39 protein-coding genes are annotated in these 42,071 nt (G+C 57.4%); 19 read left to right on the top strand and 20 right to left on the bottom strand.

Features of this window, described 5'->3' with window-relative positions; all coding sequences use genetic code 11:
* Both V7080_RS02195 and V7080_RS02190 read left to right on the top strand, forming a co-directional pair.
* The coding region (locus V7080_RS02195; protein WP_334186755.1) for a hypothetical protein at window positions 1–825 on the top strand (825 nt) is incomplete at its 5' end.
* 189 nt (window positions 826–1,014) lie between these two features.
* The gene (locus V7080_RS02190) at window positions 1,015–2,271 is read left to right on the top strand and encodes a hypothetical protein (RefSeq protein WP_334186754.1); all 1,257 of its coding nucleotides are present in this window, start codon (window positions 1,015–1,017) and stop codon (window positions 2,269–2,271) included.
* On the opposite strand, the gene V7080_RS02185 is transcribed toward V7080_RS02190, so the two are convergent.
* Complete coding sequence (locus tag V7080_RS02185) at window positions 2,258–3,289, bottom strand: polysaccharide deacetylase family protein (protein ID WP_334186753.1); 1,032 nt, start codon at window positions 3,287–3,289, stop codon at window positions 2,258–2,260. The two genes, V7080_RS02190 and V7080_RS02185, sit on opposite strands and share 14 nt — an antisense overlap.
* A gap of 55 nt (window positions 3,290–3,344) precedes the next feature.
* The gene (locus V7080_RS02180) at window positions 3,345–4,673 is read right to left on the bottom strand and encodes a putative O-glycosylation ligase, exosortase A system-associated (RefSeq protein ID WP_334186752.1); all 1,329 of its coding nucleotides are present in this window, start codon (window positions 4,671–4,673) and stop codon (window positions 3,345–3,347) included.
* A gap of 415 nt (window positions 4,674–5,088) precedes the next feature.
* Here V7080_RS02180 and V7080_RS02175 point away from each other — a divergent pair, with 415 nt between their 5' ends.
* From V7080_RS02175 to V7080_RS02155, 5 genes are all read left to right on the top strand, one after another.
* Window positions 5,089–6,081, top strand: coding sequence for a glycosyltransferase family 2 protein (locus tag V7080_RS02175; RefSeq protein WP_334186751.1), 993 nt, complete (start codon window positions 5,089–5,091; stop codon window positions 6,079–6,081).
* Window positions 6,082–6,096: 15 nt separating this feature from the next.
* A complete protein-coding gene (locus tag V7080_RS02170) occupies window positions 6,097–7,593 on the top strand; it encodes a lipopolysaccharide biosynthesis protein (protein WP_334186750.1) in 1,497 nt (498 codons plus the stop codon).
* A 58-nt stretch (window positions 7,594–7,651) separates the two neighbouring features.
* On the top strand, window positions 7,652–8,425 hold the full coding sequence (locus V7080_RS02165) for an FkbM family methyltransferase (RefSeq protein WP_334186749.1): 774 nt from the start codon (window positions 7,652–7,654) through the stop codon (window positions 8,423–8,425).
* 88 nt (window positions 8,426–8,513) lie between these two features.
* The gene (locus V7080_RS02160; protein WP_334186748.1) at window positions 8,514–9,701 is read left to right on the top strand and encodes a glycosyltransferase family 4 protein; all 1,188 of its coding nucleotides are present in this window, start codon (window positions 8,514–8,516) and stop codon (window positions 9,699–9,701) included.
* A gap of 318 nt (window positions 9,702–10,019) precedes the next feature.
* Complete coding sequence (locus V7080_RS02155; protein WP_334186747.1) at window positions 10,020–11,018, top strand: glycosyltransferase family 2 protein; 999 nt, start codon at window positions 10,020–10,022, stop codon at window positions 11,016–11,018.
* 52 nt (window positions 11,019–11,070) lie between these two features.
* On the opposite strand, the gene V7080_RS02150 is transcribed toward V7080_RS02155, so the two are convergent.
* The 13 genes from V7080_RS02150 to V7080_RS02090 form a co-directional block, all read right to left on the bottom strand.
* Complete coding sequence (locus V7080_RS02150) at window positions 11,071–12,261, bottom strand: glycosyltransferase family 4 protein (RefSeq protein ID WP_334186746.1); 1,191 nt, start codon at window positions 12,259–12,261, stop codon at window positions 11,071–11,073.
* The gene (locus V7080_RS02145; protein ID WP_334186745.1) at window positions 12,258–13,472 is read right to left on the bottom strand and encodes a TIGR04063 family PEP-CTERM/XrtA system glycosyltransferase; all 1,215 of its coding nucleotides are present in this window, start codon (window positions 13,470–13,472) and stop codon (window positions 12,258–12,260) included. The genes V7080_RS02150 and V7080_RS02145 overlap by 4 nt, the downstream gene beginning before the upstream one ends.
* Before the next feature lie 4 nt (window positions 13,473–13,476).
* Window positions 13,477–15,429 (bottom strand): XrtA/PEP-CTERM system amidotransferase, encoded by a 1,953-nt coding sequence (locus V7080_RS02140; protein WP_334186744.1) that lies wholly within the window; start codon window positions 15,427–15,429, stop codon window positions 13,477–13,479.
* Window positions 15,417–16,589, bottom strand: coding sequence for a TIGR03088 family PEP-CTERM/XrtA system glycosyltransferase (locus V7080_RS02135; protein ID WP_334186743.1), 1,173 nt, complete (start codon window positions 16,587–16,589; stop codon window positions 15,417–15,419). The genes V7080_RS02140 and V7080_RS02135 overlap by 13 nt, the downstream gene beginning before the upstream one ends.
* Window positions 16,586–18,139 (bottom strand): exosortase A, encoded by a 1,554-nt coding sequence (gene xrtA, locus V7080_RS02130; protein ID WP_334186742.1) that lies wholly within the window; start codon window positions 18,137–18,139, stop codon window positions 16,586–16,588. Before xrtA ends, V7080_RS02135 begins: the two co-directional genes overlap by 4 nt.
* Before the next feature lie 33 nt (window positions 18,140–18,172).
* A complete protein-coding gene (locus V7080_RS02125; RefSeq protein WP_334186741.1) occupies window positions 18,173–19,402 on the bottom strand; it encodes a TIGR03087 family PEP-CTERM/XrtA system glycosyltransferase in 1,230 nt (409 codons plus the stop codon).
* A gap of 4 nt (window positions 19,403–19,406) precedes the next feature.
* Window positions 19,407–20,486, bottom strand: a complete 1,080-nt coding sequence (locus V7080_RS02120; RefSeq protein ID WP_334186740.1) for a FemAB family XrtA/PEP-CTERM system-associated protein — start codon at window positions 20,484–20,486, stop codon at window positions 19,407–19,409.
* Window positions 20,483–21,331, bottom strand: a complete 849-nt coding sequence (locus tag V7080_RS02115) for an XrtA system polysaccharide deacetylase (RefSeq protein WP_334186739.1) — start codon at window positions 21,329–21,331, stop codon at window positions 20,483–20,485. Before V7080_RS02115 ends, V7080_RS02120 begins: the two co-directional genes overlap by 4 nt.
* Window positions 21,332–21,377: 46 nt before the next feature.
* Window positions 21,378–22,538 carry a non-hydrolyzing UDP-N-acetylglucosamine 2-epimerase gene (gene wecB / locus V7080_RS02110; RefSeq protein WP_442947169.1) on the bottom strand — a complete coding sequence of 387 codons (1,161 nt, stop codon included), beginning with the start codon at window positions 22,536–22,538 and terminating at the stop codon, window positions 21,378–21,380.
* Window positions 22,535–23,548, bottom strand: a complete 1,014-nt coding sequence (locus tag V7080_RS02105; protein ID WP_334186738.1) for an XrtA/PEP-CTERM system-associated ATPase — start codon at window positions 23,546–23,548, stop codon at window positions 22,535–22,537. Before V7080_RS02105 ends, wecB begins: the two co-directional genes overlap by 4 nt.
* 16 nt (window positions 23,549–23,564) lie before the next feature.
* Window positions 23,565–25,187, bottom strand: a complete 1,623-nt coding sequence (locus tag V7080_RS02100; RefSeq protein ID WP_334186737.1) for a TIGR03016 family PEP-CTERM system-associated outer membrane protein — start codon at window positions 25,185–25,187, stop codon at window positions 23,565–23,567.
* Window positions 25,168–26,043, bottom strand: a complete 876-nt coding sequence (locus V7080_RS02095) for an XrtA-associated tyrosine autokinase (RefSeq protein WP_334186736.1) — start codon at window positions 26,041–26,043, stop codon at window positions 25,168–25,170. Before V7080_RS02095 ends, V7080_RS02100 begins: the two co-directional genes overlap by 20 nt.
* Window positions 26,044–26,166: 123 nt before the next feature.
* Entirely contained in the window at window positions 26,167–27,699 is a 1,533-nt protein-coding gene (locus tag V7080_RS02090) for an XrtA system polysaccharide chain length determinant (protein ID WP_334186735.1), read from the bottom strand.
* A 446-nt stretch (window positions 27,700–28,145) separates the two neighbouring features.
* On the opposite strand from V7080_RS02090, the gene V7080_RS02085 reads away from it, so the two are divergent.
* Window positions 28,146–28,781, top strand: coding sequence for an XrtA/PEP-CTERM system exopolysaccharide export protein (locus tag V7080_RS02085; protein WP_334186734.1), 636 nt, complete (start codon window positions 28,146–28,148; stop codon window positions 28,779–28,781).
* A gap of 151 nt (window positions 28,782–28,932) precedes the next feature.
* Here the strand turns inward: V7080_RS02085 and V7080_RS02080 are convergent, their stop codons facing one another.
* Entirely contained in the window at window positions 28,933–29,655 is a 723-nt protein-coding gene (locus tag V7080_RS02080; RefSeq protein ID WP_334186733.1) for a S1 family peptidase, read from the bottom strand.
* Between the two features lie 554 nt (window positions 29,656–30,209).
* On the opposite strand from V7080_RS02080, the gene V7080_RS02075 reads away from it, so the two are divergent.
* A complete protein-coding gene (locus V7080_RS02075; protein WP_334186732.1) occupies window positions 30,210–30,788 on the top strand; it encodes a hypothetical protein in 579 nt (192 codons plus the stop codon).
* 87 nt (window positions 30,789–30,875) lie between these two features.
* Complete coding sequence (locus V7080_RS02070; RefSeq protein ID WP_334186731.1) at window positions 30,876–31,148, top strand: HPr-rel-A system PqqD family peptide chaperone; 273 nt, start codon at window positions 30,876–30,878, stop codon at window positions 31,146–31,148.
* A gap of 20 nt (window positions 31,149–31,168) precedes the next feature.
* Here the strand turns inward: V7080_RS02070 and V7080_RS02065 are convergent, their stop codons facing one another.
* Entirely contained in the window at window positions 31,169–31,333 is a 165-nt protein-coding gene (locus V7080_RS02065; RefSeq protein ID WP_334186758.1) for a hypothetical protein, read from the bottom strand.
* On the opposite strand from V7080_RS02065, the gene V7080_RS02060 reads away from it, so the two are divergent.
* Together V7080_RS02060 and V7080_RS02055 are read left to right on the top strand one after the other, a co-directional pair.
* Window positions 31,253–32,071 (top strand): HprK-related kinase A, encoded by an 819-nt coding sequence (locus tag V7080_RS02060; RefSeq protein WP_334186756.1) that lies wholly within the window; start codon window positions 31,253–31,255, stop codon window positions 32,069–32,071. The genes V7080_RS02065 and V7080_RS02060 overlap by 81 nt on opposite strands.
* Window positions 32,068–33,144 (top strand): nucleotidyltransferase domain-containing protein, encoded by a 1,077-nt coding sequence (locus V7080_RS02055; protein ID WP_334186730.1) that lies wholly within the window; start codon window positions 32,068–32,070, stop codon window positions 33,142–33,144. Before V7080_RS02060 ends, V7080_RS02055 begins: the two co-directional genes overlap by 4 nt.
* Before the next feature lie 43 nt (window positions 33,145–33,187).
* On the opposite strand, the gene V7080_RS02050 is transcribed toward V7080_RS02055, so the two are convergent.
* Window positions 33,188–33,502: a hypothetical protein gene (locus V7080_RS02050; RefSeq protein ID WP_334186729.1), complete on the bottom strand. Its 315-nt coding sequence runs from the start codon at window positions 33,500–33,502 to the stop codon at window positions 33,188–33,190.
* A gap of 284 nt (window positions 33,503–33,786) precedes the next feature.
* Here V7080_RS02050 and V7080_RS02045 point away from each other — a divergent pair, with 284 nt between their 5' ends.
* Window positions 33,787–34,545, top strand: coding sequence for a YdcF family protein (locus V7080_RS02045; protein ID WP_334186728.1), 759 nt, complete (start codon window positions 33,787–33,789; stop codon window positions 34,543–34,545).
* On the opposite strand, the gene V7080_RS02040 is transcribed toward V7080_RS02045, so the two are convergent.
* The gene (locus tag V7080_RS02040; protein ID WP_334186727.1) at window positions 34,542–34,760 is read right to left on the bottom strand and encodes a dodecin; all 219 of its coding nucleotides are present in this window, start codon (window positions 34,758–34,760) and stop codon (window positions 34,542–34,544) included. The two genes, V7080_RS02045 and V7080_RS02040, sit on opposite strands and share 4 nt — an antisense overlap.
* Window positions 34,761–35,013: 253 nt before the next feature.
* Between V7080_RS02040 and V7080_RS02035 the strand changes: the two genes are divergently transcribed.
* The 3 genes from V7080_RS02035 (at window position 35,014) to V7080_RS02025 (ending at window position 37,040) form a co-directional block, all read left to right on the top strand.
* Window positions 35,014–35,346, top strand: a complete 333-nt coding sequence (locus tag V7080_RS02035) for a hypothetical protein (protein WP_334186726.1) — start codon at window positions 35,014–35,016, stop codon at window positions 35,344–35,346.
* A gap of 3 nt (window positions 35,347–35,349) precedes the next feature.
* Window positions 35,350–35,697 (top strand): hypothetical protein, encoded by a 348-nt coding sequence (locus V7080_RS02030; protein WP_334186725.1) that lies wholly within the window; start codon window positions 35,350–35,352, stop codon window positions 35,695–35,697.
* A gap of 524 nt (window positions 35,698–36,221) precedes the next feature.
* Entirely contained in the window at window positions 36,222–37,040 is an 819-nt protein-coding gene (locus tag V7080_RS02025; RefSeq protein ID WP_334186724.1) for an IclR family transcriptional regulator, read from the top strand.
* 32 nt (window positions 37,041–37,072) lie between these two features.
* Here the strand turns inward: V7080_RS02025 and V7080_RS02020 are convergent, their stop codons facing one another.
* Window positions 37,073–37,510, bottom strand: coding sequence for a PaaI family thioesterase (locus V7080_RS02020; RefSeq protein ID WP_334186723.1), 438 nt, complete (start codon window positions 37,508–37,510; stop codon window positions 37,073–37,075).
* A gap of 296 nt (window positions 37,511–37,806) precedes the next feature.
* Between V7080_RS02020 and V7080_RS02015 the strand changes: the two genes are divergently transcribed.
* From V7080_RS02015 to V7080_RS02005, 3 genes are all read left to right on the top strand, one after another.
* Window positions 37,807–39,897 (top strand): 3-hydroxyacyl-CoA dehydrogenase NAD-binding domain-containing protein, encoded by a 2,091-nt coding sequence (locus V7080_RS02015; RefSeq protein ID WP_334186722.1) that lies wholly within the window; start codon window positions 37,807–37,809, stop codon window positions 39,895–39,897.
* An 81-nt stretch (window positions 39,898–39,978) separates the two neighbouring features.
* Window positions 39,979–41,157, top strand: coding sequence for an acetyl-CoA C-acyltransferase (locus tag V7080_RS02010; RefSeq protein WP_334186721.1), 1,179 nt, complete (start codon window positions 39,979–39,981; stop codon window positions 41,155–41,157).
* 61 nt (window positions 41,158–41,218) lie between these two features.
* Window positions 41,219–41,992 carry an SDR family oxidoreductase gene (locus V7080_RS02005; protein ID WP_334186720.1) on the top strand — a complete coding sequence of 258 codons (774 nt, stop codon included), beginning with the start codon at window positions 41,219–41,221 and terminating at the stop codon, window positions 41,990–41,992.
* The last annotated feature ends 79 nt before the right edge of the window (window positions 41,993–42,071 follow it).

The following is a 42,071-nucleotide window of genomic DNA, read 5'->3' as shown; positions in this document are numbered from 1 at the left end:
TTCATGGAGCAGGTGCAGTTTGCGGCGACGGTCCACTTCCTGAAAAACACGGACACCGCACGCCTGTTCGCGCAAGGGGTCTTTCGATCGAACGCCGGCGCGAACACGACGCGCGGTGCCGCCTGGGCGATGCGCACCCTGGTGCAGGCGGCGTGCATAACGCCTGACAGCGACAGCGCGCTGCGGTCGGAATTCATGGCGTCCCTGGAAGCGAACGTCAATTACTATCACCGGCGTTACGTCGCCATGCCGAATAACCCGCATGGCATCGTCACGCCGTATAGCGATTACACCGGTGTCGGTGACGGAATTTATTACACAGCTCCCTGGCAGGAAGACTTTTTCACGGCCGCCTACGGTTATGCCATTGATGTGGAGCCTGCGATCTCCCCGGCCGGCATGACGAACCTGCGGCAGTTTTTCGCCTGGAAGGCGCGCAGCGTGATCGGTCGTTTTGGCGGTACGGCGCCCACAGAATACCTGTATCGCGATGCAGCTACCTATACGATTGCCGTGTCCCCTTCGGACAACCCGGATTTCGAGAACGGCAAGGGGCCGTGGTACAGCGATTGGGGACAAATCTATGCAGCCACTCTGGGCACCGCCAACAGCGGCGTCCCGGGCGATCTGCGCGGTGCCTATTACCCGGGCGAGACCAGCTACTGGGGAAACCTCCAGCCAGCGCTTGCCTATGCGGTTGAACACAACGTTCCAGGCGCACTTCAGGCCTACGAGCGAATGACCGGTGCCGCGAACTGGAAAAGTATGGTTGCCGCACTGAATACCGCGCCTGTATGGGGTGTCAGGCCGCGGAATGCGCCGTGAACCGTTCGAAATGCCCCCTGGTCATGATGTCCTGACGGTGGCCTGTCATCGGAAATGCCCGGTGACTCAAGCATGCCGAACGAACGCACCCAAACACGCCTGCCGCGTCCGGGACGATCGACGAAATCCGGACGGACGTCGAATCTGCGGCCACGACAGCGAACTACCTAGATTCTGATTGAAATAACGATGGCCCAAACTTTATCCAATTCCTTCGTCGTCCAGGTCCAGGAAACCCGCGCCGCCAGGCCTTTGCCTGCCTGGGTTCCGCCGGCCGGTTATTTTGCGGATGTGCCGATGCTCAATAACCCGGCCGACGTCCGTCCCGCCATCTACGGTGCAAGCGACACGATGAACAGTCCCTTCATCATCTGGGGCGGGAGCGCAATATTGCGCGACTACAGCGATCTGGGCGCGCAGGCCTATTATTCGGGAGGCCATGAATCTTCCGGCGGCTTGCCGAACGTGCAGATGTCGCTGATATGCGACTTCTCGTCCTTGACATGGAGCGTGAAAAACCTGCCGCTGTCGGCCAACATTTCATCCAGTTTCAGCAGCGCCGGGCTTGCTCCTGATTCCACCCCATACAACCCGCACACTTATCTTGGGCTGCAGGAAATGCCGTCGGGGTGGGGCGGCAGCGCAAAAGGGACGCTGGTATCGTTCTTCTGGGCGGGATCCGGATATCCGAACAAGATCAACCTTCTTGACGTATCGAAGGAGGTCAACGGCTATTCGCAGTTAGCGACCTCGCAGCCGGCGAACGCCGAGCCGACGAGGATATCGTTCAGCGGCAATGGCCGTGCTAGCGCCGGCACATATCCGATCACCGTGATGGACGAGAGCCGCCAGGGATGGTGGGCAGCAACCAACGGACCGGTCGATTTCACTTTGTTCATCAGCCAGCAGGGCCAAATTACCCAGTACCCTGCGCTTGGCGGTAACACGCAGGATGCGGCGTTGGTTCTATGTCAATCGCTGAATCTGCTGGTGATGATTGACGGCGGCTACGCAACCACCAATGCGCCGCGCACACTCTATATCCGCAATCTGTCGAATGGGACGGTTACCGGCAACACGACGGTCGGCCGGATTCCCAATCTCGGCTTCGGTTATGACGGCAGTACGGTGCCGAACTATCATCGTGCCGGATCGATGGGCCTGCAGTGGGTCGAAGAACTTGGATGCGTGGTTGGTCTTGATGAAAGTACGGTGCCGCCTTCGGTCGTCAAGCTCAGTCCGCCATTGGATAGTCCGGCGACCAATCCATGGACGTGGAGCGTCGTGCCCGTAAAGCATTGGGTGGACGGGAACCCGAACGGGCAGGCGCAGCTGCGGTCCGTGCAGAATTCCGTATGGTCTAAGTTCCGTTGGGTGCCGACACTGCGAGCTTTTGTTTACGGCACGGGCAAAGACCGTAAGCCGCAGGTGATCAGGCTTGCGTAGCCGTCTGCGGCTCTCTGAAAAAATTGCGCGCCATATGCGTCACAAATCGAACTTGCCTTTTGTCCCATGGGGTGAAGCGCGGCAATTGATAAGGATCGGAATTCGCATCGGCCGCCCCCCAGGCCGTCGATACGGCGGCATCGAAGCCAAGCTCCTTCACCATCGCGACATGCGGGTGTAGATAGTCCTGCATGGGTTTGCCGTTGGGGTACGCGAAAAGACGAACGGGCGCCCGTACGATGCTTTCCAACACTTCCTTTCCGGCCGCAATTTCATTCTTGGCTGCATGAGGGTCGAGGCTGGCCAGAATGGGGTGATGAACGGTATGACCGCCGATGCCCATGCCTGCGCTGTGCAGCATTTTTACCTGGGATGTCGTCATCATCAGGTCGGACGGCAAGGGAATGCGCAAGTGTTCGCACATGCTGTCTATGCGGGACTGCCGTTCTGCCGGGGGCAGATACTTCAATTTTCCAAGTAAGGCGGAAATCGTCTGCCGGCGCAGGGCCATTGTCCCGATATCGAATTGACCCAAACCGACCTTATCGAGATCGAGTGTATTTCCGGCGGCATTCCGTACGAGTTCAATCACCGTATCGTTCCACATCCTTCCGCCGTCGAGGAAACCGGTCGCAATGAAGAAATTGGCCGGAACATCGTGCCTTTGCAGGATGGGCAAGGCAACTTCGGCATTGTCTGCGTAGCCATCATCGAAGGTGATCGACGCGGCACGCGGCGGAAGTGTGCCATGTTGCATTGCCTTCACAGCGTCCGATAACGGAATGATGTTGAAGCATCTTTTCAGCAAAGCGATCTGGCGATCGAAGTCGGCTGCGTCCACTTCTCCCGGGAAGAGCGGATCCCGCCGGGGCAAAACGCGGTGATAGATCAGTATCGATAACCGTGCATGCCGACCGCCCGGCGACAGAACGCCCATCATCGCCCTGCCGAGGTGCGACGCCCAACTCTGTCCCCTGCGATCAATCATGAGATCGGTGTCGGCTATGGGATTCGGCATCTTTCGTCCTCAAATACCAGCGGGGTTCGCGGGCGTGATGTGTTGAGCGCATGGGCTACCCAAGAAATCTTGACGCGGCCGGTGCCAACGCCTGCGCGTTTGAACGGGCAATATCGCCGGCATTCGAACGACCAAGTTGTGCTTCGGACTTCAATTGCTCTTCAATGATCCTGCGTGTAATGACCATCGCGGCCATCAGGTAATACGGCACGTCGAAGTAAAGCAGGCTCAGGAACGCACCACCGACTGCGAAGCCGATCAGGCTGACCTGGACCATGGCGGCGAGATGGTACGCCCACTTTAAATCTTCTCTTTTTTTGGTATTCCGGACGATCCAGCTTCCGCATCGCCATGTCAGGAAGCCGAGTAGCAGATAGAGACCGAGCCCCACGAATCCATGCTCGCCGAGCGCCTGGAAATAAATGCTGTGGGCAGCGTGAACATCGGTGGGGATGGGAGCATATTTCCCGAAGACCTCAAGGTCGTAGATCTCAAACCCGCCTCCAACCAGCGGTCTGTCCTTGGCCAGGTTATATGCCATCCACCAGGCATTGATGCGGCCCATTGCGGAACTGTCTTCCTTGTAGGTGGAAATCGTGTCCATGCGCTCGGTCCACTGGTCGGGCATGAATGCAACGAGTACGGGTATCGAAATCACCATCAGGATGCCAAGAATAAGTTTCTTGCTGCTCTTGAGCCAGAGGAATCCTGCCATGGCGGCGATGGCGAGCAAAGCCCCGCGCGAGTAGGACCCAAGCGCCGCGAACGCGCACAGCAACATGGCGACGGTTAGTCCGTGGCGGATCCATTTTTTATCCGTCATGATCTGCAGGTAATGCATCAACGGGATCACCATGATCAGCGCAAGCGCGATCTCGTTGTTGCCGCCGATGAACGTGTCGGCCGGGCCCCATACTCGAAATTGCCCGCCACTCATGACAGTGAAAATTCCGCCTTTGACGCCGAAAAAGCCTAGTGAAAACACCAGAACGGCGATGAACAACTCGATGTGCCGCCTCGTCTTTATTAGCATTAGGGTCACGATCGTCATCAGCATGATCTTGATGACTCTGTTCCAGTTGCCGTAAACCTGGTCGGGGTGAATTGCGAAGACGGTGGAAACGTTCATCCAGATGATGAACCCGATCAGCACCAGGGTGACGGGGGTGACTGGGAAGTCTTTTCGGTCCTTGGTCAGCACCAGGCTTAACAGCGTGGTTGCGGCGATGACCGCCGCAAAGGGGAAAGTGGTCGCGAAGCCCCAGCTTTCCCTGTGCGGATTCATCACGCTGATCCACACCCACATCAGAATGCCGATATAAGGCCTCTTCAAGATGAAGGGCAGCGAGCCAAATACGATAAGGGTAACGGCGAGATCTCTCATTGGCCGGGACGGAGCGTGGTCGGGGATCGGGACATGCGGGGGAATGCGGGAAATGGCAGCGACATCCTCATCCGCTCTGCTATGCGGGCCAAGTATATTACAACCAGGCATGTGTTAGTCATTTGGCAAAGAGAAGATCGTCAAACATCATCAAGACCCGTCCGCTTCGGCGTCGTTGCACAACAAAAGCTGGTTTGAGTGTTTGTTCCGACCTGCATAATGAAACAATGTCAAGTGATCGATATTGTTAAATATTTAATCTTAGCGATGCCTTTTGTTGTCGAAAATATTAGAATGCCACCCGCCATCCTGAAGATAAAAGCCGTGCGCCGTTAAGCCTTGTGTAATCAATACCGGCTGTTTATCGATACAAGGGAGGAATCCGGAAAAACTAACATCGTGGAGTGGTCACGGCATGGCAAAGGTAGCAGTTGTTATCCCGTTCTTTCAACGGGAGAAGGGCATTCTTCTTCGGGCGGTTCAATCAGTGTTCGCACAGTCCTTCGTGGATTTTCATGTAGTTATTGTCAGCGATGGTTCGCCTGTATGTGCGAAAGACGAACTCAAGTCGTATATCGACAGGAAGGAACCGCGCATCACAATCATCGAACAGCCGAATGCCGGGCCTGGCGCCGCCAGGAACCGCGGGTTGGACAGCTTGCCAGCGGATACGGAGTATGTCGCCTTTCTCGATTCGGATGACGAGTGGTTTGCGGGACATCTCGACCGCGCAGTTGCAGCGCTGGATCAAGGTTACGATTTCTACTTCTCGGATTTCTATTTTTCTGACTTCAAGGAAAAAAGCGCGTTCGCGAGAGCCGGCAAGATTCCGCTGAACGAGCATAGAAAGTTGTCCTCAACCGAAGATCTGTACGAGTACAACGGTGACATGGCAGACCAGATCCTCGTGCGGGGCAATGTAATCGGTACCTCCAACGTCGTCTATCGCTACCGCACACATCGCCGCTTGCGCTTTCGAACCGAATTCTTCAACGGACAAGACTACCTTTTTTGGCTGGATTTTTTTGCGTCTGGAGGACGTGCCGTCTTTTCGCCTGCCATCGATTGCAATTGCGGACTCGGTGTCAATATCTTTGCGGGTGCGGGATGGAATACCGACCGGTCACTCGACCGGCTTCGCAATGAATTGAAGTTGTGGACCGCGGTCGGTTCGATTTACAAGCTTGCCGGGATGCGCAAGGCTGCCAACGCAAAACGAATTCGCCGGATCCGCGGCAGTATTGTCCGCGACCTGATGCATCGCATCGTCCATCGGAAGACACTTCAACTACGTATTTTGGCTGACATAATTTGTATCGATCCTGTTATTCTTCTGGTAATTCCTGCGGCGTTTGGCAGCATTATGATGGAACAACTCAGCGGACGAATCCGGCCCCGGTCCAAATGAAAGACAGCGAAAGCCTTGAACGAGATTGATAAAAAAATTGCGAAGGGCGCCGCATGGATGGTGTCGTTCAAGCTTATCGACCGGGGCCTCGGATTAGTCAGCACCATCGTGCTCGCGCGCCTTCTCGTTCCGGAGGATTTCGGACTGGTGGCGATGGCGATGCTCCTGGTGGGTGCCCTCCAGCTTCTTTTCTCCTTCAGTTTCGATGTCTCGTTGATCCAGAATCCCAATGCAGGACGGGATGACTTCAATACGGCTTGGACCTTCAACGTTATCTTCGCCTGCGTGTGCGGCGTACTTCTTGCAGCTGCTGCCCCATTTGCTGCCGAGTTTTATCGTGAGTCGCGCCTTGAGCTGGTGATCTACCTGCTTGCCGCCGGCTTCGCAGTCCAGGGTTTTGCGAATATCGGGCCTGTAATCTTTCGGCGTGAAATGCGCTTTGACCGCGAATTCAAATTCTTGCTCGGCAAGCGCATGGCGAGCTTGCTCGTAACACTTCCACTTGCCTTCACCCTCAAGAATTATTGGGCGCTTGTGATCGGCCAGCTTGCCGGGACCCTGATTTCGCTGGTGCTGTCCTACACTGTGAGCGATTATCGTCCGCGTTTCTCGTTGGCAGCGAAGCTGGAGCTCTTCCATAGTTCGAAATGGCTGATGATCAATAACATCGTGCATTTCCTGAACGCGCGAACACCAGAGTTCGTGATCGGCCGGATGGAAGGGCCGCAGGCGCTCGGCATATACGCCATCTCAAACGAGATTTCCACCTTGCCGACAACCGAACTGGTTGCGCCAATCAATCGTGCCGCTTTCCCGGGGTATTCCCGCGTAGCCTCGAAACCGGCAGAATTGCGCGCGAGCTTTTTGAATGTGATCTCAATGATCGCGTTGTTTGCGCTGCCGGCTGGGGTAGGGGTTTTCGCAATTGCAGATTTGATGGTGCCGGTGGTTCTCGGGCCGAAATGGCATGCCGCGATTCCACTTATCCAGGTGTTGGCGGTGTATGGCGTTATTCAGGCACTGCAGACAAATATCGGCTACGTCTACATGGCGTTGCGACAGAATCGGATGATTACGCTTACCGCTTGCCTGCAGTTCCTGTTGTCTGCCGTTTTGATGTATACCGGAATTCGGTATTGGGGTGCGCTTGGCGCCGCATGGGCATTGCTTATCACCGTATTGATCATGATCCCGGTGAACCAGCTTCTTATCGCAAAGCATCTGGAACTGGGGGCTTTGGATTTTTTTCGCAAACTGCTTAGACCCGCGATTGCTTCTGCCGCGATGGCGTTCGCGGTCTGGATGCTCAAACTGAATCTGGATCTGGACGGAAAGGTAAGCTTAATAGGCTTGCTGCTTTGTACAGTCGCCGGCGCGTTGGTTTATGCCGTCGTGCTGTATTTTTTATGGCGGTTCGCGGCCCAACCGAGCGGACCGGAGAAAGTGTGCTTTCTTAAAGCCGAGGCGATTTTGCGGAAATACGGGATATCACTTCGTCTCGTGAGCGTCTGAAAAGCCATGCCCCGTTAGCACGGGTGTAATAGTCGCAGTCAATGTCCAGGGGGTGAGAATGTCTTTGCGAAAGATGTTAGGGAAATCCGTCACTGAAATGGCGACGAAGCGCGGGTACGAAATCATTCCTTTCTGGAAGATGGCCGAACGACCTTTGGTCGATCATTTGCGACGGTTGTTTGCTCAGTATGGAATCGATACCGTTATCGATGTGGGCGCGAACAAGGGGCAGTTTCATGATCTGGTACGAAACGACGTGGGGTTTCGCGGGCAGATACATTCATTCGAGCCGGTAAGCAGCTATGCGCAAGGGTTGAAGCAGAAATCGATCGACGACACCGCATGGAAGATTCATCCATACGCGCTAGGAAGTGCGCCTGGCACGGCGGAAATCAATGTTACCCAGTCCCCTGGATTGAACTCGTTTCTGGCGCCTCGAACCGACGTTGTTGCCGGCTTCTGGAACGACAATTCAATCTCCCATGTGGAAAAGGTCGCGATACGTACACTGGATGACGTCCTTGCTGACGAGGGCATCGACTGCAGTCGGCAGGGTGTCTACCTGAAGCTTGACACGCAAGGATTCGATCTCGAAGTCATAAAAGGTGCGCGCAAGTCGATCGCCGGAATACGAGGCTTGCAGTCCGAGGCATCTATCAGGCCGATCTACCATGGCATGCCTACCTACAACGAAACAATACAAGAAATGAATGAACTGGGATTTGCCCTGTCCGGCATGTTCCCGGTTACCAGCGATGTGTCGCTTCGATTGGTGGAACTCGATTTTGTGTTCATCAATAACCATTTCACATCGTCAGGGCCGCATCGGTGATGCGCAGCAAAGAATACGCGCATTCGAATATCAGGCCTTCGCAGTTCGTTGGGAGCATTGTGTTGCTACTTGCTACGGAAATGCGGACGTGAGCCGGGACGATCAACAGCCTGGCTACCTGTTCGTGCTGCCCTGGTCGATTGCGCATCCAGGGGGGGTAAATCAGGTCGCTGCCAACTTGTATCGACAGGTAGACGGCTATGGCGTATTTCGGCCTTTTCTGCTCGTCGCCGATTGGCGCAGCCGTGTGCTGACAATGAACGACGAGGACGGATTCGATACGGCGCACTATCGCCTGCGCGCTCCTGCCAGTCATGATCAGCTGATCCGAACGTTTTTACTCTTCGTACTGACTGCCCCCTCCAGGCTCTTGTCGCTGCGGCGATTTTTGCTGTACAAAAAGATCGGTATCCTGAACCCGCATTACCCGACACTTGATTGCCTCAATTTTTCATTGCTCAAGCTTCTTGGCCTTTATAAGGGCAAGCTTGTCCTTTCCTTCCATGGCGCGGATATAGCGAATGCCGGACGTTCACGCGGATGGGAACGGATTTGCTGGAGGTTGTTGTTGCGTTCATCGGATGCAATCGTTACCTGCTCGAACAGTCTCGCTGGTGCGGTATCCGCTTTTATGCCCCAGATTGCATCAAAAGTTCATGTGGTTCACAACGGTGTTGATATCAGCAAGATCGTTGCCGAGGTAGACCGCAGTGTCGACGTCGATGCCATGGTCGCCGGCAAGCCATTTATCCTGAATATTGCGACGTTCGAGCCGAAAAAAGGGCAGGACGTGCTGATACGTGCATTTCACCGTATTCATACGGATTTTCCTGATATGCGGCTGGTATTGATCGGGCGCTCGGGCGAAACCGAAGTGCCACTGCGAAGCCTTGCGGAAGAGCTTGGGATCTCCAGCAAAGTCGTGATGATCAAGGATCTGGAACACAGGAAAGTAACGGCGATTCTGGAAAGGGCAACAATATTCGCCCTTCCTTCGCGGGTGGAGCCTTTTGGCATTGTCGTGCTGGAAGCGGGAATCTTCAATATTCCCGTAGTGGCTTCGGCGGTAGGCGGCGTACCCGAGATTCTGCAGGATGGCGAGAATGGCTCTCTTGTCGAGCCGGACGATCCTGATGCGCTGGCTACCAGAATTGCATTCTTGCTGCGTGACCGGGGTGAGCATGAACGGCTGTCTCGAAGCTTGCAGCGACATGTGAGGGAAAAATTTGATTGGGTCCATGCTTACCGGCGTTACCTGGAAATCGTCACTCGGTAATTGAAGGTCGCCGTGCGTTTTGGTGCCAGGTCGTCGTCGTCATTCAGGTCGCGCTGCATGAGTAACTTTGTTGGTGCATGCGAGGCCTTTACGGTGAGGCCTTCCTGATTTGACTGTCACGATATTTATTTGGCTGGAGCCGTCGCATGCCGATTCCTTGACTGCATGCAGCCTTCAAGACTTGCAGAGCATTTGGGCGGACATCGTTGTTATTGCTTGCCGGCAGACTTCGCTTATCGTACGGTGCTTGTTCGAGCGAACTGGTCTACGTGATAGTTCCTCTACGCAGGTGATTTGATTGATTTGATGGGGTGGAAAATGACACACAAGATTGCGGTGGTTATTCCTTTCTACCAAAAGACGGAAGGTATCCTGTTAAAAGCTGTTCGATCGGCCCTTGGGCAGACCGGCATAGAGCATCTTCGGATCTATATTGTGGATGATGCATCGCCCATACCGGCTCGGAAGGAACTGGAGGCGCTGATCGAGTCCAATCCCGGCAGGATCGTCATCATTGAACAGCCGAACGCCGGCCCCGCCGCAGCACGCAATCGCGGGCTCGATAGCATCGATACGGACGTCGAATATGTGGCGTTTCTCGATTCCGACGATGAGTGGGTGGAAGATCATCTTTCCAACGCGTTGAAGGCACTGGATGCCGGCTTCGACTTTTACTTTTCCGATCACTTTCAGCTGAATCAGACCGTCAGTGCTTTCAACCGTGCCGGAAGAATCGACGTGGCGCTGCATCCGCGCATCGGCGATTCGGATGTGCTGCACAGTTACTCCGGCGACATGTTTAACCAGATTTTGATGGGTAACATTATCGGTACGCCAACGGTGGTCTATCGATATCGAAAATTTCCGTCTTTACGTTTCCGGGAAGAGTTTGTATATGCAGGCGAAGATTATCTTTTTTGGCTGGAGATTTCCCGACTTACCGAAAGAATTTCTTTTTCTTCTTTATGCGAATGCAGGTGTGGGCCGGGTGTAAATATCTTCTCTGGTTCCGGCTGGGGAACGGAAAAATCCCTCATTCGGCTGCATCACGAGATGAAATTCAAGAAAGCACTGAACAAACTGTTTCGGCTCTCGCATGAACAGGCTCGAAGCACTAAGCAGGCTGTCCAGGCGCTACGAAGGAGTTTCGTCGCAGATGTCCTACACCGTATCGCGCACCGCAAACCCCTGCATAAAGACGTTTTACTTAAACAAATGCATGTCGATCTGCGGACCTTTGCCTATTTTCCGTTTATCGCGATTTCAACTGCACTACGCAGGGGACGCCGAGGCCTTGATCGCAAGCTCGATCAATAATGACGCAGGTTTGATTTGTGCATGCCGCTGACACAAACCGGTAAGCCTTTGGCTACGCGCTGGCCAAGCCCGATCGCGCATTCACTACCCGTTTGAACAGCACAATCTGTCCCTTCGTCGTGTCGTCCCAACTAAATTTTTCCGCATATCGCCGTGTCGCCATCCGGTCGGGATAGGCGTTGCGCAATGCATTGACCGCCTGTGCCACACCTTCGGGAGAACGCTCCGCCATAAGTATGCCGGCGTCCGGCGATGCGACGACTTCAGGGGTACCCCAGACATTGCTCGCCACGACCGGTGTGCCGCAGGCCATGGACTCGAGCAAGACGTTTGCCCAGCCTTCCCGACTGGACGCGAGCACGCTGGCGTCGGCGGCTGCGTAATGTTTATTCAGGTCCGCATGCGGGATTGCGCCGAGAAACGTTACCCGGTCCTGTACACCGAGGTGGCGGGCAAGTCCTTCAAGCCTGCTCTGTTCCGGTCCGCTGCCGGCAAGAAGCAGGCGAACGTCCGGCAGCAAGGGGAGGGCGCCGACAATCAGCTCGTGTCCTTTGACCGGTACCAGGTGTCCGACCGAAATCAGGGTGAAGCCTTGCAAGCCAAGTTCCCTGCGCTGCTCCTCCTTGTCAAGAGGGCGGAACATCGCCAGGTCCACACCGTTGCGAAGCGGTGTAATCCGGTCGCCAGCCACGCCGAGCGCCATCAGTTCGTCTTTCAAGGCATTGCAGACGGTGATGATGGCGTCAGCGTTCTGTGCCGCCCATACAATCATCCGGCGCGGTAGGTGATGGCGTGGAATCAGGGATATGTCGGAGCCGCGCGCGGTGATGACGACCGGCTTGTTGAAGTACTTGCCCAGCATGACCGCAGCCACGCCGTCGGGGTAAAAGTAGTGTGCGTCGATGGCATCGAAATCGTAGCCCTCATCGATGATGCGCGCGATCGTTTGCTTTGCTGCGGCGGCCATGAAGAAAGGCGCGCTGGTCATGCCGACCTTCGGGATAAGCGGATACCGTGGATGGCGTACATGAATGCCGAAGCGGACTTCCTCCCGCGGCGGACGCGCGAACTTCGCATATCGGCCGAAGCCGGCATGGTCGAACGGAAACCAGGGCACCGGCGCAACGACGCGCGATTCCACTTCGCCGCTGGCAACCAGGTGCCGTAGCCGCGTCTCGACGAATATAGCCTGGTTCGGTGATGCGGTGTTGGGGAACAGCGTGGTAAAGGTAAGAAGCTTCATTTCCGCCTGATCTTGAGTAAGCCGTCATACACAGGCTGGTATCGGCGGACGCTGGCGCCCCAGTTGCGCTCGGTTTCGACAAATTGCCGTGCCGCCTGACGAAGAACAGGCCATCGCTCGGGTTTCGCGAGCAGTTCCAGCACTTTACTTGCCAATGCATCCGGACTGCCGGCCTCGAAAAGGCAGCCCGTCACACCATCGGTAATCAGTTCGCGGTGGCCGCCGACGTCCGAGGCGGCGAGAAGGCGGCCTTGTGCCATGGCTTCGAGCGGCTTGAGGGGCGTGACGAGATCGGTCAGCCGCATCTTGATCCGCGGATAGACCAGCACGTCCACCAGGTTGTAATAGCGCTGCACCTCGCTGTGCGGAACACGTCCGGTAAAAACCACCTTGTCCTGGATGCCGAGCGTCTGCGCCAGGCTTTTCAGTTCGGCTTCCTGCGGGCCGCCGCCAACCAGCAGGACCCGCACATGCGGATTGGCGTCGAGGATCTGCGGCAAGGCCCGAAGCAGGATCGGCAGGCCCTCATAGGCATAGAATGATCCGATAAAGCCCAGCACGACTTTGCCGGCCAGTCCGGTTTCGGCTGCCAGTGCAGGATCCGGAGTGCCGCCGGTGCTGAAATTGGATGTGTCCACTGCGTTCGGGATCACGGTGATCTTGTCGGACCCGATGCCGCGGGTGACGATTTCGCTGCGCAGGCCTTCGCAGATGGTGGTGATCGCATCGGCGCGCCGCAATGCATGCGTCTCCATTGCGCGGGTAAGACGATATCGCATGCCCCATTCGGTGCTGGTGCCATGATCAACGGCCGCATCTTCCCAGAAGGCGCGCACCTCATAGAGTACCGGGATGCGCAGGCTTTGTCCGACACGCAGCGCCGCGATGGCGTTGAGGGCGGGGGAGTGGGCGTGCAGTATGTCCGGCTTCACCTCGGCTGCGACTTCCTTCAAGCGTGATGTCAAACCGCTGATCACGGAAAGCTGGTCGAGCAAGGGCATTTTTCCGAGCGGCGATCGGGTCGGGGCGGTCCGGTGGAAGTTCCAGCCATCGACCGATTCCATGCCGCTCTCGTTCTTGCCCTGTTTCGCGGACGTGATGTGATGCGTCTCCCATCCGAGCTGGCGCTGCTCCTGCAGGATGGACAGGGTCCGGAATGTGTATCCGCTGTGCAGCGGGATCGAATGGTCGAGAATGTGAAGTACGCGCATGGATTCAGATCACTTCTAGCGGCCGTTCGAATGCGCGCTGTGTGCGTGCCGCTTCAGCGCCATCGCCGTGAAGCTCCTTGCGGAGGAAGGCCTCGAACATCAGCAAGGTCCAGAGGGGCGCGCTGTAATCCCGCCGGCCGGACTCGTGCTGTTCCACCATTTCCCTGAGAAAGGCGGTATCGAAAATACCGGTTTCCGCCAGCGTCGGTCCGAGCAACGCATCCCGCACGCGCTGGCGCAAGGGACCGCGGAACCAGTTCCCAATCGGAACGGCAAATCCCATCTTGTCGCGGTAAAGAATGTCGTCCGGCAGATGCGCTTCAAGGCTTTTCTTGAAGATGTACTTTCCCTGGCTGCCTTTCAGCTTGATGGATGAGGGCAGCCCGGAAATCCATTCAACCAGCTTATGGTCCAGCAGGGGAACCCGTACTTCAAGCGCATGCGCCATGCTGGCGCGGTCCACCTTGGTCAGGATGTCGCCCGGGAGATAGGTTTTCATGTCGAGGTACTGGATCATCGACAGGGGGTCATCCGTGGGGGACGCCGCGGCATGGCCGCGCATGACGTCGATTGCGCGGTAACCCTGCAGGTCCGAACGGAATTTGGCGCTAAACAGTTGTTCCCTTACCCGGTCGGGCATGATCGAGACGCCGTGGAAATAGCCCTCGACCAGGTCCCGTGACAGTGCCTCGAACGTGGTTTTCGCCCGGAATACCCGTGGTGCCCAATCCGCCTTTGGGTAATACCTGCCCAGCATGCCGAATACCGGCTTGCGGAATCCGGCAGGCATCGTCGAACGTACACGGTCTTCCGCCATCGCATATTTGTAGCGGCGGTAGCCGGCAAGGTTTTCGTCGCCGCCGTCTCCGGACAGCGCAACCGTCACCCGTTTTTTCGCCAGCTGGCACACGCGGTAGGTCGGGATCGCCGAACTGTCGGCATACGGCTCGTCGTACAGCTCAGCCAGCGTATCGAGCAGGGAATAATCATCCTTGTCGACCATGTCCGTGTGATGGCGGGTCTTGTACTGCGCTGCCACCTGGGAAGCGTATTTGGATTCGTCGAAAGCCGGGTCGTTGAAGGAAATCGAGCAGGTGTTGACCGGCTCGTTCATCAGTCCGGACATCATTGCCACCACGGCGCTCGAATCGACGCCACCGGAAAGAAAGGCGCCCAGCGGTACCTCGGCAACCAGTCGAATCCGAACCGCCTCCCGCAGCCGCTCGATCAGTTCCGCGCCGGCATCCTGCTCGGACATCGGGGCATGCGGTGCGAACGGAACGTCCCAGAACTGCTTCGATTGCGGCAGCGGCTGGCCGAACCGGATGGTTAGCGTATGACCCGGCGGCAGCTTGAACGCATTCTTGTAGATCGTTTTTGGCTCCGGCACATAGCCGAAGGCAAAATAATCTTCGACCGCACGGGGATCGATATCTCGCTGCATTCCCGGATAGGCGAGAAGCGATTTCAGCTCCGATCCGAAAATGAACATCCCATCCGGCAGCATGGAGTAGAAAAGCGGCTTCACGCCCAGCCGGTCGCGAGCAAGAAAAAGCGTTTCCTTGTTGCGATCCCAGAGCGCAAATCCGAACATCCCGCGAAAGCTATCGACGCATGCCTCACCCCATTGTTCCCATGCATGTACGATCACTTCCGTGTCGCAATGGGTGCGGAAGGTATGACCGAGTTCGACCAGTTCCGCCATCAGTTCGACGTAGTTGTAGATTTCGCCGTTATAGACGACGACAACGCTGTGGTCTTCATTGAACAGCGGCTGCTGGCCGGAGGACAGGTCGATGATCGATAGCCGCCGGTGTCCCAGTCCCACGCCCGGCTCCGTGTGCAATCCGCCTTCATCCGGCCCCCTATGGTGCTGGGACTCGTTCATCGTATGAAGGAGCGAGCGGTCGATGTCCCGCTTGCTCCGGGTATCGACAATACCGACTATTCCGCACATGATTTACTGAGCTCCCTGACTTTGATTTTGCGTTCAAATAGTGAATCGTACATTTCCAGATACTGGCTAAGCATGCTCGCCATGCTGTAACGCTGGGTCACCCGCTCCAGTCCGGCGGCGCCGTGGCGCGCGGCAAGCTCGGGCTGCCTGACATAGGTGGCGATCGCTTGCGCAAGCGCTTGCGGATCACGCGACGGAACGATCTGTCCGGTGACGTTTTCCTGCACCACTTCCGGAATGCCGCCCACGCGCGTTCCGACCACCGGCAGTTCGGTCGCCATCGCTTCGAGAGCCGAGCCCGGCGTGCCTTCCGCGATGGATGACAGCACGAATACGGAAAAGCTGCGGAGGACCTGCGCCACGTCCATCCTGGCTCCAGGCAGCCAGACCTTGTTCGCAATACCCGCGGCTGCCACTTTTTCCCGCAGCGCCGGCATCGACGGGCCATCGCCGACGATGGCGAGGCGCAAACGGTCACGGTCTTCCGGCAATAATTCGCGGAGCATGATGAATGCATCGACCAGTCCAGCATGATCCTTCACATCCTGCACGCGTCCGACGGTGCCGATGACGAAACTGCCTGGCGGAATATCGCCATACTCGGCCCCGGAAGAGGCGGGACCCGGTTTGTACTTGCTGGTATCGATCCCGTTGTGAAGCAACCTGCTTTTCGCTTCGGGAATGCCGATGATGTTTCTGTTCCACGTGGCGAGGTCGCCGGAATTTGAATAGCAGCAATCGTAGAACGGCACCAGCGCCTTGCGCAGGAAATTATGCTTCCGGTTTGTTCCTTCCGGATCGCTCGCATCCCTGCCATGCGATCCGCTGATCCGGACCGGTACGCCGGCAAGCGCGGCCGTCGCGCCATATTCCACGGCTGCGAGATTATACGTATGCACAATATCGGGCTTCAGTTCACGCAACAGTCGCCACAGTTTTCGGTGGGTATCCAGGCTCAGACCCGGTGTCTTGTGCAGCGCGTGGAGTCCGACGCCCGGCTTGGTAATTTTTTTGTGGAAATCGGTGTAATCGGTGAGGCAGATGATCGCATGCCGGTATCGCTCCGCCGGCATGCGGTTGATGCGTTCGACCAGCATTGTTTCCAGCCCGCCGAAGTCCAGCCGGTAGATCAGGTGGGCGATGAGGGGCGGCGTGATCATTTCACCGACGCCGTGATCTGGCCGGAAGGCGTCGCCAGGGTGGATTCGATGGCCGGCAGGTTGGCCGCCAAATAACCGCGCAAGGTACTGCGGGCTTCATCGGGGTTCGATTCATAGGGTGCGAACACCATGACGGCAGCGCCATCGTTCCCGCGCATCAGCAGCTTTGCTTTTGCCTGGATGAGTTTCCCCGCATAGTTGCTGGCGGTCGCCGTTCCGTCGATCCAGTACCAATGCCATACCAATATCTTGCCGGTTGCGCTGTCGATGGCAGCCTCACGCAGGGTCATGGCCCTTCCGGCGATATTTTCTTCGCGCGTACCGCCGGCCACCTGCCTGAATGCCGCATCCTTTTCCTCCACCAGCCTGTTGATGGAGCTGATCAACTTCGCGTCGTCTCCGGAATCGCGGTAATAAAGCATCGCGAGCCCGACCTTCCGGGTGTCTTGTTCGTAGTATCGATACAAGGCTGTGCTGGGATTGGAAAAACGCGGTTTCCATTGGGTGAAGGCGTCCGTTTTCTTCCAGGTGCCGTTGAAGTCGTTGAGCGCCGGGAGGGCGGTGTCCTGTCCGGTCCGATCGAGGTAGTGCGCATATGCAGGCCAGATGGCCGCACAGGCGGCACACGCAAGAGCGGCGCCGAAAAACTGTTTTCCGGACATGATGCGGTCCCGCCGGGTTGTGGTCAGTTGCATCGGTGACGGCGCTGGTTCGTCGCGGTCTTCCCGCCACAAGCTGCCGATCCCGAACATCAGGAACATGACGATGCCGAAAAACAGCCATCCGTACACAAGATGATCCACGCCGACCGCCAAGGTCATGCCGCTGTAATGCCCGATCATGACGATCATGTAGGCGCGCAAGCCGTTCGCGAGGATGGGCACGACGATGGATAGCAGGATGAAAACCGCCTGGCGCACGCGTGACCGGTAGGTCAGGTAGGCGTACAGGCTGCCAAGAGTGATCGACGAAATCAGGTAGCGGACCCCACTGCAGGCTTCCACCACGGACCAGTTGCCGGTGGGAAGTTCGAAATGCGTACCATTGCGCAGGACCGGAATGCCGGTGAGCTGGACGGCGGCAACGGTGAAGTCGGCGGTGAATTCGATCAGCGGATCAATGAAGGCATCGCCGAACGGCACGGCGAGCAGGAGAAACAGGAGCGGAAAGGCCATGGCGCGTGAAACGGTCGGCCCGAGCACCGCAAGTACCATCAGCGGGATCATGGCGACGAAGGCATATTGCTGTACGACCTGGACCGCCCCCAGATCTGCGAGTAGCCATCCGAATCCGCATGCGGCGATCAGCCCCAGTGCGGGCCAGTACGGCGCGGCCGCCTCGATCGGCAGGCTGTCCCTGCGTTTCCAGATCAGCCAGAGCGAGATCGGCAGGATGATATAGCCGTGGGCGAAGGTGTCCGAACTGTTCCAGATGCCGACGATGGACCGTGCGGTGGCGAAATAGATCATCACCGCCGCCAGTACTGCAGCCGTGACGGCGCAGACTTTCAGGAGGTCGGATGAATCGGTTTTTATGGTGGTCGCGAGCATGGTGTCGGTGTCGGGTTTATCGTGTCCGGCGGTCTAGGGCAGGGCGGCAAGCGGCTTGGGAGAGGCCGCCGGCGCCGGGTCCAGCAGTGCATCGACGCGCGATAGATTGCTTGTCCAGCCATACAGCGCGACCACTTTCTCCCGGGCGTGAAAGCCGATGTTCCCGTCCGGCGTTTTCAATTGCCCTATCGTCTTTGCGGCGAATGCCTGCGCGTCTTCCGCAAGAAGCAGCTCCCGCCCGGGCAGTGCGTCGATGCCTTCGAGCGCCTGGGCCGATACCACCACCGGCTTTGCCATCGCCATGGCTTCGAGCACCTTGTTCTGGATGCCGCGCGCGATCCGCAGCGGCGCAACCGTCAATTTGGCATGTGCAAGATAGGGGCGCACATCGGGTACCGTTCCAGTCACATGCACGCCGGGCATCTCGGCGAGCGCCGTTACCGCCGCAGTGGGGCGCGCGCCGACGATGTAGAAATGCGCTGCGGGGTGTGCTTGCCGGATCGACGGAAAAATCTCGTTGGCAAACCATTGCGCCGCATCGATATTCGGCCAGTAATCCATCGCGCCTGTGAAGGTCATGACGTCATGGTCCTGCGTGTACGGATTGTCGAATTGGTGTGCCGGTGCGAAATAGTCGGTATCCACACCGTTGCTGAAGAATCCCACTTTCTCCCGGACGGCCGGCGCGAGGCGCTTGAACAGGTCCGCTTCCGGTTGCGACACGAACAGCGACGCATCGAATTCCCGTGCGACATGCTGCTCATAGTGCAACAGCTGCCGGGCTTCGCGGCCATAAAGCCAGCTCATGGGCCAACGCTTGTTCTCGGCATACTGGCGCCATTTGTCGGAGTCGATATCGACGAAGTCGATAACCCGCCGTACGTCGCGCAGGTGCATCGCGTATTGGGCCATCGCGGACGAAAACACCAGTACCCGCCTGATGTCGTGCCTGCGCGTCACCTGGTCTACCCACGCCTGGAGTGTGGTGTCGCGGTAGTAGTCGATGCTGAGCGCGCGGTTGCCGGCAAGTGCGCCAAGGCTGCGCACTTTTGCGGTACGCGGATTCAGATCGGCGAAATGCGTTTCTCCACAATATGCCTTGACCCGTTCCACGTGCTGCCAGTCATCGGGATCGTCCACGAAGGTGCCCAGATGCACGTGATAGCGTTCCGCCAGGTGCTTGAGCAGATGATACGAACGTATCTTGTCGCCCTTGTTCGGCGGGTAGGGAATGCGGTGTCCAAGGAATAGGAGATGTTCCACCCGATCACCCCAAGTTCTTTACGATATGCGGCCCAAGCGCCGTTGCGACCGGCATCGGCAGGAATTGCCACATCTTGACGAATAACCGGAATTTGGGATTCAGTGGATTGTTGTCCGGCATTTCCGTCGAGCGGTGCAACTGGTATTCATAGTGAAGCGCTTGCGGCGCGAATCCCCAGTTCTTTTTGAAATCGAAGGCCCCGGTGCCTAACTTGCTGCGTCCGAAATCGAAGACCGTGTAACCTTTTTCGCAGGCACGCCGCATCAGTTCCCAGTACATGAAATCGTTGCCGGCGACCGCGCGCGCCTCGTCCATGCCGCCGCCATAATAGGGCAGCACCTGGTCGCGGAAGTAGAAGCTCAGGACGCTGCTGACAATGCGCCCCTGGTTGGTAATGGTTTGGATCTCGCAGTCGTCGCCGAAAACATCTTTCAGCGTATGGAAGTATTTTTTTGAAAACACCGGCGTGCCGAGCCGATGCACGCTGGTGGCATAAGCGGTGAACAACCGGTCGACGTTGTCGTCAATTTCGCATTGGAGCCCCGCCTTGATACCCTTGCGGACCATCGCGCGTTGCTTCTTCGGGATGGCAAGCATGTTCTGCTCGGGATCAGGCAGGATTTCCTTGCGAAAGGTGACGTAAAGTTCCTTGCTTTTCCAGTCCTCGTGCCGTGGTTCCTGGTTCCGGTATTCCAGATGACCTACCTTCAGGCTGGCGGCGAGTTCCTGTGCATGCATGTCGAGCGCATTGCGCGCGGCGTCGTTGAGCGCGGCGATCCCGCCATAAACGCAAAAGGGCAGGGAAGACAGGGAATGGCCGAACAGGCGGCTCCTGATCTCCGCCAGGCACAACACGCCTTCAATTTTGCCCTCGGTTTCCGCGTACAGAAACCAGGTTCTGTGGCCGAAGGAGCGCTCGATGACGGCTTTCCAGCCCGCCCGGTGAAAGAACGTCGCTTCCGGACAATCGAAAACGAAACGATCCCAGCGTGCTTCGTCGCCCGCCTGCATCAGTTTGATGACCAGTGCGGAACGCTGGCTTTCACTGTGCGGCGCCAAAACCGCGTCGGCGACCGTGCTCATTGCCTGCCCAGGAAAACATGGTCCATCCGCCCCCACTGGAAGTCGCGGGTGAGCGCTTTCAGGCGTGTTTCCGTCCGATCCAGGTTGATGTAGTGGCGAAAGCGTGTCTTGAAGCCGACGTTTTTCTGCCGCGGCTGCTCCGGGTCCAGCTCCCAGGGATGGAAATAGAAGATCGCCGATTGGCCGTCCCGCTCGTTCACCTGCTGCATCAGCCAGCGTGACATTGCATATGGGAAGAACCGGAAATACCCGCCGCCGCCGGCAGGCAGATTCTTCTGCATCAGGCGCACTGTCGTGATCGGCAATTCAAGCAGGCCGTCCTTGCCGTTCGGATAGAACGCGAACCTCGGCGCATCCGGCATGCCGTAGTGGTCGTGATTGATCGGGTAAATGCTGGAACTGTAGCGGTAGCCTGCCTTCAGCAATACATCCAGAGCCCAGAGATTGCGGCTGCCGATGGAAAAACTCGGCGCTCTATAACCCTGCACCTGCTGTCCGCCGATATCTTCGAGCAGCGCCTTGCTGCGACCGACATCGTCGCTAAATTCCTCGGCGGTCTGGTCCGATGCACGCTGGTGTGCGTAGCCATGGCTGGCCAGCTCATGCCCCTGTCCGACGATGCGCCGCACCATCGCCGGGTATCGCTCCGCAATCCAGCCAAGCGTAAAGAACGTGGCCTTGATCCCGGCTGCATCGAGAAGTGCCAGAATCCGGTCGATATTGGCTTCGACCCGGCAGGCGAGATGCGGCCAGCTTTCCCGTGGGATGTGCGATGCGAACGCGGAGACCTGGAAGTAATCTTCCACATCGATGGTCATCGCATTGCGAATGGTTTTTGCGGACATGTCTGCCTTCTTTTTGTTGTGATGCTGGTTTCCAGGGCTTGAACGTTCAGGACTTGAAATCGTTCGCCATCCACCGTTCGATGGTTTGCGCAATGCGTACCGCGGCTTTTCCATCCCAGAATTCCGGGGCACGGCCCGCTTTGCCGCCGGTCCGCATGACATCGTCGAATATCTGCAGGATGGCTTTCGCATCGGTCCCGGCGATCGTGTTGGTACCTTCCTGCACCGTGATCGGACGCTCGGTATTGTTCCGGAGCGTGATGCATGGAACACCGAGTGCCGTGGTTTCCTCCTGGATCCCGCCGGAATCGGTGAGGACCACGCGCGCATCCTTCATCAGCCCGAGCATTTCCAGGTAACCCATCGGCGGCAGCAGCAATACCTGCGGCACGTTCAGCATCTCGCTCAGGCCGAACTTCTCGATCATCGAACGCGTGCGCGGATGCATCGGGAAAATCACCGGAAGGCGCTGGCTTACGGTCAGTGTGGTATCGAGCAACGTGCGCAGCACGGCCGGATCATCGACGTTGGCCGGCCTGTGCAAGGTCATCAATGCATACTCGTTCCTGTCTCCCAGGAACGCCGGCCGGTCGGCGCTCTTCACGATGCGGGACGTCGGGATGGCGCGATCGAGATTGCCGAGCAAGGTGTCGATCATGACGTTGCCGACAAAATGAATGCGCGCTTCATTGATGCCTTCACGGAGCAGGTTGTCGCGACCGCTTTGCTCGGTCGTGAAGAGCAGGTCGGAGATCTGGTCCGTCAGGACGCGATTGATTTCTTCCGGCATGGAGCGATCAAAACTGCGCAGTCCGGCTTCCACGTGGATGACCGGAATCCCTTTTTTCGCGGCGACGAGCGCGCAGGCGATGGTCGAATTGACGTCCCCGACCACGAGCACCGCTGATGGCTTGAGACTGTCCATTACCGGCTCCACCCGGCGCATGACTTCCGCCGTCTGCACGGCATGACTGGCGGATCCGACATCCAGGTTGATATCCGGGGCCGGAATGCCGAGCGCTTCGAAATACTGGTGGTTCATCGCCACGTCGTAATGCTGGCCGGTGTGCAGAAGTTGCACCGACGGATTCGATGCGAGATTTTTCAGCGCCGCGATGATGGGCGCCATCTTCATGAAATTGGGACGTGCGCCGACCACGCAAAGGATGCTGTGACGGTTGCCGGAATCGGCTGGAGTCATGGTCATGGATTCGTTTCTTCCAGAGGTTTTTTGATTTTTGGAGAAAACAGCAGCTTGGTCAGCGCATCGACGATGGACTGCAAGGCACGTTCTATTTTCCCGAGCCGTTCGACGACATGCTCAAATCCGGCCTCCCGCGGATCGCCTGGGCGGACCACGAGGCTGACGGGCATCGGTGCGTCGTCAAGCGACGCATTGCCGCGATCGAATTCTTGTTCGATGTCCTGGATGACAGTCTCGATATGGGAAAGGTCGAACGCATGAATCTCTTCCAGGTAACCCATCAGGAACAGGCGGTCGCACAGGGTGTTGATCTTGCGCGGGATGCCGCCGGTGAATGCATGAATGCGGGTATAGACATCGGCATGCAGGCTTGGATCGTTCCGCCATCCGACGGTATGCAACCGGTGTTCGATGTAAGTGCGGCATTCGTCGGGGTCCATCGGGCCGAGATGGTAAGACGCAATGACGCGCTGCCGCAGCTGGACCATGTCGGCGCCGAGCAGGGTATGGCGGAACTCGGGTTGTCCCAGCAAGAAGGTTTGCAGCAGGCAGTTGTCGTTGGTCTGGAAATTGGACAGCATTCTCAGCTCTTCGACGGTCTGCGAACCGAGGTTTTGTGCTTCGTCCACAACCAGCAACGCACGCTTGCCCTGCCGGTCGCAGTTGCGCAGAAACTGTTCGATACGGGTCAGCAGCTCCGCTTTGCTCGCATCGGCGAACGGGACGCCGAATGCCGCGGCTACCATCTTCAGGGTATCTTCAGACGACAAATGCGTATTGACGATCTGCGCCGCGACAATCTTTTCTGCATCAAGGTCACGAAACAGATTGCGCACCAGCGTCGTCTTGCCGGCGCCGACTTCTCCGGTGATCACGATGAAACCTTCGCCCTGCGATATGCCGTACTGCAGGTACGCCATTGCACGCTTGTGGTTGCGGCTGCTGAAGAAGAAACGCGGATCCGGCTTTAGCTGGAAAGGTTTCGCACTGAGGTTGTAATAGGACTCATACATCGAATGCGTATCTCCGCTAGAACTTCATCGACAAGAATGCGCTGATTGCATTCTCTTGGTAATTGTTGGCAAATGTGTCCGAATTCTGCTCGGTGTGCTTCATCTCGATGACGCCATCCAGTCTCGGTTGTATGCGGTGTGCGAACGCGATCCGGTAAGTCCTGGTCCGGTCATCGGTTCCGGTCGAATTCAGCCGGGATTTCGAGAAATCGGCAGTCAACGTGGCGTTGGTCCGGGTGCCGATGCGCCAATTCCAGAGCGCGTTCAGGCCGGTTTGTCGTGTGTCGCCGATCCCGCCCGTCAGCGTTCCTGGGAAAAGCACCGCAGCGCCGCCGGCGGACTGGGGACGACGGTCCAGGTTGTAGGCAGTGAACATCAGGGTGTTTTTCGCGCCGGTGATTGCAACCGATGCACGTAACGCCTTTTGCAGGAAGAACTGATTGCTGAGGTAGTTGACCGATCGCGAAAGCGTGGGCTGCAGTCCGGTATTCAAGATGAAGCGTTCCACGGCTTGCTGACGAAGCGCGTCATCGGGAATGCTGGGCCGAAACAATTGATTGAGAAACTCGGCGGTGCTGGTTGTCGCCGCCAGGGTGAATTCCGATGTCGATGTCGTGATGGATTCGTCGTACGACAGGTTCCACAGGGACGCCCGGCTTCTGACGCTGGAGCTCAGCGAATAGGTTTTTCCGTAGAAGCGCTCTCCGGCGCTGATTGCAAGACTGGTACGTTCTGTAGGGCGCCAGGAAAATCCCGCTGAATAAAATGAGCCTTCCGGTTCGGCCGCACCGGAGGCGGCGGCGTAGTCGTATTTGTCATAGCCCAATGTGGCGGTGAGGTACAGCTGAGGAATGGCCATGTAGCGAAGGCTGGCCGTTGCTACAGTCGAATCCACGGGCGTGTTTTCCGCTGGCCTGGTTTTTTGATGGTCGTAACTGAACCCCCATCCGAGGTTGCGGAATGCCGGATCGCTGCTCACCGTCAGACGTAGTCCATCCGTACTGCTGGACGACAATGTTTCGGAACTGGTTTCGACGCCCGTGTGGGTGTAACGCAATTCCGTTGACGCAAACCCGCGGAAATGATGATGCAGATAAGGACTCGCGCTGACAGTCCTGACCGTCGTCCTGTTGCCGGTGACTGCGTAGTTATCGAATGCCTGCGGGCCGAGGAGGGAGATGTTTTGCTGGCCGATTGAGGCAGCGCCGTCAAACGCAAACAGATTCTTGATAAGTTCCAGGTTGGTTGTTGCATCCAGCTTGTGAAAACTGCTGTCCTCCTTGGCGTCACGCGCATAGTGCAGGTACTGGAATGCGTACCTGCCCCTGAACTTCAGGCCCGGACCCGTCCCCGTGACGCTAAAGCCCGGGGATAACTCGGTGATCGAGTCCGATCTTTCCGCCCCCGCAGGAGCCAGTCGCACATTGTCGGTAAAGGTTTGACGCAGCTCGAGGGTCGGGGCAATGCGCCATTCCGCCGCAAGGGCAGGGGACGAGAACGAGAGGGCTGCGATGCTTGCGGCCCTGATTATGAAGGCGACGGGGGCAACCGGGGCGCCGGCGGTCCGACTGTGCGCACGTCTGTTGCGACGAGCACGCCGTCCATGATGCGACACCGGCTTAACTATAGTAATAGCCATACTGGTCGCCGCCTCGAAACGCTTTGGCCTTGTTGTAAATCAGGTTGATGTTCTGGCATCCCGCAATCTGGCTGAGGGAATTCTTGAGCGCGTTCTGTGTCGTGATCTCGCCCTCGACCACCATGACGACCTGTCCCATCTGCTGGGCGAGTACGCGTGCTTCCGACGTCAACAGCAAGGGCGGTGAGTCGAAGATTACGATGCGATCGGAATAGCGCGTCGCGAGTTCATTGAGCAACTTGCTCATCGTCTGGCTTGCGAGCAATTCGGTTGCATGGCGATGGCTGCTGCCTGCCGGAAGAATGCTCAACGTATCCACATTCGTTTTCAGCATGACGTCCGCGACGTCGAATTTTTTCCCAAGCAGTACATCCATAATTCCGGGTTCCGGATCGAGACCGAGATTGCGCAGGATCGACGGTCGGGCAACGTCTGCATCCACCAGGAGTACCGTGTGGTCCAGTTCCATTGCAATGCTGATCGCCAGGTTGATGGCGCAGAAGGTCTTCCCTTCGCCCGGCAGGGAACTGGTCACCATGATGAGGTTGTTCGGCTTGGCCGATTTTTCGGATCGTTCCAGTGCCTGTGTGATGAGGGTACGTTTTATCGCCCTGAACTCCTCCGCAATTGCGCTTCTTCCGGCGTTCGGGGTGACCATTCCGGCTTCCTGCAATTTGGCCAGGTTCAGTTCAATCGTCTTGGAGCGCGACTTTCCTTGAGCGGCAGGAGCCGCAATCTCGACTGGAGCAGGAGGCGGGGACTGAACATCCACCGGCGGTGCGGCTGCCGGTTCGGGTGCCGGCGCGCCGACGGTTGGCTTTGCCAGTCTACCGGCCGCTTTTTCGATAATGCTCACTTTGCCTCCTGAATCGAATCTTTGAACCCTGCCATGGGCAGGGTCCGGCGAGTGTTGAATGTCGTAACGGTCATTGCGCACCGCAGCCGTCGGGTAGATCGCTTATGCCGGAACGACCGGACGTCAAGCCCGCACTAGCAGTAATCCCAGCCCGCCTGCATAAAAAATCAGAACGCCGACGAACGACGCCACGAACGCATACATGCTCCTTTTGCGGCGCTTTTTCTCCAGTTCTGTCCAGTTCATGGAAACACTTCCAAGGACAGGGAATCCCGTCACTTCTCGTAGATGCGAAAGGCTCAAGAACGTCGGACGAATCTGGCTCATGCCGAAGGCAACGGCGATGCCCATTCCGATCGCGGCAAGAAAAGCGGCGGAGAAAAGGAGCGGGCGGTTAGGACCGGCCGGTTTTGCAGGAACCGTGGGAGGATCGATAATCCGGAAGGAAATCATTTCGCTGGTCGCGCTCAAGTCCCCGGATAACTTCGCTGCGTCGCGGCTTGCGATAAGCTTTTCGTAATTGTTTTTGTTGACTTGGTAATCGCGATTGAGCTGGGCGAACTGGGCTTCTATCTCAGGTACTGCATTCGCCTGCGCCTTCAGGCGGGCGACGCGGCCGGAGTATTCGACGACACGTGCCCGCATCGATGCGACTCTGGCTTCGGCGTCCGAGAGGGCCACCTTGAGTTGCTGAAGGACGGGACTGTAATTTTTGCCGATCGGCTTGGTTGCAGCATTCGATTTCGCTTCCTGCAGCTTGCGTGCTTCAAGCTGCGCGATGAGGCGTTTGGTGGCGACAACGTCAGGATGCTGCTCGGTAAACTGAAGGCGCAGGGAGTCGAGCGTCTTGGTGAGCGTTTGGATCCGATCATCAAGCTCCGGATTGGCAGGCGCAGCGATCACGGTGCCGCCACCGCCATCAAAGATCGGCTCCTCGCCTGCGATTTCCCGCTTGATGGAATTTCGCGCTTCCTCGGCCTCGTTGAGTTCAAGACGAGCCTGGTTTAATTGTTCTTCCAGTTGCACAAGCTTGCCGCCGAATTCGCCTTCGCGCCCGCTCAGCGCGGCATGCTTCAATCTGAACTCCTTGATGGCGCTTTCCGCCGCAAGCAGCTTTTCCTCGTATTGCTTGATCTGCTCGTCGATGAAACGTACGGCATTGGCGGATCCCTGCATCTTGTCACCGAAGCTGCCTTCGATGAAGATGGTGAGAAGCGATTGGACGACGTTCTTTGCTAAGCGGGGATCAGCGTTGTTGTAGGAGATGCTGTAGATGTCGTTGCTGGAGGTGCCGGTGATCTTTATCTGGTTCATCAGATTGGTGATCGTCGCCTCTTTCTCCTTGATTGACTTGGCATTGATGTCGAGATCGACCATGCGCATGACGCGCTCTACATTCGGCCTGCTGAGCAAGGTCTTGCTCATGATCGATACTTGCTGTTCGAGGTCGGGAATCGTGGTCATTCCCGCCAGTAGCGGTTTCAGAATCGATTCCGTATCGACGAAAACCCTGGCCGAAGCCTGGTAATTGTTGGGCATGATGTACACAGCCGCGAAGCCCGCAATGGCGGCCACCCAGGAGACGGCCAATGAATACCAGCGGTACTTCCAGATTCCCTTTACGGCGGAAAGTACCTGGGTGATCAGTTGTTCCATGCCTCGAGCTTCTCCCTATGCGGTAGGCCGGTTGCTTCCATAACGGTAGCTACCAGAGTAACTATCTGTCGTTGATCGGCAGAAATTATACCTATATATACTGCAACTTCTTGTCGTTTGGCAAAGATTTAACCTGTATTTTCAGATACGGAATATTTTTGTCAGGTAAGTCTTCATGAAATGCGACATTTAGTTTCTGCATGGAAATCTTCAAGCCATTCAACGCTTGGAAATGTTGCGCTAGGGTAATGCCCTTCGCTGCTCCCTCTTGTTTTCAGTTTTAAATGCTGCGTATAGCGAAACTTTCATTTCTTGGCGACATGTTTCCTATAAAATAACTTTCGTCATTACGGGTGAACCGTCGATGGCTTGGGAGCCTTTCAAGAATTTCAAATCGAACGCATTCCCGGTTGTGAAGTGCGTTTCATAACTAAAGGGTGAAGAAAGTGAAAAGTCAGAGATCAAAGGCAGTGCAGGCGGTGATGCGTCTTGCAGCCGTCTGTTCGATATGTCTGTTGAGCGCTTGCGCGACGAATTCCGAAATTTCCGACATTGCGGCGAAACCTGCTGAACCAAAGCACGAATATTTGCTGGGGCCCGGAGACACGGTCAATATCAATGTATGGCGTAATCCGGAGGTATCTCAAACAATTCCCGTCAGACCTGATGGACGGATAACGATGCCGCTCGTGGAAGATCTGCCTGCGATGGGCAAGACGCCGACGCAGCTGGCCCGGGAAATCGAGCAGATATTAAGCAAGTACATCCAGCAGCCGGTTGTGACAGTTACGGTAACGAGTTTCGTCGGCCCGTACACAGAACAGATCCGCGTCATAGGCCAGGCATCGAAGCCGCAAGCCCTGCCGTACCGTCAGGGAATGTCATTGATGGACGTGCTGATTGCAGTTGGCGGTCTCGCCGAGTTCGCCGCCGGTAACCGTGCCAACATTGTGCGGACCGTGGACGGGAAGCAGCAAAAGATTTCGGTGCGCTTGAATGATCTGATCAAAAGCGGCGATATATCGGCCAATATGCCGGTGCGCCCGGGTGACGTGCTGATTATTCCCGAAAGCTTTTTCTAAGCGAATCGTCACGCATCTGTGATCTGCGCCTGGTTTTGCTAAACATCTCTGCTTGCACAGGCAGTCATTTTTTTGCATCCGCTGCTGCCGCCTGCCTGCAAGCGGATGCGTATTGCAACGAGCTGGCGCACATGGTTATGGATGCGATAAGTCAATCGTTCTTTTTTCGTTCCAGCAGTTCGAGAATGTACTTGCTCGGGACCGCATAGGTGATTCCGCTTGGTTGCGATATCGCCGCTTCCTTGGTCTCCTTGATGAACACCTTGTTGATGACGCCGAAAACTTCGCCCGTCTCCGGATCGTACAGCGGGCTTCCGCTGTTCCCCGGGTATGCGGTTCCGTCGAGCTGGAATACGTAGTAGGGTGTTCCGCGTAATTGCTTCACCATTTTTGCATTCAGGTTTCGGGAGCTGGCTGCCGGTATCGCCACTGGGGTAATCGACGAGATCATGGCGCGATGCGTCACGTGGTGGAATCCCAAAACCATCCCGAGCGGAAAGCCGGTGAAGAGAAGCGATTGGCCTTCGCGCGCATTGTCCGAGTTGCCGATCTTGAGCGGAGGAAGGGACGGACCTTCAATGCGCAATTGCGCCAGGTCCCTCTCGGCGTCATGGCTGATTAATTTTGCTTCACGAAAATCGGTCGAGCCGCTGTTGCCATTGACGATGCCCAGCACTTCACCGGAATCGGTCACACCGACGGTCTGTACTACGTGTGCATTGGTAATGACGGTCTGGCCGTCTCCGATGACAAACCCGGTGCCGATGAATTTCATCGCCGGTACGCGGGTTCTGTGGACGGTGGCGATGGCGACGACCGACGGCTTCAGCTGTGCAATCGCCTTGGGTGCATTGTCGGCGTTCGCCGGTGACATGTATATCGGATTGCAAGCGGCGCCCAGCAGAGTGAGTTTGCCTAACCACTTAAATATGCCCCGACGCGAACTAATGCCGCCAAGGAGATGCGCTGGTGGGACGGATTGGCGGCGATGGACGTTTTTCATGGTTTTGGGATCGCTTGAAATGGACCGAGTCGGGTGAAGGTCGGAAGAATATAGTCCAAAATGCAACAAGCTGCGCGGAAACTTCGAATCGGTGCATGGTGCCGCTCAGATGTTAATCTTTGTTAACGAATCAATATTAGCGCGTTAGAATATGGCGGCGTGACGCAAGTTGACGATTGACATCTTTTCGCGCTGGCAAGGTGTCAGGACTGGATTGGTGGAGTTCAATGCTGTCGATAAACTTTACATTAAAGCTGATTTTGTTGATGAGATGAAATTTTTCGATTAATAAAGCGAGAGAAATCAAAAGCTTGGCTAAAGAGTTGATTCGTTGAAATAAGTGGAACATCTTTTGCTTGTAGCTAAGATATGGATATAGCGCCGTTTGTGCGCGTCTGAACGTTAATGGTGGAACGGAACCTTAAATGATGACCAATGGGCCAAATGACAATCACATCAACGAACAGTTGATCAAAGATTCGGTCGCTTCCCATGGACCAAGCAATGCATCGCGGCGGCGTTTCGGGAAGTCGGGGGTTGCCGTTTCCGGAGTGCTTATCACGCTCGCCAGTCGGCCAGTGTTGGGAACCGAAGTTTGCAAATCACCATCCGGGTTTTTATCCGGTAATTTGAGCACCCACGGACCTGCGCCGATCTGCAAGGGACGGTCTCCCGGATACTGGAAGAATCACTCCAAGTGGCCCATTCCCAACAGGACGACTTGCAAGTTCAGTAGCGTGTTCACCTGCCCGCGCGGATCGCCTTATGCAGATGTGAAGATGCTCGATCTTCTTTCGCATAAAGCATTCGACAAGAATAATCTTGGTATGCATCTCGTTGCTGCATACCTCAATGCCATGGCTGGATGGACGTCGTTCCTGACGGTTCAACGCATTCAGTCCATGTTCTCCGAGTGGAGTTCGAAAGGCTACTTCGAGCCGACTGCAGGAGTTAAATGGGATGCCGCGCAGATCGTAAATTATCTCCGGCAGACGCAAGGATGATCTGCCGCCGGAGGCGCTGGCACAACCTTTCTCGTCCGCTGTCCCGTCGGCGTCCCTGAGTCCTTCTCACTCCATCGATTTCTTACAATGCAGTGGCAAATCATCAATGGCAGCAAATTAAACGCCCGCTGCTGGAATGACGAGTTTGTCGTGTATAACCCGCTTTCCGGCGATACGCATATTCTGAGCCGGCGGGCGTCGGACATGTTACTTGCGCTGCAATCCTCCGCGTCCGATGTGCTATCGTTAGCGCAGGTATTATCTGGCAGGTGGTGCTGTGAAATCGATGCGGCACTTTTGGAAGAGATTGAAGCGGCGCTCTTCGATATGCAAGCGCTGTCGCTGGTAGAACCCCTCTGATTTTGACGCCATCTTCGTTATCACCCGGTGAACTTGCGGCCAGACTGGAGTCGACCGGCATTTTCCTTCAAACCGGCGCATTCATCACTCACATCCGCAGCCCGATACAAAGCGTCGCCGAAGGCATCGCACTGCTTTATGCCGATCATCAGATGGCTGTGCAGACGGACTTCGCTGATTTTCACGTTAGCCTTGAGCGCCCGGCAACGATGCGAAAATGGTTCAAGCCGCAAGTCCTGTTCAAGTTCGACGGCAAAAGTCCATTCAAGCCGCTTCCGTTCGAGCAGGCATTTCCGATGCTCGAATGGGGACTGAACTGGTGTATATCCAGTTATGCGAATCGCTATCTGATCATCCATGCGGCTGTCATTGAAAAGAATGGTCATGCCGTGATACTCCCGGCTCCGCCTGGGTCGGGCAAAAGCACGCTGTGCGCCGCGCTGGTGCATCGGGGATGGCGCTTGTTGTCGGATGAATTGGCGCTGATCCGGACCAGCGATGGCAAGATCATGCCGCTTCCGCGTCCAGTGAGCCTGAAAAACCAGTCCATCGATATCATCGGCAGCTATGTACCCAATGGTATTTTCAGCCGCAGCGTGACCGACACGATGAAGGGCACCGTTGCGCATCTGAAGCCGCCGGTGGAGAGCGTGCGGCGGGCATCGGAGTCCGCAATGCCTGGGTGGGTTATTTTCCCCAAGTGGGAAAGCGGCGCGCGCGCGATGCTCGACGAGTTGCCACGATCGCGCGCGTTCATGCGCGTCGCGGAAAATGCGTTCAATTACAGCGCGCTGGGCACGCTGGGTTTCGAAACCCTCGCCGGCGTCATCGATCGCTCCCTCTGCTTTGAATTTCACTACAGTGACCTGGACGACGCTGTAGACATATTCGCGTCGCTGCAACCGGCGACCTTGGCTTCGTGAAAACCGACGCGTTAATCCTGAAGGCATTTCGGGAGCCGCAATCCATTTCCACTTTCCGGCTCCCCGACTGGGATTTGCTCATACGTCAGGCGAGAAGGGGGAATGTTCTTGCGAGCCTGCACGCGATGCTTGCGGAAAGAGGCCTGCTCGGCGCCGTGCCCGCGCAGGCGCGGGAGCATCTTGAATGGTCATGGATCGCTGCTGTACGGCATTCGGAAGCGGTGCGATGGGAAGTGCGGTTCATCCGCAAGGCATTGATGGATGTTGGCGTGCCTCTCATCTTGCTGAAGGGGGCCGCCTACGTAATGGCCGACTTGCCTCCCGCGCGTGGCCGCGTTTTTTCCGACATCGATATCCTGGTGCCGAAGAGCAGCCTGAATGCTGTCGAGGCGGGCCTGATGATGCATGGATGGGCAAGCATGCATCAGGATGACTATGATCAGCGCTACTACCGCAAATGGATGCATGAATTGCCGCCGATGCAGCATATCAAGCGCATGACGTCCATCGACGTGCACCACGCGATCGTTCCCGAGACTGCTCCTATCCGTCCCGATTCCGAAAAACTGCGGTCGGCAGCCGTTTCGATCGATGCAAGCGAAAAATTGCTCGTGCTGTCGCCGGTGGATATGGTGCTGCACAGTGCCGTGCACCTGTTTCATGACGGCGAATTCGACCATGCCCTGCGGGATCTGATCGACATTCACCGTTTGCTCGACCATTTCGGCCAGTCGCCATCCTTTTGGTCCTCGCTTGCACCGCGGGCGCAGGAACTTGAATTGATGCGGCCGCTTTTTTATGCGCTTCGATATTCAGGCCGTTTGCTTGGTACGCCGGTTTCGGTTGAGGCGACAAGGGCCTGTGACATAGCGGCTCCGAATGGGCCACTGCTGGCATTGATGGATAGCTTGTTTCTACGAGCGCTTTTGCCGGATCACACTAGTTGTTCGGACGGATTTTCCGGGAGTGCGCGACAGGCGCTTTACTTGCGGGCGAACTGGCTGAGAATGCCGCCGCTGCTACTGATGCGGCACCTGTTTCACAAGGCATTCCTGTCGCCGAAAAAAGAGTAGGGCAAAACGGTCAATGGCGACTGGGGACGAAGCGCCGATGAGACTATTTATGCTGGACGCCTGGCTTGATGAGTGACGCGCCGGAGCGCGCGCGGGAAGACTGGAGAAAGCGGCGTATGGCATGGTGGCCGGCCAGCGACACGATATTTGCTGTAAACCATGCAGCGATGCCGCAAGGTAACCATCCGAATGCGACGCCAAGCAGGAGACCATACTCAGCGATGCCATACACATAACCTGCGATGAAGACGATTGCCGCGGTTACGATCGCGATTCGCCCGGCCAGAAGCTTGCATTTTTCATCGAAGGCAGCCGCGTATGCCAAAGGGCTGTATGCATCGCGTGTTGGATTCCCCATAACTTGCTCCTTGTTGAAGGAACTGTTTAGAGCGAGGGGATCCATGGGGAGTTCCTGTTGTTCATTGATATTCTGCAACCTTCGTTAGCGCGCCGATGGGACTCGGCCGCCGATGTTTGTAGTGCCGTAACAGATGAAATGATGGCGTATGGCGGACTGAAAAAGTTGACTTGTATCAACTAAATCTATTTTTTGTTGCAGGCTGGGTAATCCCTATGATCCATGGCGTGATTCGTGAATTGATACTGCCACCGGCAAGTCTTTTTTTACTGCTTGGACTTGCATTGCTGCTCCGTCATCGCTCTCCGCGTGCCGGCAACGCGCTCGGCATTGCCGCGATATTCCTGCTTTTCTTTCTCAGCACCGGCATCGGCGCGCGTCTGCTGGTGCACCCGCTTGAGCGTTTTGCGCAAGTCCTGCCCTCCGCGCACGAAACAGGGGCGGAAGCGATTGTTGTTCTGGCTGCAGGACGCTATGCCGCCGCGCCCGAATTCGGTGGCAACGAGATTCCCGACTACATCGCGCTCGCGCGGCTGCGCTATGCGGCGCGTCTTCATCGGCAATCGGGATTGCCAATTCTCGTGTCGGGCGGCAACGGAAGCGCCGATGGCAGGTTCAGGCCGAAGGCAATCGCAATGGCCGACGCATTGAAGGAAGACTTTGCAATTCCCGTTAAGTGGATCGAACCGGATTCGGCCAATACTGCCGAAAATGCATCCTTCAGCGCAGCAATGCTGAAGCAGGAAGGCATAACCCGCGTTTTGCTGGTGACCGACGCGATGCATATGGCCCGCTCGGCGATGGCGTTCAGCCGGAGCGGTATGGATGTGATTCCCGCACCCACGATCTTTTTCAGCGCTGGCCGTCCATCCTGGATGGATCTCCTGCCCAGCGCCGAACATTTGCGGCGTTCCTACTACGCGACCTATGAGTGGATCGGGCTGGCCTGGTACGCGGTGCGCCATACGACCAACCCGGAAGCTCCGCGCAGGATGGATGAAGTCGGCGCCGGTGCGCGCCAGGCCGGCAGGTCCCTGCCTTAGGCGTCGCCCGTATCCAGCCGGAAGCCTACCTTCACCGTCACCTGGTAATGCGCGACTTTGCCATCGACGATATGTCCGCGTGTCTCGGTGACTTCAAACCAATCCATGTTTCTCACCGTTTGCGACGATTTTTCGATGGCGTTGCGGATTGCATCATCGGTACCGGTTGTGGACGAACCAACAAGTTCGATCATTTTGTAGGTGTGAGCAGACATGGATATTCCTTCAATGATGTTTCGGAAATCGTTTGAGCGCCGATTTGTCGGTGCGTTTCGCAAAACGTGAAGAAAATGCATCTTTCGTTTCACGAAATGCATGCCGATACGCCTCTTCAACGCTATCCAAAAAATCTTGTGCCCAACATGGAATTTCCTGGTGGCATGTAATGTCGAAAGCCAACATCCGGGTGCCGGATGAAAAACACCGCTTGCAGAACAGGCAAGCAATCGGCTTTGTCCAAAAGAATCAATGGAACAGATAGTCAGCATGTTGTATGGCCTGTCCGGCATCGCCGCGTCGGCCTTGTACATTCCACAAATCCTGAAGTACAGACGGGATCCGGCCGCCTGCAAATCGATATCGCTTTTCTGCTGGAGCGGGTGGGCAGTGCTCGCTGTGATCACGGTGCTGTATGCGATTTTCGTGGTGCGCAATCATCTCTTCGCAACGGTTGCAGCGCTGAATTGTGGCGCCCAGCTTGCGGTTATCTTTTATGGCGTCAAGGCGCGTCGCGCCGAGAAGGCGGCCTCGGCGCACGGTCCGGTGATGCAGGATCGCAGCGCGAATTATCAAAAGGGTTAGAAAATGACAGTATCAAACGGAATCGCCGTCATCGTCGGAGCGGCGTTCATGTGGCTAGGGCTGGAGTGGTTCCGGCGCCACCATCTGAGAAAAATGATTCTGCGCTACCGTCTGCGGGCGATTGCCGGCGGATATGGAAGCGCGTTCGATCATGCGCTGAATGCGCATGCTAAGCGGTGCTCAGCGCAGAGACGGCGGGTTCGCGCCTGGGAAATGCCGGGCATCCTTGCCGAAGCAAGGGCGGCGTCGGGCATGCGGACCTCGGCAGCGAGCGACCGCAACGCACGGACCTATGTGGAAAACGTCTCCGTCCACTACGGTAAGCGGTCACCGGGCGAAGTGGTGCAATGAGCGGCGCCGCGGCCGTCATTGGCGGCAAGGTGAGATTGGTATTGGACTAGGCTGAATGCCCTCCGGCACCGGGCGAAAAGTTGGGTGCGGCATGGCGCGGGGTTTTCCGTGCCGGTTCTGGTCCGCACTGAAGTGGTGTATATTTCGGCTCGCTGCGGTGCATGGCCAGGCTTTATCTGCCCGACAAGGCATTTTGGTCGTGCGGTAGGGATGTCGGTGTGTACTGCTATAGTCCGGTGGTGCCGATCGTCTTGGTATGCATTGCGACAGGTTCCTGTTGAGGATGCGGTCGTATGCACTGGAGGGTTTCGAAGAAAATTCGGTCCCGGGTCCTTGCAGTACCTCGAAATCTGCGATGCCCGATGCTGGCGAGCGCCGGTAGTTACGACAAGACCGAATTTGTAATGTCGTTTTTTGTACTGTAAAGTCTTGCGTCGGCGAGGTGCATTCGTTTGCGGCGCTCGCTGCCCGTCCGCCGGGAGATCGACTTGATGCCGTAGCGGCTTGATTCCAAAGGTCCATGTATGAACGCACCCACCCCCGAACTGAACGATACGACATCGGCCGACACATTGAAGACCGGGGAAGACCGCTACTTCATCACCGCGCTTTCCCGTGGACTGGACGTGCTGGCATGTTTCCGGTCCGGCGATTCCTCGCTTAGCAACCAGCAGATTTCCGAGCGCTGCGGGCTACCCAAATCCACCGTTACCCGCATCGTCTACACCTTGACCAAGCGCGGTTACCTGATCCAGGTGGAGCCTGGCGGCAGGTATGCGCTCGGTACGGCAACGCTTGCGTTGGGCAGTTCGATGCTGGCACGGATGGACATTCGGCAGTTCGCGCGTCCGTTGATGCAGGAACTGGCCGATTTCGCCGGCGCCACGGTTGCCTTGGGCGTGAGGGACCGGTTATCCATCATCTATACCGAGGTCGCCCGCAGCGCCGCTACTTTGGCGCTGACGCTTCAGGTCGGCTCCCGCATCCCGCTGGCGACATCAGCGATCGGCCGTGCATTCCTCGCTAGCGCCTCCGAGCGGGAGCGCGCCGCCATCATGAAACTGGCATCGGACATGGACGAATCTGCGGCAAGCGCGCTGCAGGAAGCCATCGACAAGGCCTTGCGGGACTACCAGGAGTACGGTTGCGCGACGTCGTTCGGGGAATGGCAGGGCGATGTCAACGGCATCGCGGTCGGCTTTCGATCCTCGGGCGCCATGCCGGCACTGGTGATCAACTGTGGCGGGCCGTCTTCCAGCCTATCCAAGGAATTCCTGCTTGCCGAGGTCAAGCCTCGCCTGGTCGCCCTGGCCAAAAAACTCGAATCTTCCTCACTTGCCTGACCGCGTCGGCGCCTTCCCGGCGCCGATTGTCCTCATACGGATGCAAAGACGCCGCTCGCCCGCATGATGCGCTTTTCCCCGACGTGCAGGTAGCAGTTGGCGAAAGCGAGGCGGGCACCAATCCGTTGAATGTCCACGTGCGCTTCGACCCAATCGCCCGGATGGGCGGCAGCGACAAAATCCGTCGATAGATTGACGGTCACCATCGGTTTTTCATTGTTGGCGATTGCAATCGCAATCCCGAGCGCGCTATCCGCGAGTGTGGTCAGCATGCCGCCGTGCGCAATCCCCTTTACGTTCGTATGGCGTCCATCGATGCGCACGCCGATGACGGTACGATCGGGCGAAGCCTGTTTCATATAAACCGGCCCGAGCAGGGCAAGAAAAGCGCTTCCCCGGTCGATCGGTTCGAAACCCTCGGGGATGGATGATTCTGCTTGGGCGGTGGTGGGTGCAATTGTTGAAGTCATGGTGCGGTACGGAGGTCTGGTTTTGCTGTGCGGAATGCTAGGTAAAAGATCAAAACGGAGCTTACACCAGTGATGCATCCTGCGCGGAAATCCTGGCATTGGTGCGTCGCTACAGAGTACAAGCCGGGCTGTTTTGGTGCTGCGGATAACAGGTGTGTCATCTTTACAGCGTTCATCTTCGCTGATAATATCTGTTTTGAAATACGGAACTCAGTTTCGCACAGCGGTTTTAGACCGCCTTTCTAGCGCATCATTTCAAGCTGCCCGTCATCCAATTCCATTCAAGAGCAAGGTACATGTCCAACGCACCTTATCAAACTGTCCGCAATATCGCCGTTATCACGCTCGATAACCCGCCCATTAACGGTTTAGGCCTTGCATTGCGCCGGGCGATCGTCGCAGCGGTGAGCGCCGCCGCCACGGACGAGCAGGTACGGGCGATCGTCCTCATCGGTTCCGACCGGGCGTTTTCAGGCGGCGCAGACGTCAAGGAATTCGGCACGCCGAAGTCCGGCCAGGAGCCCAATTTGCTCACGGTGATCAAGACCGTCGAGACCTCCGCCAAGCCGGTGATTGCGGCGATCGGCGGCGCCTGCATGGGTGGCGGTCTTGAACTGGCGCTCGGCTGCCACTTCCGGGTGGCGAAGGCGGATGCGCAGATCGCTCTACCTGAAGTAAAGCTCGGCATTCTTCCCGGCGCCGGCGGCACGCAGCGCCTGCCGCGCCTCGTGGGGCTTGAGACCGCGCTCAACATGATCGTGTCCGGCGCCATCGTGCCGGCCGCGAAGCTGGGTAATACAGCATTGTTCGACGAAGTCGTCGATGGTGAACTCCTGCCGGCGGCGCTGGCGTTTGCCGAAAAGATCGTTGAAGAGAAGCGGCCCCTGAAACGTGTGCGCGATATCCGCATCACAGAGCCGGATGCGGAGGCATTCCTGCAGTTCGCACGCAACTCGGTCGCGGCCGCAACCAAGCATTTCCCGGCGCCGCTGAAGTGCGCGGAGGCGGTCGCCGCATCCTATTACAAGCCGTTCGACGAGGGCATGAAGATCGAGCGCGAACTCTTCCTGTCGCTCATGAATACCCCCGAATCCCGCGCGTTGCGGCATGCCTTCATGGGCGAACGTGCCGTCGCCAAGATTCCGGACGTTCCGGCCGACACACCGGTGCGCTCCGTTGCAAAGGTGGCGGTGATCGGTGCGGGCACCATGGGCGGCGGCATCGCCATGAATTTCCTGAATGCGGGCATCCCGGTTGTCTTGCTGGAGATGAAGCAGGAAGCGCTCGACCGGGGTGTCGCGACGATCCGCAAGAATTACGAAAACTCGCTGAAGAAGGGCAAGCTCACGGCCGACAAGCTCGACGCACGCATGGCGCTGCTGTCGACCAGCCTGTCCTACGACGACATCGCCGATACCGACCTGGTCATCGAGGCGGTGTTCGAGGATATGGGCGTCAAGGAGAAGGTGTTCGGCAAGCTCGACCAGGTGATGAAACAGGGCGCCATCCTCGCCAGCAACACCTCCACACTGGACATGAACCAGATCGCAAGTTTTACCAAGCGCCCGCAGGACGTAGTCGGCCTGCATTTCTTCAGCCCGGCGAATGTGATGCGCCTGCTGGAAGTGGTGCGTGCGGAGCACACTGCCAAGGACGTGCTGGCGACGGTCATGCAACTGGCGAAGAAGATCAAGAAGGTGGCCGTGGTGTCCGGCGTCTGCGACGGATTCATCGGCAATCGCATGCTGAAGTATTACCGCGCACAGGCCTTCGAATTGCTGGAGGAGGGCGCTTCGCCGCAGCAGATCGACCGCGCGCTGGAAAAATGGGGCATGGCGATGGGGCCGTTCCGCATGGGCGACCTCGCGGGCCTCGATATCGGCTGGTCGATCCGCAAGCGGCTCTACGAGGAGAACCCGAACATGAAGCGTTCGGTGATCGCCGACCGATTGTGCGAGATGGGGCGCTTCGGCCAGAAGACCGGGGCAGGCTGGTACCGTTACGAAGCCGGCAAGCGTGATGCGCTCCCTGATCCGGTGGTCGACGAAATCATCGCCGCCGGGCGCAAGGAGGCAGGCATCACGACGCGCAAGGTGACTGATGAGGAAATCGTGGAACGTTGCATCTATGCGTTGGTGAACGAAGGCGCGCGCATCCTGGAAGAGGGGATTGCGGCGCGGGCTTCCGACATCGACATGGTCTACCTCACCGGCTATGGTTTCCCCGCCCATCGCGGCGGACCGATGCTGTACGCGGAGATCGTCGGCCTGCCCAACGTGGTGGCGAAGATGCGCAGCTTTGAGGCGCAACCGGGCGGCGATGCCGCATTCTGGCAGCCGGCGCAGTCGCTGGTCCGGCTTGCGGATGCCGGCGAGACATTTCATTAAACCGTCGCCGGACCGCCGGCAAATTTGACTGATTTCTTCTCCCGCAGGAGAGGGACCGATATGAATACCCGAGGACATCCCATGCACGACGCAGTAATCGTTTCCACCGCCCGCACCGGCCTGGCCAAATCCTGGAAAGGCGCTTTCAACATGACCTATGGCGCAACGCTCGGCGCGCATGCCGTACGCGCCGCCGTTGAGCGCGCCGGCATCGATCCGGCTGAAGTCGAGGATGTGCTGATGGGCGGGTCGCTGTCGGAAGGCACGACCGGCGGGAACGTCGCACGCCAGATTGCGCTGCGTGCCGGGCTGCCGGTCACGACCGCCGGCGCCACCGTCAACCGTTTTTGCTCGTCCGGACTGCAGACCATTGCCATGGCGGCGCAGCGGATCATGGTCGAGCACGTGCCGGTCATAATTGCGGGTGGAGTCGAATCGATTTCCTGCGTGCAGAACGAAACCAACCGCCATATGCGCCAGGACCCATGGCTCATCGAAAACAAGCCCGAGATCTACTGGAGCATGCTGCAGACCGCCGAGCAGGTCGCCAAGCGCTACAACATCTCCAAGGAACGGCAGGACGAGTACGGCGTGCGCAGCCAGCAGCGGGCCGCCGCTGCCCAGGCTGCCGGCAAGTTCAAGGACGAGATCGTGCCGATGACCACCATCATGGGCGTGGCCGACAAGGAGAGCGGCCGCATCATGCGCCGGGAAGTCACGATCTCCGCCGACGAAGGTATCCGCGCCGACACGACAATCGAAGCGGTGTCCAAAATCCGCTCGGCGTTGCCGGGCGGGGTCATTACTGCGGGCAACGCCAGCCAGTTCTCGGACGGCGCGTCCGCGTGCGTGGTCATGAACGGCAGGCTGGCCGAACGTCGCGGCATTGAGCCGCTGGGTATCTTCCGCGGCTTCGCCGTGGCGGGTTGCGAGCCGGATGAAATGGGTATCGGACCCGTGTATGCCATCCCGCGCCTGCTCGAGCGCAACGGCCTCAAGATGGACGATATCGGGCTGTGGGAACTGAATGAAGCATTTGCCTGCCAGGTCCTGTATTGCCGCGACAAGCTGGGCATTCCGGATGAGTTGCTGAACGTCAATGGCGGCGCGATCGCGGTGGGTCATCCCTATGGCGTATCTGGCTCCCGTCTTACCGGCCATGCGCTGATCGAAGGCAAGCGGCGCGGCGCCAAGTATGTCGTCGTGACGATGTGCGTGGGCGGCGGGCAGGGCGCGGCGGGACTGTTCGAAGTCTGCTGATTGTTTATTTCCCGGCGCGTCCCGGCGGGATGGCGCCTTACTACGGAAAGCGAGTGTTCAGATGAGCGTCAAGGAACTTTTCAAGCTCGACGGCAAGATCGCGTTGATCACCGGCGGGTCGCGCGGCCTTGGTCTCCAGATGGCGGAAGCGCTGGGCGAAATGGGCTGCAAGGTGGCCATCACTGCGCGCAAGGCCGATGAACTGGTGGAGGCGAAAACCCACCTGGAAAAAATGGGTGTCGAGGTGCTGACCATCGTCAACGACCTGTCGAAGACCGACCAGATTCCGGGCATGGTCGATGAAGTCATCCACCGTTTCGGTACCATCGATATCCTCGTGAACAATGCCGGCGCGACGTGGGGCGCACCTGCGGAAGAGTATCCGGACGAGGCATGGCGCAAGGTCATGAGCCTGAACGTGGATGCGGTGTTCTTCCTGTCGCGCGAGGTGGCGCGGCGCTGCATGATCCCGAAGAAATTCGGCAAGATCATCAACATTGCGTCGGTTGCCGGATTGCGCGGCAGCGCCGTCAATGTCAGCACCATCGCCTACCACACGTCGAAGGGCGCGGCGGTGAACTTCACCCGGTCCCTGGCGTCGGAATGGGGCAAGTACAACATCAACGTCAACGCGATCTGCCCGGGATTTTTCCCGTCGAAGATGTCCGCCGGCCTGCTCGAAAAGGTCGCGGAAGGCGTGATTGCCCGTGCGCCGCTGCACCGCATCGGCGGCGACGAGGACCTGAAAGGCGCTGTGGTGTTCCTGGCCTCGGAAGCATCGCGGCATATCACCGGACAAAGCATCGCCGTGGACGGGGGAATCAGCGCCGTATAAACCAACTGGCGACGAGCTCCTTCCCCCTTCCAGGGGGAAGGTTGGGATGGGGGTAGTGAGGTTGAGCTATCGCATACAG

Source organism: Noviherbaspirillum sp., assembly GCF_036846085.1.
In the GTDB taxonomy this organism is placed as follows: Bacteria; Pseudomonadota; Gammaproteobacteria; order Burkholderiales; family Burkholderiaceae_D; genus Noviherbaspirillum.
This window is presented reverse-complemented; position numbering and strand designations above follow the sequence as displayed.

Excerpts from the sequence above, each read along its gene's own strand:
- V7080_RS02180 (WP_334186752.1), bottom strand. The coding sequence starts at position 4,673 with ATGAGAGATCTCGCCGTTACCCTTATCGTATTTGGCTCGCTGCCCTTC.
- V7080_RS02145 (WP_334186745.1), bottom strand. The coding sequence starts at position 13,472 with ATGCGCGTACTTCACATTCTCGACCATTCGATCCCGCTGCACAGCGGA.
- V7080_RS02105 (WP_334186738.1), bottom strand. The coding sequence starts at position 23,548 with ATGTATGAGTCCTATTACAACCTCAGTGCGAAACCTTTCCAGCTAAAG.
- V7080_RS02010 (WP_334186721.1), top strand. The coding sequence starts at position 39,979 with ATGCACGACGCAGTAATCGTTTCCACCGCCCGCACCGGCCTGGCCAAA.
- V7080_RS02165 (WP_334186749.1), top strand. The coding sequence starts at position 7,652 with ATGTCTTTGCGAAAGATGTTAGGGAAATCCGTCACTGAAATGGCGACG.
- V7080_RS02185 (WP_334186753.1), bottom strand. The coding sequence starts at position 3,289 with ATGCCGAATCCCATAGCCGACACCGATCTCATGATTGATCGCAGGGGA.
- V7080_RS02100 (WP_334186737.1), bottom strand. The coding sequence starts at position 25,187 with ATGGCTATTACTATAGTTAAGCCGGTGTCGCATCATGGACGGCGTGCT.
- V7080_RS02120 (WP_334186740.1), bottom strand. The coding sequence starts at position 20,486 with ATGAGCACGGTCGCCGACGCGGTTTTGGCGCCGCACAGTGAAAGCCAG.
- xrtA (WP_334186742.1), bottom strand. The coding sequence starts at position 18,139 with ATGCTCGCGACCACCATAAAAACCGATTCATCCGACCTCCTGAAAGTC.
- V7080_RS02025 (WP_334186724.1), top strand. The coding sequence starts at position 36,222 with ATGAACGCACCCACCCCCGAACTGAACGATACGACATCGGCCGACACA.
- V7080_RS02040 (WP_334186727.1), bottom strand. The coding sequence starts at position 34,760 with ATGTCTGCTCACACCTACAAAATGATCGAACTTGTTGGTTCGTCCACA.
- V7080_RS02035 (WP_334186726.1), top strand. The coding sequence starts at position 35,014 with ATGGAACAGATAGTCAGCATGTTGTATGGCCTGTCCGGCATCGCCGCG.
- wecB (WP_442947169.1), bottom strand. The coding sequence starts at position 22,538 with ATGACCATGACTCCAGCCGATTCCGGCAACCGTCACAGCATCCTTTGC.
- V7080_RS02015 (WP_334186722.1), top strand. The coding sequence starts at position 37,807 with ATGTCCAACGCACCTTATCAAACTGTCCGCAATATCGCCGTTATCACG.
- V7080_RS02090 (WP_334186735.1), bottom strand. The coding sequence starts at position 27,699 with ATGGAACAACTGATCACCCAGGTACTTTCCGCCGTAAAGGGAATCTGG.
- V7080_RS02140 (WP_334186744.1), bottom strand. The coding sequence starts at position 15,429 with ATGTGCGGAATAGTCGGTATTGTCGATACCCGGAGCAAGCGGGACATC.
- V7080_RS02075 (WP_334186732.1), top strand. The coding sequence starts at position 30,210 with ATGATGACCAATGGGCCAAATGACAATCACATCAACGAACAGTTGATC.
- V7080_RS02070 (WP_334186731.1), top strand. The coding sequence starts at position 30,876 with ATGCAGTGGCAAATCATCAATGGCAGCAAATTAAACGCCCGCTGCTGG.
- V7080_RS02190 (WP_334186754.1), top strand. The coding sequence starts at position 1,015 with ATGGCCCAAACTTTATCCAATTCCTTCGTCGTCCAGGTCCAGGAAACC.
- V7080_RS02050 (WP_334186729.1), bottom strand. The coding sequence starts at position 33,502 with ATGGGGAATCCAACACGCGATGCATACAGCCCTTTGGCATACGCGGCT.
- V7080_RS02135 (WP_334186743.1), bottom strand. The coding sequence starts at position 16,589 with ATGATCACGCCGCCCCTCATCGCCCACCTGATCTACCGGCTGGACTTC.
- V7080_RS02155 (WP_334186747.1), top strand. The coding sequence starts at position 10,020 with ATGACACACAAGATTGCGGTGGTTATTCCTTTCTACCAAAAGACGGAA.
- V7080_RS02115 (WP_334186739.1), bottom strand. The coding sequence starts at position 21,331 with ATGTCCGCAAAAACCATTCGCAATGCGATGACCATCGATGTGGAAGAT.
- V7080_RS02005 (WP_334186720.1), top strand. The coding sequence starts at position 41,219 with ATGAGCGTCAAGGAACTTTTCAAGCTCGACGGCAAGATCGCGTTGATC.
- V7080_RS02030 (WP_334186725.1), top strand. The coding sequence starts at position 35,350 with ATGACAGTATCAAACGGAATCGCCGTCATCGTCGGAGCGGCGTTCATG.
- V7080_RS02150 (WP_334186746.1), bottom strand. The coding sequence starts at position 12,261 with ATGAAGCTTCTTACCTTTACCACGCTGTTCCCCAACACCGCATCACCG.
- V7080_RS02175 (WP_334186751.1), top strand. The coding sequence starts at position 5,089 with ATGGCAAAGGTAGCAGTTGTTATCCCGTTCTTTCAACGGGAGAAGGGC.
- V7080_RS02020 (WP_334186723.1), bottom strand. The coding sequence starts at position 37,510 with ATGACTTCAACAATTGCACCCACCACCGCCCAAGCAGAATCATCCATC.
- V7080_RS02080 (WP_334186733.1), bottom strand. The coding sequence starts at position 29,655 with ATGTCACCGGCGAACGCCGACAATGCACCCAAGGCGATTGCACAGCTG.